The sequence below is a fragment of the Ruegeria sp. B32 genome (genome assembly GCF_025141855.1).
Lineage (GTDB): Bacteria > Pseudomonadota > Alphaproteobacteria > Rhodobacterales > Rhodobacteraceae > Ruegeria > Ruegeria arenilitoris.
The window spans coordinates 3145200-3201712 of sequence record NZ_CP081106.1 but is presented as its reverse complement, the minus strand read 5'-3'; the positions used below and the strand labels follow the sequence as shown (position 1 = coordinate 3201712).

The following is a 56513-nucleotide window of genomic DNA, read 5'->3' as shown; positions in this document are numbered from 1 at the left end:
TACCTGCCTGGCGCAGGGTAAACCGCTGATCAGCGCCTCGGTCCTGGGTCTGTCGGGTTATGTCGGCGGGTTCTGCGGCGGCGCGCCGTCTCTGCGCGCTGTATTCCCCGATGCGCCCGACAGCGGGGCCAGCTGCGCCACCGCCGGGGTGCTGGGTCCGGTCGTGGCGATGATCGGCGCGATGCAGGCGCAGATGGCGCTGGGCGTGATCCTGGGCCTCGATCCCTCGCCGCTGGGCCAGATGGTGCAGGTGGACGGGCGCAGTTGCACCAGCAGCGGCTTCCGCTTTGACACCGCGCCGGAACCGGACGGCCATTTCCCCTTTGTTGCCCCCTCGCAACTGACCCCGAACGACCTGGTTGTCGATCTGCGCAGCGTCGAGGAGGCGCCCAAGCCGATCCACCCCAACGCCCGCCGCCTGACGGTCGAGGCGCTGAAAGCAGACCCTAACAAAGGAAAATTGCTGGCCCTCTGCTGCGCCACCGGGCTGCGTGCCTGGCGTGCGGCCGAGGAATTGCACCCCCATTGGCGCGGCCCGATCGTTCTGGTCGCCGCCGCAACGTCGTGAAGCAAAAGGAAACGCAGACCATGAAGAAACTGATCACCGCCCTTGCCCTGCTGGCCGCCGCGCCCGCCTGGGCGCAGGACAAGATGACCGTCCTGCTGGATTGGTTCGTGAACCCCGACCACGGGCCGATCATCGTGGCGCAGGAAAACGGCTATTTCGCCGAACAGGGACTTGAGGTCGAAATCGTCCCGCCTGCCGATCCGTCGGCTCCGCCGCGCCTTGTGGCCGCTGGTCAAGCCGATCTGGCCGTGTCCTACCAGCCGCAGCTGCATCTGCAGATCCACGAGGGCCTGCCGCTGAAACGGGTCGGCACACTGGTCGCCACGCCGCTGAACTGCCTGCTGGTGCTGGAGGACGGCCCGATCAAGACGCTGGCCGACCTCAAGGGCAAGAAGATCGGCTTTTCGGTCGCCGGCGTTGAAGAGGCGATCCTGACCGCGATGCTGAACGCGCATGGCGTGTCGCTGGACGATATCGAGATGATCAACGTCAACTTCTCGCTGTCGCCGTCGCTGATGACGGGGCAGGTGGATGCCGTGATCGGCGCCTTCCGCAATTTCGAGCTGAACCAGATGGATATCGAAGGCGTTCCGGGCCGCTGCTTCTACATCGAGGAAGAAGGCGTGCCGCCCTATGACGAGCTGATCTATGTGGCCAACCCCGAAACGATGGACAAGGGCAAGATCGCCCGCTTCCTGGCCGCCACCGAGAAGGCCACGCAGTTCATCGTGAACAACCCCGAAAAGAGTTGGGAGATCTTCGCCGACACCTCGCCCGAGCTGCAGGACGAGCTGAACGCCCGCGCCTGGGTCGATACCCTGCCGCGTTTCGCGCTGCGCCCGGCGGGCTTTGATGCCGGCCGCTATGCCCGGTTCGAGGCCTTTCTGAAAGACTCCGGCATGATCGACAGCATCAACCCGGTCAGCGACATCACCATCGACGTGACCGCGCAATGAGCGACTATGGCAAAGCCTTCGCACTGATGCGCGATGCGGCGCAGGGGCCGTGGCGGGACTATACCTGCCACGCCTTTGTCGAGGGGCTGAAGGACGGCACCCTGCCGCGCGCGGCGTTTCTGCATTATTTGCGGCAGGATTACGTGTTCCTGATCCATTTCTCGCGCGCCTGGGCGCTGGCGGTGGTGAAATCGGAAACCCATGCCGAGATGCTGGCCGCGTCGCGCACGGTGAACGGGCTGATCAGCGAAGAGATGAAGTTGCATATCGGCATTTGCGAGGCCGCGGGCATCAGCCAGGACGAGTTGTTCGCCACGCCCGAACGCCCCGAGAACCTGGCCTATACCCGCTATGTGCTCGAGGCCGGCTACAGCGGTGATCTGTTGGATCTGCTGGCGGCGCTGGCGCCCTGCGTGATGGGATACGGGGAAATCGGCACACGGCTGGCGGCCGAGGCCGCCTCGGACACCTACCGCGATTGGATCGACGCCTATTCCAGCAGTGAATATCAGGAAGCCTGTCAGGCTGTGGGTGAACTGCTGGATTCGGCTCTAATAAGGCGACTTGGGGCGGATTTCCGTACCACACCGCGTTGGGATCGCCTGTGCCAGACCTTCCGCACCGCGACCGAGCTCGAGGTGAATTTCTGGCAGATGGGTCTGACCCCATGACCCCGCCCCCCGATCTGACCATCAGCGGACAGGCTAGTATCGACGGCGCGCCTCTGTTCGCGCCGCTGACCCTGTCGCTGAAGGCCGGGCAGTGGACCTGTCTGCTGGGCGGATCGGGGGTCGGCAAGACCACGGTTCTGCGCCTGATCGCCGGGTTGGCGACGGGGGCAGAGTTCACCGGCGAGATCCGCGCCAGCGACGGGCTGCCGGTGGCCGAGCGTGTGGCCTACATGGCGCAGGATGATCTGCTGCTGCCCTGGACCACGGTCGCGCAGAACGTGGCGCTGGGCGCGCGCCTGCGCGGCGAACGGGTCGATCAGGACCGCCGCGCCCGGTTGATCGAACGGATGCGGCTGCAGGATCACATGGCCAAGAAGCCCTCGGAACTGTCGGGTGGGCAGCGTCAGCGGGTGGCATTGGCCCGGACCCTGATGGAAGACAAGCCGATCATCCTGCTGGACGAGCCGTTCTCGGCGCTGGATGCGCGCACCCGTGCAGACATGCAGGACCTGGCCGCCGAAGCGTTGCAGGGTCGCACCGTGCTGCTGGTCACCCACGATCCGGCCGAGGCCGCGCGTCTTGGTCAGTCGATCATGGTGATGACGCGCCACGGCCTGACCCCATGCCAACCGCCCCATGCACCGGCCCCGCGGAAGGTGGACGATCTCGAGACGCTGGAAACGCAGGGGGCGCTGCTGAAACTGCTGCGCGAGGAGGTGGCATGAAGACGCTCTCGGCCCTTGCCGCGACGTTGTTTGCGCTGGCCATTTGGCAGGCGATCGTCACCCTGACCGGCCTGCCGAAGTTTATCCTGCCCGGCCCGGCATTGGTGGCCGAGACCTGGTGGCAGAACCGCTGGCTGATCGCCGAACACACCTGGATCACTGCAATCGAGGTGCTGATCGGTTTGGCCTGCGGCACCGTGCTGGGCGTCGTCACCGCGCTGCAGCTGGCCAATTCCCGCGCCGCGCGGGTGCTGGTGCAGCCGATGCTGGTGTTCACCCAGGCGCTGCCGGTCTTTGCGTTGGCACCGTTGCTGACCCTGTGGCTGGGCTATGGGCTGTGGTCCAAGGTCGCGATGGCGGTGCTGATCATCTATTTCCCCATCACCTCGTCGTTTTTCGACGGGCTGATGCGCACGCCGTCCGGCTATCTGGACTTGGCCCGCACCATGCAGGCCAGCCCGCGCAGCGTGTTGTGGCATATCCGCATCCCGGCGGCGCTACCCTCGCTGGCTTCGGGGATGCGGCTGGCGGCGGTCTATGCCCCGATCGGGGCGGTGATCGGCGAATGGGTCGGCTCGTCGCAGGGGCTGGGATACCTGATGCTGCTGGCCAATGGTCGCGCCAAGACCGACCTGATGTTCGCTGCGATGCTGACGCTGGGGGTGTTCTCGATCCTGCTGCATCTGGCCGTGCGCCGCGCCACGGCCCGCATGGCCGGTGAGGCGCGTTAACCATTCGGAAACCGATTCTGGGGCAATCATGGGCGCATGACCAAGGACGCTTTTGCCGAAGCCCCATCGCTGTTCGAAACTGACGAAGCGCCGGTGACGCCGCTGCCCACGGGTCGGCTGCCCTCGTATATCAAGGACCACCGCAAGCGCCTGCGTGAACGGTTCATGTCGGGCGGCGCCGGGGCGATGCCGGATTACGAGTTGCTGGAACTGGTCCTGTTCCGCTCGATCCCCCGGCAGGACGTGAAACCGCTGGCGCGGCTGCTGCTGGATACATTCGGCGATTTCAACCGGGTGCTGACCGCCCCTGTGGAACGCCTGCGTCAGATCAAGGGCGTGGGCGATACGGTCATCACCGACCTCAAGATCCTCGAGGCCTGCGCCCATCGCATGGCCCGCGCCCGGGTGATGCAGCGGCACGTGATTTCCAGCTGGGACGCGTTGCTGGATTATTGCCACACCACCATGGCGCATCGCGAGATCGAGCAGTTCCGCGTGTTCTTCCTGGACCGCAAGAACGTGCTCATCGCGGATGAGGAGCAGGCCAAGGGCACCGTCGATCACGTACCCGTCTACCCGCGCGAGGTCGCCAAACGCGCGCTGGAGTTGAACGCCTCGGCGCTGATCCTGGTGCACAATCACCCGTCGGGCGATCCGACCCCGTCGCAGTCGGATATCGACATGACCAACCGGATCAACGATGCCTGCGCCGCACTGGGGCTGACCTTGCACGACCACCTGATCATCGGCAAATCGACCGAGCTGAGCTTCCGCTCGGAAGGTTATCTCTGACCGCTAGCGCACCCAGACTTCGACACGACGGTTGGCCTTGCGGCCCCATTCCGTGTCGTCGCAGGCCATGGGCATGGCTTCACCGAAACCTTCGACGGCGATCTCGACGGTTTCGGGGACGGCGGTTTCGATCGCGGCAAGGATCGCGTTCCGCACTGTCTGTGCGCGCCGCAAGGCGATGCGGGCATTGGTTTCCGCAGCACCGTCTCCGTCACTGAAACCGACGAAGACCAGTTTGCGCCCGTCATACTGGCCCGATTCAAGCGCCTGCGCCATTTGCAGGATGTTCGATCGCGACTGCGCGTCTGGCCGCGACGATCCCGGCTCGAACCGGAAAGACACCGACAGGCGCGACAGCGGGCGCAGAGTTTCGATCATCCGTTGCAGTTCTTCCAGACCCACCTCGGACCCACCCGAGGTGATGGCGTTGGCCAACCGGTCGCCCTGAAGCCCAAGACGTACCAGTTCGTGGGACTGGTCGACGAAACCGGCTTGCCGGATGACCATCTGTGCCTCGGGGCTTTGGACATACGCCAGAAACTGGCGGGCGATCTTCGGGAGGCGCCGCTGTGGAAGATACAGGAACATCGGCAGGGTCAGCGGATAGTCCTCGGTCTTGATGGCGGCGCGCGTGGCGCGCAATGCGTGACCGCATCCGCCGGCCAGCGGCAGACTGCGCACGTTTTGCGGGTCAGCGTGGCTGACGATACCGAGTGCGAACGGATCGCGCGCAACCGCTGCTGCCAGTTCCGCGCTGCGGGTGTGGCGGATCACGTCCTCATGCGCCTGCACACCGGCTGGCTGCATCACCTGGTCTTGCACGGCCTGACCAACACCGGTTGTCACATCCGGTAGATGAACGGCGATGGGGGCATCCGGGCCACCGAGCTGTGCCCAGTTGGCGACCTCGCCATTTATGACCCGCGCCAGGTCCGAAACCGAGATCTGCTGGATCGGATTGTCCAATGAGACCACCGGCACCAGCGCGCCAAGAGCCACCACCCGCGACCGGCGCGGTCGGGACAGGTCGCCCAGACCGTTTTCCTGCGCCGCCGCGGCCTCCTGCGGGCGGATTTCGCGCATCGCCAAAGCGATGTCTGCCTGATCGGCGGTCAGATCGGCAAGACCGCGGTCGGTGTCCGAAACGCGCAGGAAAAACCGCGCCAAAGGTGCGGTCCGATCCGGCTGCGTCAGGGCAAAGACAAGCTGCGCAGGGTCTGTGCCTTCGCTTACCACGTTCAGGTTTTCTCGTTGCGCAAAGCCTTCGATCAACGCCGGAAGTAGGGATTCGGCCATCACCGATGCGCCAGAGAAGTGCACTTCGGCCACAAAGTCGATCAGGCTTGGGCAAGCCGGACCGTCGCAGGTAACGCCGGATCCATCCACCGTCAGTTCGCCGAACTGGGTGTCCACACGGTAGAACTCACCATCAAACCCCAACAGGTTCCCGGTGATCTCGACCTTGCCGTCATGCGAGGTCAGCGTGATGTCCTGAGCGAGGGCGCCTGAAGCGCCAGCCATCAACGACAACACCGTCATCGTCGCGTGAAGATACTTCATAAAGACCTGTTGACCTGCCTGCCGCTACTTTGCGGCGATTGTCAGGTCTTGGAACAGATTATTCAACACCAGAAAGTCCTGTCCGCTGTCGCAGGTCGGCAGGGTGACCGACAGCTCTCGCGACCGCAGTCCCTGATCGTCCAGCAACTCGAGCACTTGCAGATCCAGGTCCTGTCCACAATTCCGGGGAGTCACTTCGGCCTCGACGCTCAGGGCGACGGTGCCATTTGCGTCGGCCGCGTTGCGGGGGATCGAATAGATCTCGACATTGCGCGCGCCGGCCATGCCGAAGTGGACAACCTGCCCGGTGCCGGAACTGCTGGTGTTCGACCAGACATGCCCGGCTTCGCCATAGGATGCACCGAACTCCAACGCGTGCAGTTGCAATTCGGTGTCCCCCGTCCATTGCAGCGCAACCCGGTCATAGTCTGAAAAATCAGGAATGTGAGTGGTGGCGACAGTGCCGCGCTGGTTTTTGAACGAGATCAGGAAAATGGCATATTCCGACAGGGCGGGAATGGACAGGTCCAGACGACCGTCCTTGTCGGTTCGGGCGCTGAACGTCATGCCGCTGTGGTGCAGCTCGACGGTTTCATCGGGGTTGCAGGGGGCCTTCAGGGTCAAACGTGCTGTCGCGTTGGGGGCCGCCATTGCGCGGGCCCCGAGATCGCAGTTGACCTGCGCCTGAGGAACGGCAGGCTCAGCCCGTGGCGGAACCTTGGCCGAGGGTTCGGGGGCCGTGGACGCATTCGGCGTCGCCGAAGTTAGAACGATACCTTCCAACCCGGCAATCACGGTGCCTTCACCAGATGGCTGGATCATCGCCTGACGTGTTTCCTGCACGTCCGGCTGCGAGGCCGGTCCGTTCTGCATCAAGTAGCCGATGGCCAAGGCGCATGCGACCGTGCCACCCGTGGTCACATAGTTCCGTATTACAAACAAGACACCCTCCCCAGTTGAAGGAGCGAGTCGGAGAGTGCTTAACAATCGCGGCCAATATGTGGCCGCGACGCGGACTCATTATGTCGGGAATCTGACCGGATCAGGCAAGCCGACCATGGCAGTGCTTGAATTTCTTGCCGGACCCGCAGGGGCAGGGATCGTTGCGCGACGGATTACCCCAGGTTGACGGGTCGTCCTCGACAAAGCCGGGCCGCGCATCGCCCGAGGCCTGCGCCTCGGCCACCGCTTCGGCCTGTTCGGCGGCTTTCTTGATCTGGGCCTGCTGCGCCTGCATCTGTGCCAGCATCTCGCGCTGCTCTTCTTCGGTCAGCGGGCGGACGCGGGCCAGTTGCTGGGTAACCGTTTCGCGCAGGCTGTCGAGCATGTTCTCGAACAGCTGGAAGCTTTCGGTCTTGTATTCGTTCAGCGGATCGCGCTGGGCGTAGCCGCGGAAGCCCACGACCGAGCGCAGATGTTCCAGGGTCAGCAAGTGCTCGCGCCACTTGCTGTCGATGGTCTGCAGCAGCACCTGCTTTTCGATGTTGCGCATGTTCTCGGGGCCGAAGGCGGCGGCCTTCTGGGCCATCATCTCGTCGGTCGCCTTTATCAGGCGTTCGCGAACCACGTCGTCATCGACCCCATCCTCGGCCGCCCACTCCTGAACCGGAACATCGATGTTCAGCTTTTCTTTGAGGGCCGCGTGCAGCCCGTCGGTGTCCCACTGGTCGGCGTAGGTTTTGGGCGGCATGTACTGGTCGATCAGATCGTCGATGACCTGTTCGCGCATGTCCGAAACGATTTCGGACAGATCGTCGGTCGACATGATTTCGCGGCGCTGGCTGAAGATCACCTTGCGCTGATCGTTCATCACGTCGTCGAACTTGAGAACGTTCTTGCGCATGTCGAAGTTGCGGCCTTCGACCTTGGCCTGCGCGCGTTCGAGCGATTTGTTCACCCAAGGGTGGACGATCGCTTCGCCTTCTTTCATGCCCAGGGTGGTCAGAACCTTGTCCAGCCGTTCCGAGCCGAAGATGCGCATCAGGTCGTCTTCCAGGCTGAGGAAGAACACGGTGCGGCCCGGGTCGCCCTGACGGCCCGAGCGGCCGCGCAGCTGGTTGTCGATGCGGCGGCTTTCGTGGCGTTCCGAGGCCAGAACGAACAGACCGCCGGCCTCCAGCACCTTTTGCTTTTCTTCGGCATGACGCGCCTCTTCCCGGGCGCGCAGTTCGGCTGGGTCGGCCTCGGGGTTCTCGGCCAGCGCCTGCATGACGCTCATTTCAACGTTTCCGCCCAGCTGGATGTCGGTGCCGCGGCCGGCCATGTTGGTGGCGATGGTTACCGCGCCCAGACGCCCGGCCTCGGCCACGATCTGGGCCTCCTGCTCGTGCTGGCGGGCGTTCAGGACGTTGTGCTTGATGCCTTCCTTGGTCAGCATCTCGCTGAGCATCTCGGACTTCTCGATCGAGGTCGTGCCCACCAGAACCGGCTGGCCCTTGGCGTTGGCCTTCTTGATCTCTTCGATCATGGCCGCGTATTTCTCGGCCGCGGTGCGATAGACCTGATCATCCTCGTCGACACGGGCGATCGGCTTGTTGGTCGGCACTTCAACCACGCCCAGGCCATAGATTTCGGCGAATTCCTCGGCCTCGGTCAGGGCGGTACCGGTCATGCCGGCCAGCTTGTCATAGAGGCGGAAATAGTTCTGGAAAGTCACGCTGGCCAAAGTCACGTTTTCGGGCTGGATGGGCGCGCCTTCCTTTGCTTCGATCGCCTGATGCAGGCCTTCGGACAGACGGCGGCCCGGCATCATGCGCCCGGTGAATTCGTCGATCAGAACCACGTTGCCGTCGCGCACGATGTAGTCCTTGTCACGCTGGAACAGTTTGTGCGCGCGCAGGCCCTGGTTGACGTGGTGCACCACCGTGGTGCTTTCAGGGTCGTACAGCGACTGGCCCTCGGGCAGCAGGCCACTGGCGTGCAGCTGCTCTTCAAGGAACTCGTTGCCTTCATCGGTGAAGGTCACGCTGCGGGACTTCTCGTCGATCGTATAGTGATCGTCCTGCAGGGACGGGATCAGACCGTCAATGGCCGTGTACAGATCGGACCGGTCCTGAGATGGACCCGAGATGATCAGCGGCGTGCGCGCCTCGTCGATCAGAATCGAGTCGACCTCGTCCACGATCGCGAAATTGTGGTGCTTCTGGTAGACCTCGTTCAGATCCGCCTTCATGTTGTCGCGCAGATAGTCGAAGCCCAGCTCGTTGTTGGTGGCATAGGTGATGTCACAGGCATAGGCCGCTTTTTTCTCGGCATCGGGCTGGCCCGACCAGATCACGCCGGTGGTCATACCCAACGCGCCGAACACGTTGCTCATCCATTCGGCGTCACGCTTTGCCAGATATTCGTTGACCGTGACGACATGCACGCCCTTTCCGGTCAGTGCGTTCAGATAGGCGGGAAAGGTGGCGACCAGGGTCTTGCCTTCGCCGGTTTTCATCTCGGCGATATTGCCCTGATGCAGGAAGATGCCGCCCATGAGCTGCACGTCAAAGGCCCGCAGACCCAGCGCGCGCTTGGCGCCCTCACGAACGTTGGCGAAAGCCTCGGGCAGCAGGTCATCTAGGCTCTCGCCCTCGTTGGCCCGCTTGCGCAGCGCTTCGGTCTTGGCTTTCAGATCGTCATCCGAGAGTTTTTCGAACTCCGGCTCCAGCGCGTTGATCTTTTCGACCAGCGGGCGGGTTGCCTTGATCTTGCGGTCGTTCGGTGTTCCGAACACCTTTTTGGCAAGCGTACCGAGTCCCAGCATGTTCACTCCAGCGGATCTTTTCTTGTCTTGGTTGCGACAGGCTTGCCCACCTTGCGCGCAACCCATAGATAGCTGGGAGGAAAAGATGGTCCTGTCAAAGGCTGCAAGCGATGTAAGCGGCAGGTTCCAGAGTGTCAACGCCACGCCCTGTCGCGGCCAGAATATAGGATGAATTCATGCCCAAAGGTCTCACTTTTCTGCCATCGCTGGCTCTTGCGGCCATGATGGCCCTGCCTGTCGCCGCTGAAACCGAACCCTCTGCCGATACGGTTGTGGCGCGCGTCAACGGCGACGAGATCACTTTGGGTCACGTGATTGCCACTGCGGCTGGCCTGCCGCCGCAATATCAGCAGCTGGAAGACGAGGTCCTGTACCAGTTCATCGTCGAGCAGCTGATCCAGCAACAATTGCTCAGCCAGGAGCAGGACGAGCTGACCCGCCTGAACGCGCTGATGCTGACCAACGAAGAGCGCTCGCTTAAGGCGGTGCAGACGGTGAGCCAGATCACCGATGCCCAGGTGACGGACGACGCGATCCAGGCCGCCTATGACGCGCAGTTCGCGGACTTCCAGGGCGAGGACGAGTTCAACGCCAGCCACATCCTTGTCGCGACCGAGGACGAGGCCAAAGAGATCAAGGCGCAACTGGATGACGGCGCCGATTTTGCCGAGCTGGCCAAGGAGAAATCCACCGGCCCGTCCGGTCCCAATGGCGGTGCGCTGGGCTGGTTCGGCAAGGGCCAGATGGTGCCAGAATTCGAACAGGCCGTGATCGGGCTGGAAAAAGGTCAGGTCTCGGACCCGGTGCAGACACAGTTCGGGTGGCACGTCGTGATCCTGAACGACAAACGCAAATCCGAAGCGCCCGAGTTGGCGGCGGTGCGGGATGAACTGGCCCAGTCCGTTCGTCAGGAGGCCATTCAGGCCAAGATCGACGAGCTGACCCAGGCGGGCAGCGTCGAGCGCCCCGAGGTCGAGGGCCTGACCCCGGATGTGGTCCGCAAGCTGGACCTGGTTCAGGAGTAAACCCCAGTGGCCAAGATCACCAAGGTGTCTCCGCTGGCCCCTGCGGCCTTCCCTGATCTGCCGGTCATCGACGGTGTGCGGTTCGCCACCGTCGCCGCCGGGGTGCGGTATCAGGGCCGCACCGACGTGATGCTGGCGGTGCTCGATCCGGGTACCGCGGTGGCTGGTGTGTTCACCCGCTCGGCTACCCGTGCGGCGCCGGTGCTGGATTGCCAAGACAAGATCGGTGGGCCCAGCGACGGGCCGGCGGCGATCCTGGTGAACTCGGGCAACGCCAATGCCTTTACAGGGCAGTACGGGCAGGCATCGGTCGAGCAGATCACCGCAGCCGTGGCGCAGGCGACCGGTGTGGCGGAGAACCGCGTGTTCACCTCGTCCACCGGGGTGATCGGCGAGCCGCTGCCGCATGACCGGATCGTGGCCCGGCTGGACGAACTGACCGCCGGCCTGCGCGCCGACGCGTTGGAACAGGCCGCGCGGGCAATCATGACCACCGACACCTTCCCCAAAGGCGCTAGCGCGCAGGTCGAGATCGACGAAAAAACCGTCTCTATTGCGGGGATAGCCAAAGGGTCGGGCATGATCGCGCCCGACATGGCGACGATGCTGGTCTATATCTTCACCGATGCGAAGATCGACCAATCGGCGCTGCAACGGATGTTGGCCGAGCAGACCGACCGGACCTTCAACTGCATCACCGTGGACAGCGACACCTCGACTTCGGACAGCTTGCTGCTGTGCGCGACCGGCGCGTCGGGCGCGGATGCCACTGGCAATGCCGATTTCGCGCGGGCGCTGGAATCGGTGATGCTGGATCTGGCGCATCAGGTGGTGAAGGACGGCGAAGGCGCCACCAAATTCGTCGAGATCCGCGTGACTGGCGCCGCGTCGGACGCCGATGCCAAAGTCCACGGCATGGCCATCGCCAATTCACCGCTGGTCAAGACCGCCATCGCGGGCGAGGATCCGAACTGGGGCCGTGTCGTCATGGCGATCGGCAAATCCGGCGCGGCGGCCGATCGCGACACGCTCAGCATTTCCTTCGGCGATATCCTCGTGGCCGAAAAAGGCTGGGTCAGCCCGACCTATCGCGAGGAAGACGCCGCCGCCTACATGAAAGGCCAGGAACTGGTGGTCGCCGTCGATCTGGGGCTGGGCGAGGGCAAGGCCACCGTCTGGACCTGCGATCTGACCCACGGATACATCGAGATCAACGCGGATTACCGGTCGTGAAATCTGAGCAATTCCAGCAAAAGTGGAGCCCGGTTTTGTGTCCGGGATTGCGACCATGAAAACGGTTCTCGTCTCTGCCGTCGCCCTGATCGACGTGGATGGGCGGGTGCTGCTGGCGCAGCGCCCGGAGGGCAAGGCCATGGCTGGCTTGTGGGAATTTCCCGGCGGCAAGATCGAGCCGGGCGAAACCCCCGAGGCCGCCCTGATCCGCGAATTGCACGAGGAACTGGGCATCGACACCTGGGCCTCGTGCCTTGCACCGCTTACCTTTGCCAGCCACAGCTATGACGATTTCCATCTGCTGATGCCGCTGTTTGCCTGTCGCAAGTGGCAGGGCATCCCGCAGTCCAAAGAAGGTCAGGCGCTGAAATGGGTGCGGGCGAACGAGCTGCGCAACTATCCGATGCCGGCAGCGGATGTTCCACTGATCCCGATATTGCGGGATTGGTTGTAGGGCGCAAAGCCAGGGACGTTCGAGTTGATAGGTCTGGATGTCTTGTATGCGGACATTCTCGACCTTCGTTGCTCTCAGACCAACCGCGGCTCCCGAGGCGCACAATATATATGATTGGTTGTGAGCGCCAACACCCCTTCAGCCGAAAAGCGAGTGCGGCCTCCGCTCATAAAGACCGGTTACACCCGATTTCAGGACAGCGACTTGACGAGGAGAACCCAGTTTTCTGTTTCGGTCGCCCAGCCGTCTTTGACGCATGGGGCTTTGTCCAACTCAGAGTATCCCTTCCGCTCGTATTAACGTCTGGCTCCCACGTTTTCATCGGCAACAATAAGACTCATAGTGTTGTATCCTGCGTCGCGGGCTATCTCGTCGGCGACTTCAAGTAATTTTGAGCCAAGTCCCTCACCACGATTCTCTGGGTAGCACGCCAGAACATTGACATACCAGCTGTCCAACGCTTTGTTTTTCAGCTCCTGCAATGGACGGAACAATGCTGGGAAGTCATCTCCAATTTCTTCTGGTTCAGATCCGATCCCATGGCTTATCTGCAATGCTTATATGCAGCTTACTCCCAATCACCTGCAGACGAGCGCCATGTCTTGCTGTCTGCATCCCAAACGCTGGCTACGACGCAAGGGGTTGGGTTAATCCCACCACATTGCGAGCCATGCACATCGGCCAAAAGCACGCGGAACGGGCCAGTGTTCGCCATATCCCATCCCTGATTTAGAAGCGAAAACAAATGATCTTCGATCAGGAAGTGCGACATGCATCCGCCAGTTCCGCAGTAGAGAGATGCGGCGCTCGAACACGCGAAACCAAATTCATTCAAAACCCAGTCGCGTTGCAGATCTCCGTCGAGATCGACCCTCTCAACCGCACCCCAGTCTAAGTGAAACTGACCGTCGTTGAACTCCGCGCAGGCCTGTGCCGCCAGATCAACCTTCGCCTGCAAACCGGGCGGAAGTTGCGATACATCAGCCGCGACAGCTGGTGAGTTCCATACTAGACCAGAGACCAGCACAAACCTGGAAACTAAACCTTTCAATTGACGCACTATTTGGGAAGCTGTTTGGAAGGTGGCATCAATTGCACTGATCATATCTGTAGTCCCCGTATTCCAGCCAGTTTACCGAGCCTTCGCTAAAAATCAGAAACTCGGACCTGTCTTCCCCAAGCAGGGCGACGACAAATCCGGCGGGCGGCTCATAGTTTCCGAAGTAACTGTAGGCCGTCATGGCTCTGATCGACTCGCCGTTGACCGTTACTCGCGCGTCCCACTCCCCCTCTGGATTGTCCAGAATTACATATTCGATTTGGCGTTTTTTCGCTCCGCCACCACAATAGACGATGCCTTCGGGTGCTTCGTAGGATGTCCCTTGGCTAGCATCTGAGTCGCAGGCGGAACGAAGGGACCGAATTGCTGCGCTGGAACCCTTCAAGTCAAAGATTCCGTAGCTGACATCTTGATCAATCATCGACAGATTAACCGATGCATTGGCCGCAAGCTGGTCCAGTACAAAACCATAGTCCTCTTGACTATTGAAACTGACCTCGACGGGATAGTTGTCGACGATCTGCACGGCAGCGTTTTCTGCGCCAACCTGAAATGCCCCAACCTCGGTAGTGCCGTTCTTCAAAAAACGAATGGAAAGCCCTTGCTTCTCCACAATGTCCTGGCTGTCCTCATATCCAGCTGGAGCGAAGCGGATACGGTTACACTGAAGTTCCAGGGTCATGTTTCCGGTTTGATTAAATGCATTGGGATTAGGCCCGGAGTTGAACGACCACTCCGCTGATGCTGTGGTCGCTCCTGCCATCAGTAGCATTCCAATGGAAATGGTTTTGAAGCTCATTTTTTCTCTCCATTGAGTTACGGTTCGCACTGTCATTCAGCAGAAATTCCGGCCCGTTGCCCGGACAACCAGGTCAGGAAACAGGCTCGCCGTATTCGTTTGCGCCTTCTTCCGAAGGGCGCGTCAACCACCAGATCATCAGAATGGACAGAACCAATTGAAGAATTGAGACAACAACAATACCGGTCACGCCCAGGACGGCCGCAGGTCCTCGCAATGCACCGGGGTTTTCCGTCCCTTGCTCCAATACCGAAAAGAACGCCACCCCACCCAGCATAACAAAGAGCGTTGTAATGCTGAGCGCCATCGGCAGCAGCAAATACCAGCCAGGTCGTCCTGTATCATGCAGCCTTCGCCAACCGGCGGCCAACATAGGTATGAGAACAGCCAGTTGGAAAACAGAGGACAGGACCCGAGATCCCTGGCCTGTTTCGGGGTTGGTCCCGAATATGATCGTATCCAGCACAGCTAAAGCGGCACTCACGAGAACCACAAACAAGAAGAACCACCAGTATTCTGAGCGTATAGCCCGACCGGAGAACTGGAAGTATTTCGAGAAACACGTCTTAACGGCTTCACCAAATCCCATCTTTCAATCCCTTCATTGTTTTTGTGCGGCCTCAAATCGCTTCGCCGCTCAGGGGAACACACTCTTAGCTCCCAGTTACTTTTTTGTTTGAACGCAGAGGCCTATCGTACGAGAGCGTAGAGAAATTTACGCGCGAAAAAAATATTGATTTATTAAAAATTAGATTCAAACATGCGAATTCGACACAGCTTTATTTTACCTCCGTTGTTGTCGGCCCCGGCAATCAACTCGATATCGTTCCCCCGACCAATCCGTTGGCGACAAATCTTTGAGATAGGTAAGCACCGGATCGAGCTGTGCTCAATTGGCTGAGTAGAAGCGGACGCTTCAAAAAGGAGCATCCAATTTCACTAGATTCGATGGACCCTGATGGAGAAGAAAATGACCAAAAAGACAGTGATGATTGCAGGCACAACTTTGTTTGCATTGCTTGCGGCATGTGACGAAACGAGTATGTCTAGCGCGTCCGCCGAACTCACACCCGCTCAGCAGGCGTGTTTGCGAGATGTAGCCAAAACAACGAACAATTCGCAAGTCGTTGTGCTCTCATCCGCGTTTAGCGAAGCTGGAACACAAGTCACTGTCGGTGTTGGTGAGGACCGTGCTCCTTGGAATTGCATTGCTTACAGTGATGGCGCGACAGCTGGTATCGAGTTCCTGGGCGACGAAGGCGCACTGTAATCTGGTCGCTGTGTATCTCGAAAGTACCAGTCGTGATCAAATTTGAGTACCGGTAAGCTCAGACATTCAAACCTCGTAATAGGATTGGGTTTTAACATGCTCAATCATGCTAAGGTTGTAGAAAATGCCCGTAACCAACTCGGTTGTAATTGCGATCATTTGCACTTTTTTGGCTATTGTATCAGTCCCAAAATACAGCATGGCCCAAACTTGGGACATCGCATCCCAGCACTCTGTCAGTGGCGTAACGGTGTATGATACCGATGAGCTGTTAACGTTTGCCGGTCAGTTGGCCTTTGACCGGTCGGGGCGCATCACAGCGGCGGATGTCGCATCAACGATTACGCAGATCTACCGAGAAGACGGTTACTTCTTGGCTGAGGCCTGGCCTGGACCCGATGGGCAGAGCATAGTTGTGGATGAAGGACGCATTCAAACCATCGAAATTGAAGGGGTAGATACGCGCACGTTCCAAACCTTGGAAAAGATCTTTCGCCCACTCACCACCGCATACCCGATAACTCTCAAACAATTTGAGCGGGCAGTTATGCTCGCCGAGGACATACCCGACTTGGACGTGTCGACCGAACTTGATTACCCGGATCAGGCTGGTGCTCGGCTGAGAGTATTGGGAGAGCCACTGCGAAAACAAGCCGGTAGTGCGACACTCGACAACCCTCCGCGTGAGCTGGGAGAAGCGCTCAGCTTCTATGTCGTGCAAGAGTTTTATTCGACGCTGACTGTCGGGGATTTGCTGCGATTTGAGGGGTCTGGCAACTACAATTGGGACAAAGACGACGAACACTCTTTGTGGGGCGCTGTTACCTATCGCACGCCGCTAAACAGCGATGGTCTATACGGTGAGGTTTTCTACGGAAACATAAATGCAAAACGTGACCTCTCGGGGGAGTTTGCAAGAACAGATGTTGATGGCGAGAACTTCACCGTCGCGTTGGGCTACCCCGTGATCCGCGATGTGGCCCGTTATGGATATCTTCTGCTGGATTATCGCCTTTCCGAGGCGGACTCAGTCAGTGGCGGCGTGCCATTATCCAGTGACGCAGGTGTCGTCGGCCTAACGTATCTCTATGGGCAAAACTATCCAAAAGGGCAAACTCTGGAGGCTGGGTTAACTTTATCGTTTGGCAACAATAATACGACGGACGCGAATTTTGACGACGGCGACTCCTCGTTCTGGCATCTACGGGGCGGCATTGGATACGAAAGCCCGCTAACGAGCTTGTCGCCCAACACAGCTTGGCGCACTGAGATCTGGGGCCAGTTCACAACCGACCGGCTGCCCTCGGTAGAGGAGTACTTCCTTGGTGATCGTTATGCTTTGCGCGGATATCGTTTTGACGAGGTAGATGGTGATTCCGGGATCTCCGCGATTTTCGAAGTGTCTCATTCCTACTTCCCTAGGTCCCAGAGCATACATCGCTTAACACCCTTTGCTTTTTTCGACGTGGGGTACATCTCGAACAATGACCCTGCGAGTTTTGAAGTTGAAAGTGCTACACTGGCATCGACAGGTCTGGGTTTGGACATTGAGTTTAAGCAAAACCTATTCTTGTCCGGATATGTCGGTGTTCCTTTGAGGGACGGTCCTTTGACCGACTCTGGCGATCCTGGCGCGTATCTTGCTCTGACAACAAGTTGGTGAGGATGTTATGAAACGGAACCGCATTGCTTTACTTTCCGCAGCTTGTTTGATTGCTGGACTGGCCGCTACGCAGGTCTTTGCCCGCGGAAACCAATACGGTTGGTGCCGAGGTGTAGGGAACCCACACCAGTCCGGCCAAGGATGCGGGCAGACCGGTGGGCAAGGGCCAGGCAATCAAATTACCGGCCCAACGCAGCCGGTAGCAAATCAGTTGCCACCTCGGGGAACGCCGCAAACGCCGACGTCCGTTACAGTGCCGGTCCTTGCGCCGGGCGCGGTCCCGAACGCAATTCCCGGTCGGGTTCCTATCGCAACTCCGATAGCTGTGCCCGGTCAAGTTCCAACACCCGTCGTAGCGCCGACCCTAGCTCCTCCATTGGTGCCAAACCCGACGCCAAACCGGGTTCCGACAGCCGTTCCCAATCAGGTTCCGCCGTTGGCTACCGGACCGACTGCCGTGCCGCCGCAAGTTCCGACTGCGACTCCCAATCAAGTTCCGATAGCTGTCCCAGGCCAGGTTCCGCCTCAACCCAATGTGCCGCCCCTGGTGCCAACAGCAACACCCAACCAAATACCAGTCGCTGTTCCTGGCCAGGTTCCGCCTCAACCTAACGGTCAAACTGCTGTGCCACCGCTCGTCCCAACCGCGACTCCCAATCAGGTTCCCACAGCAGTTCCTGGTCAAGTTCCACAGTTGACACCAAAACCTACGGCAACTCATGTGGCCGTCCCAGGACATCCGAAACCACAAGGCGTCGTGACAGTTATGCGCCCAAAGCCAAGGCCGACAACCGGTACTGTCCAGCCGACTGGCACAACACAAGTGACCCACCATTTGACCCACCAAAGCAATTCAAAGAAACACGATCATGTCGCAGCAACACCTGGACGGCATGACCCGCACGACTTACCCAGGTTCCGCAACGCAGCGACCAAGGAAAACTGGGAATGCGTTGCCAGCGGATTTGGACAGCGCCGTTACGATGCAGGGCGCGGTGTGTTGCTGAACAACGGAGCGTTGCGGCACCTCGGAAACGTGGACGCTATGGCGCGGGATGTACCAGCACGGCATCCAAAACACTCTGGGTGCATTATTTCGGTTAAACGAAAACAGCGCTGAAAATTGTCTGGCAGCTATCGCTCGGACAATGAAGTTAATCGACCAATAGTTCGTCCAATATTGTCTGATTTGTTGGAGTTTGTATTGCCTTTATTCCCCTAGCACGAACGTTGGCTGACGTAGCACAACACTGCTCAGTACATAAGATAAGCCAACAATCTATAGTGCCGCACTTCCAATAGGGGTCTCCGGCTATCTGGGCCGGTCTGGTTGGGCGAGCAAAAGCATGAACTGCATCTTTGCAAAGTCAGATTTCTGCGCATTGCTGTCATTGGGGCATCGATCAGCATCGGTCAAAGTGGGCTCGGAGCCGCCGAACGCTTTGATTTCGGGAATGGGCGGTCCCGGATGGCGAACGGCCAGAGCCATCCGCCAAGTTTGATCAGAGATCGATTTTTTCAGCAATGCTCAGCGCATCTTCGAGCTCGACGCCAAGGTAGCGCACTGTACTGTCCACCTTGGTGTGGCCAAGCAGGAGTTGCACGGCACGCAGATTGCCGGTCTTGCGATAGATCTCCGACGCCTTGGTTCGACGCAGAGAATGGGTGCCGTATCCGCTCGGCTCCAGCCCGATCGCGGTCACCCAGTCGCGGAGCAACCTTCCGTATTGGCGCGTCGAAATGTGTGGTCGGTTGTGAAACCGGCTTGGAAACATGAATGCACAACGGATCATCTCAGGAGCGTTCACCCAAGCCGTCACGGAATCGCGCGTGTTTTCAGTGAGTTCGAACTGAACCGGCTGACCAGTTTTGCTCTGGACGATTGTCGCGCGCTCCCGAACACGCTCGCCACTCACAAGGTCTATCACTTTCAGCCGAACCAGATCACAGCCACGCATCTTGCTGTCGATAGCGACATTGAAGAGCGCCAGGTCGCGCAGATTGCCTGCCAGTTCCAATCGTGCGCGGATTGCCCAAACCTGTTTTGGCAGGAGCGGGCGTTTCTGGCCGATGATGCGGCCTTTGTTCCAGGCGCGGCGCTTGGGAGTGGTTGCGGGAAGTTGAATTCTAGGCATGGTTTAGCCTCCAACCCTCCCTCCAGGCCCAGACATCAACACCGTGCTGACGGGCGATTCTACCATCCTTTGTGAATGTCAGGTTTCAGGAAGCCGCAGGTCGGAGGAATGCCACATGAGCATTCGGCGGCTTCGAGCCCAAAGCGGACACGTTTGGCGGTTCAATCAAATACCGAGCTTGTTGACGATGAGATGAACCAATAGCGTAGCGAAGCAACAATCTCGGGGAAAAGATTTGGATAGAGAACCACTGGGTCCGCGTAACGCGATTTGGGAAGACGGAGAATGGATAAGTTGGCGCAGCATCAATAGTCATCTAGAGCGGCTCGAGTTGCAAGCTCGCTACCCAAACGCAGATGTCGACTTGGTGCCGGTTTTCGAAGAACTCTTGAATGTTGCTCAGCACTATCACATCACGACAGGAAAACATCTGAACATATATGGCGATATCGGTGAGCTATATGGCGCGATAATGTATGGGATCAAGCTCCATAAGGACTACGCCAAGGGTTCTGACGGACGCCTGGGAAACGACTTTGTTGAAGTGAAGACCATCACACCCTTTAAGAACACGCAATCTGTGACCGTTAGGCTCGACCGGCATTTCAGCAAACTCCTTGTGGTGAAAGTCGATGAGTGCTTTGAGGTTTCCGGTCTACTCGTCGAACGAAGTAAACTGCCAAAAGTTGGTGGGAAGGCGCTTCGTATTGACTGGGATGATCTTGTTCAGGTCGAGTGACGGGTTTGTCCGCAATCTGTGAATTCGCTTCCGGATAAATGCTGCGCCCGGTGGCCAACGACCGGTTTTCGAGCCGCACCGCAGCGCGAGAAATTATGTCGGTGCAGAAGAATTCGTGCCGCGTGCGCACGCAGCGAGAAAATCGAATTCACGGGGTGGGCTCGAAGCTGCCATTTATCACGCTCTGCATATACAACCGTTATCATATTCTCTTTAGCGTTTCGGCGTAGAAGCAGAATGCAAACCCACGCCGCTCTTTTTTGAAGCGTGCTATTTCGCAGTTTGTACAAGACTTACAAATCGGAAAATCACCCCGGCATCCCTGTAACAATTCGTAAGATTCCGGAAAACATCACGAAAAAGTTGACGCTGATCGTCCTCCTTGTCCTTAATCGGGGCAGCGGCGCGCGGGTCTGACCCGGCGACGTCGTTCCGGCCCAACCCGGGGCCGGATGGGGAGGAGAGATAGAATTGGCTCAGACGCAGTCGGGCGCCGAGGGGATGCACTCCCTTCCGGCGCTGCTACACCGCAATGCGACGCAGTTCGGGGATGCCCCGGCCTACCGCGAAAAGGAATTCGGGATCTGGCAGTGCTGGACCTGGGCGGAAACAGCCGCCGAGATTCGTGCGCTGGCTCTGGGTTTCCTGGAGCTTGGCGTTGAAAAGGGCGACCATATCGCCGTGATCGGGCGCAACCGCCCGGCGCACTACTGGTCGATGGTCGCGGCCCAGATGGTGGGCGCGGTGCCGGTGCCGCTGTATCAGGACTCGGTCGCAGAAGAGATGGCCTATGTGCTGGAACACTGCGGCGCGAAATACGTGGTTTGCGGCGACCAGGAGCAGGTCGACAAGGTCATCGAGATCCAGCAGGATCTGCACCAGGTCAAGCACATCCTGTACACCGACAAGCGCGGCATGCGGAAATACGACCACAGCCAGATGAACGCGCTGAGCGACATCATGGCCGAGGGGCGCGCCGGGCATCACCGGCTCGACGCCGAGTTGGACCGCCGCATCGCCGAAATCACCTATGACGACACCTGCGTGATGCTCTACACCTCGGGCACCACGGGCAAGCCCAAGGGCGTGGTTCTGTCGAACCGCAACGTGATCGAGAGCGCAAAGAACTCGGCCGAATTCGACCACCTGACCCGGAACGAGGATATCCTGTCCTATCTGCCGATGGCCTGGGTGGGCGATTTCATCTTTTCGGTCGGTCAGGCTTATTGGTGCGGGTTCTGCGTGAATTGCCCCGAAAGCGCTGACACGATGATGACCGACCTGCGTGAGATCGGTCCGACCTACTTTTTCGCTCCGCCGCGCGTTTTTGAAACCCAGCTGACCAACGTGATGATCCGGATGGAGGATGCCAGCCCGATGAAGCAGCGGATGTTCCGCTATTTCATGGATCACGCCAAGAAGGTCGGCGGGCGCATCCTGGACGGCCACCCGGTCGGATTCTTGGATCGCCTGAAATACGCGATCGGAAATGTTCTGGTTTACGGACCGCTCAAAGACACGCTGGGCTATGGCCGGTTCCGTGTCGGATACACCGCGGGCGAGGCGATCGGGCCCGAGATTTTCGATTTCTACCGTTCGCTGGGGATCAATCTGAAGCAGCTTTATGGTCAGACCGAGGCGACGGTGTTCATCACCGTACAGCCCGACGGCGAGGTGCGGGCTGACACCGTCGGTGTGCCTGCGCCCGACGTCGAACTGAAGATCGCGGAGAATGGCGAGATCTTCTATCGCTCGCCCGGCGTGTTCGTTGAATACTTCAAAAACCCCGAATCCACCGCCTCGACCAAGGACCCCGAGGGCTGGGTGGCCACGGGCGACGCGGGCTTCATCGAGGAAAGCAGCGGCCACCTGCGGATCATCGACCGCGCCAAGGACGTGGGCAAGATGGCCGACGGCTCGATGTTCGCGCCGAAATATGTCGAGAACAAGCTCAAGTTCTATCCCGACATCCTCGAAGCGGTGCTGTTCGGCAATGGCCGCGACCGCTGCGTGGCCTTCATCAACATCGACCTGACGGCGGTGGGCAACTGGGCCGAGCGCAACAACATCGCCTATGCCTCGTACCAGGAACTTGCGGGCCATCCGCGGGTACTGGAGACGATCCGCAGCCATGTGGAAGAGGTCAACAAGTCGGTTGCCGCCGACGAGATGCTTTCGGGTTGCCAGGTGCACCGGTTCGTAGTGCTGCACAAGGAACTGGACCCCGATGATGGCGAGATCACCCGCACCCGAAAAGTGCGCCGCAAGTTCGTCGAGGACAAATACGCCGACATCATCGCCGCGCTTTATGACGGGTCCGAGACGGTCTCGACCACGACCGAGGTGACCTATGAGGACGGGCGCAAGGGATCGATCAGCGCCACGCTGCAGATCGTCGACGTGCCGGTCGTGCCGGTGTCGCATCAGAAGGTGGCCGCGGAATGAGGCCGGTCGTGCGCCGCTCGGCCTGCGGCCATCGCCCCGCCCGCCGTCCCGTTCACCCGCAGTTTGAGGAGTAGACGATGCTGGATTCATCCGACGACGGATATGTCACCGAGGATGGCCGCAAGATCGGCGGCGTGGTGATGGAGATGAAAAACATCACCCTGCGATTCGGCGGCGTGGTGGCGATCAAGGACATCTCGTTCGACATCCGCCAGGGCGAGATCCGCGCGATCATCGGTCCGAACGGCGCGGGCAAGTCCTCGATGCTGAACGTGATTTCCGGCTTCTACATTCCGCAGGAAGGCGAGGTCTGGTTCCACGGGGCGAAACGCCCGCAGATGAAACCCTATGAAGTGGCCCGCCAGGGCATCGCCCGGACCTTTCAGAACATCGCCCTGTTCGAAGGTATGAGCGTTCTGGACAACGTGATGACCGGCCGCCTGAACTTCATGAAGACAAACATTCTGCAGCAGGCGATCTGGCGCGGCAAGGCCGAAGCGGAAGAGGTGGAAAACCGCGAGTCGGTCGAGAAGATCATTGACTTTCTGGAAATCCAGCACATCCGCAAGACGCCTGTGGCGCGGCTGCCCTATGGCCTGAAGAAACGCGTCGAACTGGCCCGCGCTCTGGCCGCCGAACCCAAGCTGCTGCTGCTGGACGAGCCGATGGCCGGCATGAACGTCGAGGAAAAAGAGGACATGAGCCGCTTTATCCTGGACGTGAACGACGAGTTCGGCACGACCATCGCCCTGATCGAGCATGACATGGGCGTGGTGATGGACCTGAGCGACCGCGTGGTCGTGATGGATTACGGCAAGAAGATCGGGGACGGCACGCCCGACGAGGTGCGCAACAACCAGGAAGTCATCGACGCCTATCTGGGGGTCAGCCATGACTGAGCACCGCACAGAATTGAGGGGAGGCGCAGATGCCTGATCAGTTGATTTTCGCGATGGAGGTCTTTCTGAACGGCCTCATGGCCGGGGTGCTGTATGCGTTGGTCGCGCTGGGCTTTGTGCTGATCTACAAGGCGTCGGGGATCTTCAATTATGCTCAGGGGGTTATGGCCCTGTTTGCGGCGATGACCCTGGTGGGGATCATGAACGGGCAAGTTCCGTTCTCGCATCTGATCAACGCGATCTTCGGCACGCATATTCACTACTTCGGCTGGAACGTGCCGGCGCTGCTGGCCATTCTGCTGACGATGGGCGTGATGGTCCTGCTTGCCTGGGCGGTGCAGCGCTTTGTCATGCGCCACCTTGTGGGGCAGGAGCCCATCATCCTGTTCATGGCCACCATCGGTCTGGCCTACTTCCTGGAAGGCGTGGCCGACCTGATGTGGGGATCCGAGATCAAGACGCTGGACGTGGGTCTTCCGCAGGGCATCAACCTGTGGATCGACGAGACCACCTACAACATCTTCGGCTACGGCTTCTTCATCGACAACCTGGACATCGTGGCGACGGTCATCGCGGCGCTTCTGGTGGCGGCACTGGTCGCGTTCAGCCAATACACCAAACAGGGCCGCGCAATGCGGGCCGTGGCCGACGACCACCAGGCCGCGCTGTCGGTCGGTATCTCGCTGAACTTCATCTGGATCATGGTCTGGTCGGTGGCCGGGTTCGTGGCGCTGGTCGCGGGCATCATGTGGGGCACCAAGTCGGGCGTTCAGTTCTCGCTGTCGTTGATCGCGCTCAAGGCGTTGCCGGTTCTGATGCTGGGTGGGTTCACCTCGATCCCCGGCGCCATCGTCGGCGGGCTGATCATCGGCGTGGGCGAGAAGCTGTTCGAGTTCGCCGTGGGCCCGCTGGTGGGTGGCGCGACCGAGAACTGGTTTGCCTATGTTCTGGCGCTGATCTTCCTTGTGTTCCGGCCGCAGGGCCTGTTCGGCGAGAAGATCATCGAGAGGGTGTAGGCCATGACCAAGCTGATCGCCATCATCAACGTGATCGCGTGGGCGGGGTTCTGGGCCTTTGGGTACATCGCCCTGACCTCGAACGATCTGACCGCCAATCAGCTGACCGTGGCCGCGCTATTGGCCTTTGCCGGGCTGGTGATGGGTGTTCTGGCCTACATGAAACTGGTGCGCGCCTCAGAGGCGAGCGGATATGCCAAACGGTCCAACCAACTGGACGCCGAAGCCCGCAACCGGGCGCAGGAACAATGGGGAAAGTAAGACATGTTCTATCGTGAGGCCGGAGACTTCAAGACCTCCTACAGGGACGACAACCAGACTTTCCCGATCAAGTTCGACCGGTATCGGTATTATGTGGTGCTGGTGGTGGCGTTCGGGATCATCCCGTTCATCATCAACGACTATTGGGCCAACGCGCTGCTGCTGCCCTTCCTGATCTATGCGATTGCGGCGATCGGCCTGAACATCCTTGTGGGGTATTGCGGGCAGGTTTCCCTGGGTACCGGGGGGTTCATGGCCGTGGGCGCCTATGCCTGCTACAAGCTGATGACCGCCTTTCCAGACGTGTCGATGTTCATCCATGTGATCCTGGCCGGCGGCATCACCGCCATCGTGGGCGTGCTGTTCGGCCTGCCCAGCCTGCGGATCAAGGGGTTCTACCTGGCGGTGGCGACGCTGGCGGCGCAGTTCTTCCTGGTGTGGCTGTTCAACCGGGTGCCGTGGTTCTACAACTATTCGGCCTCGGGGCAGATCAACGCGCCCGAGCGTGACGTATTTGGCATCATCATCACCGGCCCCAACGCGCCGGCCTGGGCGACCTACCTGTTCTGCCTGATCTTCCTGACCGCCTGTGCGATTATCGCCCGCAACCTGACCCGCGGCACCACCGGGCGCACCTGGATGGCAATCCGCGACATGGACATCGCCGCGGAAATCATCGGTGTGAACCCGCTGCGCGCCAAGCTCAGCGCCTTTGCCGTCAGCTCGTTCTTCGTGGGCGTGTCAGGCGCGCTATTCTTTGCCATCTACCTTGGCGCGGTCGAGGTGGGCGAGGTCTTCGGCATCCAGAAATCCTTCCTGGTGCTGTTCATGGTCATCATCGGCGGGCTGGGCTCGATCTTCGGTTCCTTTGCCGGCGCGGCTTTCCTGGTCCTGCTGCCTGTGGTGCTCAAGGTCGTGGGCGCGGACATGCTGGGCTGGCCCACCGACATCGTGGCGCATCTGCAGCTGGTGATCGTGGGCGGGCTGATCATCCTGTTCCTGATCCTAGAACCGCACGGTCTGGCGCAGCTGTGGCGCGTCGCCAAGGAGAAACTGAGACTCTGGCCTTTCCCGCACTAGGGACCGGCCCAATCAAGAAGGGGGCGCAAAGCCCGAACCAACATCGGACAAACCAAGGGAGGAGACACCCGATGAACAAGAAACTGGCAACCATGGCGCTGGGTGCGCTTATGGCCGCGGGGCCGGCAATGGCCGACCTCGTGTTCCCGTCGCTCAGCTACCGCACCGGGCCTTACGCCGCGGGCGGCATCCCCTTCGCGGATGGCTACGCGGACTATTTCACTCTGCTCAACGAGCGGGACGGCGGCATCGGTGGTGTTCCGGCCAAAGTCATCGAGTGCGAAACCGGCTACAACACCGAGAAGGGTGTGGAATGCTATGAATCGACCAAAGGCGAAGGTGCGCTTGTGTATCAGCCGCTGTCGACCGGCATCACCTATCAGCTGATCCCGAAAACCACCGCTGACGACATCCCGATGCACACCATGGGATATGGCCGCACCTCGGCCAAGAACGGCAAGGTGTTCAGCCACACGTTCAACTACCCGGCCAACTACTGGGACGGTGCCTCGGGTGCGATCAACTATCTGCTCGAGGAAAACGGCGGTGATCTGAGCGGCAAGAAGATCGCGCTGGTCTATCACAACTCGGCCTATGGCAAGGAGCCGATCCGCACGCTGGAAGAGCTGTCCAAGAAGCATGGCTTCGAGCTGGTGGCCCTGCCGGTTGATCACCCTGGCCAGGAGCAGAAATCGCAGTGGCTGCAGATCCGCCGCGATCGTCCCGATTATGTCCTGATGTGGGGCTGGGGCGTGATGAACCAGGTGGCCATCCAGGAAGCCGCGAACATCCGGTTCCCGATGGAGAACTTCATCGGTATCTGGTGGTCGGGCGCTGAACATGACGTGATGCCCGCCGGTGCGGCCGCGAATGGCTACAAGGCGCTGACCTTCCACAACGTCGGCTCGGACTATCCGCTGTATGACGACCTGCAGAAATACGTCATCGACGCGGGCAAGGCCGCCGGCGCCGGCGATCAGGTCGGTACGGTCCTGTACAACCGTGGTCTCTATGCTGCGATGCTGGCCGCCGAAGCCGCCAAGAAGGCACAGGAAATCTCGGGCAAGGCTGACATCACCTCGGGCGACATGCGCGACGGTATGGAAGCACTTGAGATGACCGAAGCGAAGATGGCCGAACTGGGCCTGCCGAACTTTGGTCCGACCTTCTCGGTCAGCTGTGAAAACCACGGCGGGGATGCCCTTGTGGGTGTGACCCAGTGGGATGCAGACAGCAAGACTTGGACTCTGATTTCGGAGTTCAAGGCTACCGATACGGACGTGATCGGCCCGCTGATCGAGGAAGACTCGAGCGCATACGCGGCTGAAAACAACATCGAACCGGGCTGCAACTAAGCGGCACGAACACCGGGGCGGCGGCTGACCGCCGTCCCGAACCGGACAAGCCCCGAATGGGGCAGGCATGAGGACACGCGCTGATGCTGGATGCGGCACAAACCACTGACGTGCAGGCGGAAACCCTGCTTGAGGTCAACAATATCGAGGTGATCTACAACCATGTGATCCTCGTGCTGAAAGGCGTCAGCCTGACCGTGCCCAAGGGCGGGATCACCGCGCTGCTGGGCGGCAACGGGGCCGGCAAGACGACGACGCTCAAGGCGGTGTCGAACCTGCTGCATTCCGAACGCGGCGAGGTCACCAAGGGCTCGATCAAGTATCGCGGCCAGAACGTGCACGAGAGCGATCCGGCCGATCTGGTGCAGAAGGGCGTCATCCAGGTGATGGAAGGCCGCCACTGTTTCGAACATCTGACCGTCGAGGAAAACCTGCTGACCGGGGCCTATACCCGCAAGGACGGCAAGGCCGCCATCCAGCAGGACCTCGAACTGGTCTACAACTATTTCCCCCGCTTGAAAGAGCGGCGTCGGTCACAGGCGGGCTATACCTCGGGCGGGGAACAGCAGATGGTCGCCATGGGCCGCGCGCTGATGAGCCGCCCGGAGACGATCCTGCTGGACGAGCCCTCGATGGGCCTCGCACCGCAGCTGGTCGAGGAGATCTTCACCATCGTGAAGGACCTGAACGAACAGGAAGGCGTGTCCTTCCTGCTGGCTGAACAGAACACCAACGTGGCGCTGCGCTTTGCCCATTACGGATATATCCTGGAATCGGGGCGCGTGGTGATGGACGGCCCTGCCGCCGAACTGCGCGAGAACCCGGACGTCAAGGAATTCTACCTCGGCATGTCCGACGAAGGCCGCAAGAGCTTCCGCGACGTGCGGTCCTATCGTCGCCGCAAGAGGTGGCTGTGAGCGGATGGAGGATCTGGCGATGACATTCTACGACGCTCTGGAAACCCGTTCGGCCGATCAGCGCGCCGCCGAGCACTCGGCCGGTCTGCGCGAACAGCTGGCGCGGGCGAAATCCGCGCCCGGTTTCGCGGCCCATTTCGCCGATGTCGATCTGGATGCGGTCCAGACCATCGCGGATCTGCCCGGGCTGCCGGTTCTGCGCAAGTCCGACCTGACCAAGGCGCAGGGACAGCACCCGCCCTTTGGTGGCTTTACCGTCAAACCTGCGCATGGCTTTGCCCATGTGTTCCAGTCGCCGGGGCCTATCTATGAGCCCGGCGGAGTCGATCACGACTGGTGGCGCATGGGCCGGTTCCTGCATGCGGCGGGCGTGGGGCAGGGCGATATCGTGCAGAACTGCTTTGGCTATCACCTGACACCCGCGGGCATGATCTTTGAAAACGGCGCGCGTGCCGTGGGCGCCGCCGTGCTGCCCGCGGGCACCGGCCAGACCGAACTTCAGGTCACCGCCGCCCGCGACGTGGGCTGCACTGCCTATGCCGGTACGCCCGATTACCTGAAGGTGATCCTGGACAAGGCCGACGAGATGGGCGTCGCTCTGAACTTCTCGAAGGCGGTCGTGGGCGGTGGGGCATTGTTCCCCAGCCTGCGCCAGGCCTATGCCGATCGGGGTATCTCCTGCCTGCAATGCTATGCCACGGCCGATCTGGGCAACATCGCCTATGAAAGCGCCGCGATGGAGGGCATGATCATCGACGAGCATGTCATCGTGGAAATCGTGACCCCCGGTACCGGAACACCGGTGGCGGAAGGCGAGGTCGGCGAGGTCGTGGTGACCTCCCTCAACCCCGACTACCCGCTGATCCGCTTTGCCACCGGTGATCTGTCGGCGGTGCTGCCCGGGCAGTCGCCCTGTGGCCGTACCAACCTGCGCATCAAGGGCTGGATGGGGCGTGCCGACCAGACCACCAAGATCAAGGGCATGTTCGTGCGCCCCGAACAGGTGGCCGCGCTGGTCGCCAAGCATGCCGAGATCGTCAAGGCCCGCGTCATCGCTGCCCGGCAGGGCGAGATGGACACAATGACCGTGCAGATCGAAAGCCCCGGCGGCGATGATGGCACCTATGCCAAGTCAGTGGTCGAGGTGCTCAAGCTGAAGGGCACGGTTCAGGTGGTGCCGCCCGGTTCGCTGCCCAAGGACGGGCTGGTGATCGAGGATCAGCGCGTCTACGACTGATCCGGCCCGGGGTTCTGCGGCCAAATGCGCCGCAGAATCCTGCGCCTGCCCACTGGCGTTTCCGAGTTTTTTGGTCGATTAAAGGGGAACCGCAACCTTTGCCGACCCGAGGCCATGGCCCAGATCGAATTCTCAGAACATGGATCGCGCAACCGTGGGGCCCTCGGCACCCGGTTCGTCGGGGCCTTGGCCTATCTGGTTGCGGCAGCCTGCCTGTTGCCGATGGTCGCCGTGGTGCTGGCGGCCGTCACCGGCGGCACTGACACGATCCGGCATCTGCTGGACACGGTCCTGCCTGGCTATGCGGCCACCACGCTGATCTTGGTCTCATTGGTTTCGGTGGGGACTTTCGCCATCGGGGTCGGGGCCGCGTGGCTGGTCACCATGACCCGTTTTCCCGGCGTACGCCTGTTCGAGGTGGCGCTGGTGCTGCCGCTGGCCTTTCCGGCCTATGTACTGGCCTATGCCTACACCTTCATCCTCGATCATCCCGGCATCGTTCAGACCACGCTGCGCCAGGTGACCGGCTGGGGCCCGCGTGACTATTGGTTCCCCGAGATCCGCTCGACCGAGGGCGCGGCGGTGATGCTGATCCTGGTGCTGTACCCCTATGTCTATCTGTTGGCGCGCGCCGCCTTTCTGCAGCAAAGTGCCACCGCCTTTCTGGCGGCGCGGGCGCTGGGCAGCAGCCCGTGGTCGGCCTTTTGGCGGGTCTCGCTGCCGATGGCACGGCCCGCGATTGCCGGCGGCGTGCTGCTGGCGGTGATGGAGACCATCGCCGATTTCGGCACGGTCGCCTATTTCGGTGTTCAGACCTTTGCCACCGGCATCTACACCAGCTGGTTTTCGATGGCCGACCGCGCGGCGGCAGCGCAGCTGGCGCTGTGCCTTCTGGCCTTTGCGCTGGTCATGGCCGTGACCGAGCGCACCCAGCGTGGCAAGGCCAAATACTACCAACCCGGCAAACGCCACGCAGCATTGCCCGCTGCACAGCTGAGCGGCTGGCAGGCTGTGGCGGCATGGGTTTTGTGCGCCATTCCGGTTTTGTTCGGCTTTCTGCTGCCGGTGATCGTGCTGACCCAGATGGGATTGGAGTCCGAGCAGAACCTGCTTTCGGCCCGCTATCTCGGGTTCATTCGGAACTCTCTGACGCTGGCAGGAACGGCAGCGGTGATCACCGTCTGCGCCGCGGTCTGCGTCGGTTTCTTCCAACGGCTGAGACCCGGGCGCGGTTCGGCCATGGCGGCTTATGTGGCGCGGTTGGGCTATGCTGTGCCAGGCGGAGTGATCGCGGTGGGGTTGATCGTGCCCTTTGCCGGGTTTGACAATGCGCTGGACGCCTGGATGCGGCAGACCTTCGGCGTGTCGACCGGGTTGCTGGTCACCGGCTCGATCTGGCTGTTGGTGGCGGCCTACATGGTGCGATTTTTGGCCGCCGCGCTGAGTGCCTATGAAAGCGGTCAGAGCACGGTACATGCCAACATGGATGCCGCTGCCCGCTCGCTGGGGCAGACGCCATTGGGCACGTTGCGGCGGGTGCATCTGCCGATCCTCACGCCCTCGCTGCTGACGGCGCTGCTGATCGTGTTCGTGGACGTGATGAAGGAACTGCCGGCCACGCTGATCATGCGGCCCTTCAACTTTGACACGCTCGCGGTTCAGGCCTATCGGCTGGCCTCGGACGAACGGTTGGAGGGCGCGGCCGTTCCGTCTCTGGTGATCCTGGCCGTGGGGCTGCTGCCGGTGATCCTGATCTGCCGCCAGGTCGGGCGCCGGCCCTGACGGGCGGTTCAAAAATACCACACCATGTCGTGACAGGCTTGATCTGATCGCATTTTCCGGCAAGGCTGAAGTCATGAACATGCAGCCTCCCAGCCGGAACCCTGCAAGTCCGGTCCAGATGCCGGTGGCCTTCAACCGGCAAGAGATGTCACAGATTCTCTCCGTCTATGGACGGATGGTCGCCGCCGGAGAATGGCGTGACTACGGAATATCAAATCTGCGCGACGTTGCCATATTCTCGATCTTCCGGCGTACCGCCGAGCACCCGATCTATCGTGTTGAAAAACACCCCCGGCTGCGTTCAAAGCAAGGGATGTATTCGGTGATGGGCATGGACGGGCGCATCCTGAAACGCGGGCACGACCTGCGCGCCGTTCTGCGGGTGCTGGAGCGCAAGCTGATCCGCTCGGTCGACCCGGATTAGAGCCGCTTGTGCGCCGTGACTGGCCCGTCGCACTGGGTCTCGATCCGGGCAATGGCCTGATCCATCGGTTCAAATACCACCGCCATGTGATGTGCATTGGCATGCAGCAGCATGTTGTCGCCGGACACCCAGGCCACATGGCCTTTCCAGAACAACAGATCGCCACGCTGCGCCGGGGTGCCGTCGGGCAGTGCCGTGCCAAGCTCCCGCTCCTGGTCGCCGCTGTCGCCGGGGCAGGCAACGCCGCAGGACAGCAGCCCGGCCTGAATCAGGCCTGAACAATCCAGTCCCCACCGGCTGTTGCCGCCCCACAGGTAGGGGGTTCCCAGAAACAGTTCGGCCACGGCCACCGGGTCGTTCAGCAGGGTTCCGACGGGTTTGACATGCACTGCGGGGATGAACCCAAGCTCGGTCTCGACAAAGCGGTCCTGCTGCGACAGCACCACGATCCGGCTGCCAAAGCCCAGGCTGACACGGTCGGGGCTTTTGATGTCGGGTTCGGAATAGGCGTGGGTCGCCGGGGCCCAGATCCAATGCGTGGCCGGGGCGTCAGGGCCCAACTGGTCCGCGCGCAGCCAGCCTTGATACCCATCCTTGTCGGAAGCCACCCGGCACCAGCCGCCGGATTGTTCGGTGACGTCCAGGCCGTCGCCATACAGCAGCTGACGGTCACGCGGGCCCTTCGGACTGCGCAACAGGTCCACGACGGGGCGGATGACGCGCGCGCGGTTCACAGGCCCAGCATCCCGGGCAGGGCGATCAGCAGGGCGCGCGGCCCTTGCCCCAACCCGCCCTTGCTGCGGCCGGGCTCTTTGGCCTTTTGCCAAGAGTAGATGTCGAAATGCATGTATCGGCTGTTTTCCACGAACCGCCGCAGGAACAACGCCGCGGTGATCGACCCCGCGAACCCGCCCGCCGGCGCGTTGTCGAGATCGGCGATGCCCGGCTCGATCAACGTCTCATAGGGCGTGTGGAACGGCATCCGCCAGACCGGGTCAGCCGCCTGAACGGCGGCCTGCGTCAGGGCCTGCGCGGCAGCATCGTCGTCGGTGTAGAACGGTGCCAGATCCGCCCCCACCGCCACCCGTGCCGCGCCGGTCAGCGTCGCCATCGAGACCACCAGATCCGGCGCGCCCTCATCCGCCAGCGCCAGCGCGTCGGCCAGAACCAGCCGCCCCTCGGCATCGGTGTTGTTGATCTCGACCGTCAGGTCCTTGCGTGAGGTCAGGATGTCGCCGGGCCGGAACGCATTGCCCGCCACCGCGTTTTCCACAGCCGGGATCAGCACCCGCAATTGCAGCGGCAGATCCAGCGCCATGATCATGCGCGCCAGTCCCAGCACGTTCGCCGCGCCGCCCATGTCCTTTTTCATCAACCCCATCGAGGCACCCGGCTTCAGGTTCAGTCCGCCGGTGTCAAAGCAGACGCCCTTGCCGACCAAGGTTAGCTTCGGACCGCTTGTGCCCCAGGTCATCTCGATCAGGCGCGGAGCCTGTTCAGCGGCCCGACCTACCGCGTGGATCATGGGAAAGTTCTGTTCCAACAAGGTGTCGCCAATGGTGACGGCACAACGAGCCCCGTACTCCTGCGCCAGCGTTTCAACGGCGTCTTGCAGGGCCTGAGGTCCCATGTCGGCCGTCGGAGTGTTGACCAGGTCACGGGTGAGAGCTTCGGCATTGGCCATGATCTCAACCCGCGGAGCATTCACACCGTCCGGCGCGACCAATCGGGCTTTTGCGCCGGACTGTTCGGCATATCGGTCGAAACTGTACCCGGTCAGCAACCAGCCCAGGGCTTCGATTTCGGCTCTGTCTGTCGGCAAACCGGACGCAATCCGGTAAGTGCCTTCGGGCAGAACCTCGGCGGCGGCGGCAAGCGGAAAGCGTACCCGAGCGCGCCGGGTGTCGGTTCCATAGCCTGCCAGCGCGAATTGCGGCGCGCCCGTCGGTCCGGGAACCAGCAGAACCTGCCCGATTGCGCCGGAGAATCCGTTCGCGGCCACCCAGGCCTGTGTTTCATCGGGCTGAGACTTCAACCATGGCTCGAGCCCGTCCTGCGCAAGAACATGCAGATCAATGGCAGGAGCATCGGAAGGTGCAAAGGACAGGGACATGGGCGCCTCGGACTGTTCTGGTGCCGCCTACACTAGCCGCCTGTTGTTCGCCCGCAACCCGTCATATCGAAAGATCCTGTTGATCCCATACAGCGGTCAGCGACCGCTCTCCCACCCGGATCAGTCGGCTGAGCGTGGCTCCGGTCGCCACCGCATCGCCGGCATCTACCGTCCGGGCCACGTCGCCGGCGACTCGGGCCAGCGCCGTCATGCCGACCTGTTCGGATATTGCGACCAGAGACTTGGCGCATTTGCGCAGCCCCGCCCAGTCACGTTGACGCCAGAGCCGTTCACAATTCGACAGGCGTACTGCCAGTTCCTCGACCGTTCGGCACAGAACGTCGACCGCGTTCGTGTCACCCAATTGCCGATACAGCCCGTTCAGCCGGTCCGGATCCAGCCGCACGGATTCCTTCTGTTCAAGCGTGACGATCTTGTCCACCTCATTCACCCCAATCTTTCTGCCCCCACGGCATCTGCGAACCTGTCACAAAAGACCTTTGCAATTCCTTTCGGCCAATCGGGATAATGTCTCGAATTTTGCTCGAACTTGCGTTAGATCGGCGGTCGAACTGCAAATTTGGGAAAACGCGATGCACCACGCCAAACCTCTGCCGAGCTATCTGGTCAAACGGTACCACGGTTGGAAAGCCACGTCCTATTCCGAAAACCAGGCCTGGTACCGCCGGCTGGCGACCGAGGGACAGCGTCCGCGTGCGATGGTGATTTCCTGCTGTGACAGCCGGGTCCATGTCACCTCGATTTTCGGGGCCGACCAGGGCGAGTTTTTTATCCACCGCAATATTGCCAACCTGGTGCCGCCCTACGAACCGGACGGCGAGCGCCACGGTACCAGTGCAACCATCGAATATGCGGTGACGGCATTGAAAGTGGCGCATCTGATCGTACTGGGACATTCGCAATGCGGCGGGGTGCAGGGCTGTATCGACATGTGCAAGGGCGAAGCGCCGCAACTGGAAGCCAAAGAGAGCTTTGTCGGACGCTGGATGGACATCCTCAAACCGAAATTCGATTTGGTCTCCGATGTCGAGGACCCCGCCGAACAGGCGCGCCAGTTCGAGCGTCAGGCGGTTGTCGCGTCGCTCGAAAACCTGATGACCTTCCCGTTCGTGGCCGAGGCCGTACAGAACGGCTCGATATCGTTGCACGGCTTGTGGACCGACATCGGCGAAGGCGGTCTGGAGTATTATGATCCGTCAGGAAAAAAATTCCTGCCGGTTTAGTCTTTAAATCGGAGAAACGCACCCTAATTGAACGCTAGTTCAATTAGGGTGCGGTGACTGTATGGAAAACCTGTTGTCTCTGGCGGCCGACAATCTGGTCTCGCCGATCATTCTCAGTTTTGTGCTTGGTCTGTCAGCGGCATTGGCCCGATCGGACCTGACCATTCCCGAGGCCATCGCCAAGGCGATGTCGATCTATCTGCTGTTTGCGATCGGCTTCAAGGGTGGTGTCAGTGTTGCCGCACACGGGATCGACGCCACGCTTGGCTTGTCCCTCATTGCAGGTGTCATTCTGTCCGCATTGCTGCCGCTGGTGGCGTTTGGCCTGTTGCGCGTGCTGACCAACCTGGACCATGTCAACGCCGGCGCGGTCGCAGCGCATTACGGCTCAATCTCGATTGTCACATTCGTGGCCGGTACGTCGGTTCTGGAAAGTCAGGGCCTGATGTACGAGGGCTACATGGTGGCTGTTGCCGCGGCGATGGAAGCGCCGGCGATCCTGTCCGCTCTGTGGCTGATCTCCCGCGGCGGCGGAGCCCGCCGGATGGACTCGGATCTCTGGCGCGAGATTGCCCTCAATGGTTCGATCGTTCTGCTTGTCGGGTCGTTTGCAATCGGCTGGATCACGGGCGAGGACGGTCTGGCCGAAATCAGCAGCTTCGTGGTCGCACCGTTCAAGGGGGTTCTGTGCCTGTTCCTGCTGGACATGGGTATCGTCGCCGGGCGCGGGTTGCGTGCCGGGCGCGGGCTGATCACGATGGGTCTGCTTGGGTTTGGCGTGCTGATGCCCCTGATCGGTGCTGGCGCCGGTCTGGTGGCCGCGCTCCTGTTGGGTCTGTCCACCGGTGGAGCGGTGTTGCTGATGGTGTTGGGCGCCTCCGCCTCGTACATCGCGGTTCCTGCGGCGATGCGCGTGGCCGTGCCCGAGGCGAACCCGTCCATCTATCTGACCCTGTCTTTGGGCGTCACATTCCCATTCAACCTGGCGCTGGGCCTGCCGATCTACGTCTCGGTCGCCCGGGCCGTTACCGGAGGATAAGACGATGCAGACACATGACGCCAAACGGGTCGAGATCACCATCGAAGCCATCGTGAAATCCCGTCTGACGGATGCTCTGGTCGATCAAGGTGTGACCGGGTTCACGATCCTGCCGGTGCTCGGCGGATCGGGACGATCGGGTGAATGGAGCCGATCGGGCCAGGTCAGCCGCGCCAGCGGGATGGTTCAGGTCATCTGCATCATTCGCCCCGATCGCTTGGACGGGCTGCTGAGCGCGATCCTTCCCGTGCTTGATCGCCATATCGGGGTTGTAAGCGTCACCGATTGCCAGGTTCTGCGGGCCGAGCGTTTCTGACCCCGATCTGTGCGACTATTCGTTCGCGGACATACAGCCGGAGCTTCTTGAGGTTGCCGAGATGCTGCACCAGCTCGAGGGCCGCCACAAGGTCGTCTGGCTGGATCGGATTCTCTGCGATTCCGACGGCATGTGCCGCGCCAGCGACGGCACGACGGCATACTATCGGGATGGTCGCCATCTCTCGAAAGAAGGTTCGCGCGAACTTGGGTGCCGCACCGGTGGATGGTTCCTGTTCGGGGACGAACCTGACGGGCCAGCCGACACTGGCGCTGTGGGTCCTGCTAATGACCGTCCCTGCAGCCAACTTCAACAGAACGCCGACCTGGCCCAGAGAGACTCGAACGGAGAGTGATTCCTCAGCCCTGCATTGGTCTGCCGCCTGCGCGCTGAACCATTGCAGCGCGAGGTCCGGGTTGTGTCGATAGTAAATTTTATTCGAATATCCAAATCCGTGATAGGCTGCCGTCATTTCCGGAACCAACCGAATGGAAATGACACACCTGGGAGGGATTTTATGACCAAGTCTTTCGCAATCGTTTCACAACGTCCCTTGTGGACATTGGCCTGTCTGGCCGCGCTGACCGCCACATCCGTGTCCGCGCAGGAATTCCAGACCGAGCAGGACAGCACGGACGTCGTATTGGCGCCTGATGATTTCTCTCCCTATGCGGGGCGGAACTTTCCCCAACGGCCGCTGTGGGGAGACTCGCATCTGCATACTTCGGTTTCGGTTGATGCCGGCACGATGACCCGGCTGACCCAGGAACAGGCGTTTCGCTTTGCCCGCGGCGAAGAGGTCACGACAACCCACGGCCTTCGGGCCAAGCTGTCCCGTCCGCTCGATTGGCTGGTCGTCTCGGACCATGCCGAGATGTATGGGCTGATGCCGCAGCTGCTGGCCGGAGACGCCGAGGTTCTGGCGACACCTCAGGGCAAGGCCTGGTACGAGGCGCTGACGGCGGGTGACAGCCAGCTTGCGTTTGACACGGCAATGGAGATCGTCGCCTCGTTGTCGGATGACGTCCCGCCCATCGACAACCCGAAGGCCATCAAGCATGCGTGGGAGGCGTACACGGCCCTCGCGGACAGCTTCAACGAGCCGGGAGTCTTTTCAGCCATCATCGGCTATGAATACACCACCGAGGGCGCCAACAACCTGCACCGGAACGTGCTGTTCCGCGATGGGCGCGACCGGGCCAACCAGACCCGCCCGTTCTCGCAATATGACAGCAAGAACCCCGAGGACCTGTGGGCCTTTCTGGCCGAATACGAGGAAAGGACAGGCGGCGAGGTCCTGGCCATCGCGCATAACGGCAACCTGTCGAACGGGCGGATGTTCTCTCTGAGCGCCTATGATGGATCCGCACTGACCCAGGAGATCGCAAGTCTGCGCGCCCGGTTCGAGCCGCTATACGAACCGACGCAGATCAAGGGCGACGGTGAGGCGCATCCGTTCCTCAGCCCCGATGACGAGTTCGCAGATTTCGACACATGGGACGCGGCCAATCTGAACGGAACCGAGTTGAAGCAACCCGAGATGCTGGCCGGTGAATACGCGCGCGAGGCGTTGAAGCGCGGGCTCAAGATCGAACAGGAGCTGGGTGTGAACCCGTTCAAGTTCGGGATGGTCGGCGCGACGGATTCGCATACCGGTATGGCAACGGCCCAGGAAGACAACTTTTTCGGCAAACATTCCGGGGTCGAGCCCGGCCCGAACCGTTGGGAACACCTGGTAATCGAAGCACCCGATCCAGAGCTGTCGATCTATGGCTGGAAACAGGCCGCTGGTGGACTGGGTGCGGTCTGGGCGACGGAAAACACCCGCGAGGCGATCTTTGACGCGATGCAACGTAGGGAGACCTACGCGACCACGGGGTCGCGTATGGGGGTTCGGTTTTTCGGCGGCTATGACTTCACCGATGAGGATGCGGCAAGCCGTGTTCCTGCGGATGCCGGCTACAAAAAAGGCGTACCGATGGGGGGCAACCTGCAGGCGTCTCCCGATGGGCGGGCTCCGAACTTTCTTGTTTTTGCATTGAAGGACCCGATTTCCGGCAACCTGGATCGCATCCAGATCGTCAAGGGCTGGGTCGATGCTGACGGGGCCTTGCAGGAGAAAGTCTACAACGTCGTCTGGGCCGGCGATCGCCAGCTGGACGAGAACGGCAAGCTGCCCGAAGTCGGCAACACCGTCGATGTCGAAAACGCCACGTGGACCAACACCATCGGAGCAAGTGAGTTGATCACCACGTGGCAGGATCCGGATTTCGATCCCAACCTGTCTGCGTTCTACTATGCCCGTGTGATTGAGATCCCGACCCCCCGCTGGACCGCCTACGAGGCCAAACGGTTCGGGATCGAGATGCCGGACTATGTTCCGATGATCACGACCGAACGGGCCTATACGTCGCCAATCTGGTACACCCCGGGATAAACGGTCGTTCCGTTGAGCGAAGCCCCGCCTCGCGCAGGCGGGGCGGTCTTGTTCATTCGGCTGGGTTGGGATTGCCGGCCACCGGCCTGCGGTTGTCCGCGTCTGTCGCTCCGAAACCGTGACGCAGCAGGATGAACACGAACAGGACCATGGTCAGAACAGCCAGAAGCGATCCGATCTGGGCAAGGGTTTCGCCCCTTTCGGTGATTGCCAGCACGATTCCGGGAACGAGCACCAGCACCGTTGCCACGGACAGCCCATAGTGGAGTTTCGCCAGACCGCTGCGCGCCGCCTCGGGGGTCAGAGCGTAGTAGAATCCGAACACTGCCAGCGCAACGAACCCGATCAGGTTCAGGTGGCCATGTGCCGGGGACAGCGTGTGATCATGGCTGGCGGACATCTGGATTCCCCACAACATGCCCAAAACGGCAAATATTGCTGCGGTGGTCAGAAAAAAGATGGGCAATCTGGTCATAACGGTCTCCTTTGAATATTCGATGAGCCGTACGGGGCGTGGAAAACTGGGTTTGCCGGAAAAGGTGTGTTCTGACGCGGGCATCCGAACCATGCTGCCCAACCCGGCCCGAACCGTCTGGCAGTGCGGCGTCGAGCACCGAAGGCCAGAAAAACATCGGCCTAGTCAGCGGTTCCAGAGCTGGTGGGATCGCGCGGTGTCGAACCCCGGTTCCTGCGACAGGTCAGGCTCTGTTTGGTCAATCATGGCTCGTTTCCCCTCGGCTGAGATTGAAACGAAGGCGCCTTCAATGGGCGGAAAAATACCAGCAGCTGTGAAATATGAAAAATTGATTATGTGAATAATAGATATTCACCTGGCGAATTTACTTTTGCTTGGGCAGAACCTGCGGTGATGCCTGGCGCGCCTTCCTTCTCGCATTGCCAAAAAATGAAAACCCCGCAGCCCATGCCGCGGAGTTTTAAGATTTCAGTCTGGTCCGGCTATCAGCCCTTCTTCAGGACCTCGCGGCCCAGCAGCTCGGCGATCTGAACCGCGTTCAGAGCCGCGCCTTTGCGCAGGTTGTCCGAGACACACCACAGGTTCAGGCCGTTTTCCACGGTCGAGTCCTGACGGATACGGCTGATGAAGGTGGCGAAATCGCCTACGCATTCAACCGGCGTGACATAGCCACCGGCCTCGCGCTTGTCGATCACCATCACGCCCGGAGCTTCGCGCAGGATGTCACGGGCCTCGTCCTCGTCCAGGAATTCCTCGAACTCGATGTTCACCGATTCCGAATGTCCGACAAAAACCGGCACCCGCACACAGGTCGCGGTGACCTTGATCGACGGGTCGACGATCTTCTTGGTCTCGACGACCATCTTCCACTCTTCCTTGGTCGAGCCGTCTTCCATGAAGACGTCGATATGCGGAATGACGTTGAAGGCGATCTGCTTCTGGAATTTCTTCGGGGCGACCTCGTTGATCGGGTTGTAGACGGCCTTGGTCTGATCCCACAGCTCGTCCATGCCTTCCTTGCCGGCGCCCGACACCGACTGATAGGTCGAGACCACGACGCGCTTGATCTTGGCGCGGTCATGCAGCGGCTTCAGCGCCACCACCATCTGCGCGGTCGAGCAGTTGGGGTTGGCGATGATGTTTTTGTTCTTGTAGTCGTGGATCGCCTGCGGGTTGCACTCGGGCACGATCAGCGGGATCTCGGGGTCGTAGCGATAGAGCGACGAGTTGTCGATCACCACGCAGCCGGCCGCTGCCGCTTTGGGGGCGTAATCCTTGGTCGCGGCGGACCCCACGGCGAACAGCGCCATGTCCCAGCCGGTGAAATCGAAAGTGTCCAGATCCTGGGTCTTGAGTGTCTTGTCGCCAAAGCTGACTTCGGTGCCCAGCGAACGACGGCTTGCCAGAACGGCAATTTCGTCCACGGGGAACTGGCGTTCAGCCAGGATGTTCAGCATTTCGCGGCCCACGTTACCCGTGGCGCCGACGACAACGACGCGATAGCCCATGTCTAGTCTCCTGAATTAAGGACGCGCGTTCATAGCCGCGTTGCAGAAAATAAAAAAGGGCCTTCGCGGCGGAATTGACCGAATGACGCAGTTTTGCGGCGACTCAGGCCTTCAGCAGCTGCTGATAGAGCGCAACAAGGGCCTGCGCCTCGCCGTTGATGTCGAAATTCCGTTCCACATGGGCGCGGGCGGCCCGGCCTGCGCGGGCCAGGGAATCACGGTCCGCCAGCATCTCGGCCGCGGCCGCGGCCAGCGCCGGAATGTCGCCCGGAGGCACCACCCGACCCAGCGTCGGGTCGGTCACGATCTCGGAGAATGCGCCCACATCGGTGGCCACCACCGGCACACCGCAGGCCATCGCTTCGAGGGGGGTCAGTCCGAACCCCTCCCAGCGTTGGGGGGCGATGAACAGATCCAGCACCTGGTACCATTGGGCAATCTTGTCCACGGTGACCTCGGGCTTGAACAGGATGCGGTCGGACAGGCCGGCTTGGGCCACCTTGTCCTTCAGTTCGGTCAGGAAAGCGCTGTGTTTCTCGGTCGCGCGGCCCATGACGATGCCATGTACGTCGGGGACCTGCCCGCACAGGTCGATCATCGCATCGACGAAGGCGTCGGTGCCTTTCTGGTGGCGGATGCGGCCATAGCAGCCCAGCAGCAGCCCGTCGGGCAGGCCCATTTGCGTCCGCAGCCCCGCCTTGTCGGCGGGTGGCGTGAAATCCTGCAGGTTGATGCCGTGCATGATCACCTGCGCGTCGCGCTCGAGGTATCCGGCCGTCTTGCGCGAGGTCGCCACCACCGCGTCCATCTTGCCGATCAGCCACTTGGTATAGCCCGTGTGCGCCCGCTGCGAGGCGCTGGTGAACAGCAGTTTCAGCCGCAGCCGCAGCAGGTCGCGCAGGATCAGGCCCAGCAGCATCTCGGTGTTGCGGCGGGCGTGCCAGACCCGCAGCGTCTTGCGCGACAGAAAGGGCAGGCGGCCCAGCGGGATGTGCGGGATGTCCGAAGGCAGACCCGGACCGGTGGCTGCGATGTCGATCCACTGTGCCTGCAACGGCACCAGCCGCGCGATCGTGGCGGTCACGCCGGACAGGCGGCGTTTGAGGTTTGGGGCAATAACAACGGGGTCGTTCACGGCGCGCGCTCCTGCGGGTCTCACTCCATGCTGTCACGGCTGAACAGGTAGATCACGCAGCCGATCGTCAGCGTGACGGCAAAGAAGGCGAATATCGCTGTGTAGGGTGCGGTTGGCCCCATGTCCACCGTCGCCGCATGGATGCGGCCGGTGGCGAACTGCGCCAGCCCCACGCCGCCGATCCCAAACAGGTTCAGCAGGGTCACGCCGCGCCCCACCAGATGCGCCGGGATGAAGGCGCGCCCATGCGCCATGATCACCGGGAAGGATGCCCCCAGAAACCCGATCAGCGCCATCAGTAGAACCGACAGCCAGACGGCCTCGGCGACCCACAGCCCCAGCAGCCCCAGCGCCAGCACCGCCAGCGCGTTGCCGCCGAAGATCACCCATTTTCGGGTGTTCAGCAGCCGGTCCAGCGGGCCATAGGCAAAAGTGCCCGCGATCATCGCGGCGCCCATGACCAGCGTGGCCTGCCCGATCTGGGTGGCGCTCAGCCCGAACACGTCCAGCAGATAGGGGCCGGCCCACAACCCCCGCAGCGCGGCCGAGGGTGCATAGGCCACCAGCATCAACGGCAAAATCGCCCACAGCGCAGGTTCGCGCAGCAGGTCCAGAACCGACCCTTTCTGCTCGGACACCACCCGCGCGGGGTCTTTGACCGTGACCCAGATGCCCACTGCCACGGCGCCTGAGATCGCGGCCAGCCCCGCCAGAGTCGCGCGCCAGCCCATCAACTCGACCGCCAGCGCCGTGGGGTACGAGGCCACGAGGTTGCCGACCGACCCCACGCCCAGCATAACAGCGGCCAGGGTAGCGAACTTCGCGGGCGGGTATTCGCGGGCAAAGATGAAATACGAGGCCATCAGAACCGGCGAACATCCGACCCCGATCAACGCCATCGCCACCGCCACATGCAGGGGCGTCGCGGCCAGCGCGAACACCGCGGCCCCACCCGCGCCGCCGATCAGTAGCAGAACCGCCGCCGTCTGCCGGGGGCCAACCCGGTCCAGCGCCCAGCCCACCGGGATCTGCATCGCCGCAAAGACCAGAAACCACAGACCCGAGGCCCAGGCCAGATCTTCGGGCGTGGCGCCGATGTCTCGCGCCAGATCGGCAGTCAGAACCGCAAGGAACGCGCGGAAGAACTGGCTGAGGACATAGGCCAGACACAAGATCACCAAACCTGCCTGCATGTCGGTCTCCTTGCCGTCCGCCTTGGTGGGATGCTTGGCACGTCCCGATGCCATGCACAAGCGCGTGTGATATGTTGCAGTATCGGGAAACGCCCCCGCACTACGCTATCATTGCGGCAAGCAAACGGGAGGGACAATGAAGACCGCCGATATCGGATTCTACGACCGCGTACCCATTACACGCGACTTTCTTGCCCTGTCGGATCCGGAACAATTCACCCCGGTCCCGGATGACTGGATCGTGGGCGTCGCGGATATCGTGGACTCGACCGGCGAAATCGCGCGTGGTCGCTACAAGACGGTGAACATGGTGGGCGCGGCGGTGATCTCAGGCATGATCAACGCGCTGAGCGGGCGGGTTTTTCCCTATGTTTTTGGTGGCGACGGCGCCGGATTTGCCATCCCGAAGGAGGAGGCCGACGTGGCGCGCGACACCTTGGCTGCGCTGCGCAGCTGGGCGAAAACCGAGTTCGGCATCGCGCTGCGTGCGGCTTTGGTGCCCGTGTCCGACCTGCGCGCGGAGGGGCTTGACTTGCGGGTGGCGCGCTATGCGCCGTCCTCGGGGGTGGATTACGCCATGTTCACCGGTGGCGGACTGGCTTGGGCCGAGGCGCAGATGAAAGCTGGCCGGTACGAGGTTCCGCCCGCCGGGTCCGACGCACAGCCCGACCTGACGGGACTGTCCTGCCGCTGGTCCAACAGCCCTGCGCGGCATGGGCAGATCGTTTCACTTGTCATCCAGCCCACTGCGCAGGCGACAGAACGCGATTTCGCTGATCTGGCGCAATCAGTTCTGTCCGCATCCGAGGCTCTGGAGCGCGCGGGCCATCCCGTGCCGGCCGCAGGACCGCCGATGAAATGGCCGCCACCGGGGCTGGCGCTCGATGCCCATGTCTCGCGCGCGGGGCGCAACCTGGCGGTACGCAAGGCCGCGCTGCTTGTGCAGAACTTGCTGATCTGGCTGCTGTTCAAATCGGGCAAGCGACTGGGCGACTTCGAGCCGGGCCACTACAAGAACATGGTCAGCCGAAATGCGGATTTCCGCAAATTTGATGACGGGTTAAAGATGACGCTGGATTGCGATGACGAGACCCTGTCGCGCATCGCCCGGACCCTTGAGGATGCGCGCGGACGCGGAAAAATCAGATATGGCATCCATTCCCAGCAAGAGGCGATGATGACCTGCTTCGTGCCCGCCGCCACGCGCGACGATCACGTACATTTCGTCGATGGTGCATCGGGCGGCTATGCGCAGGCCGCCGCCGCAATGCAGGGGTGAGCCGCCCTCAGGAACGCCATTTCGCGGCCAGCCCGCGGGCGGCCTGAGCCAGCAGCATGACGTCGATACCGACCGCCAGGAACTGCGCGCCCATGTCCCGATACGCTTGAACCGCTTCACCATTGGTGCCCAGAATACCCGGCGCCTTGCCTGCCGCCCGGATCCGCTTCAAAGCATCGGCGATGGCGGTGCGCACCTCCGGCACCGTGCTGTCGCCTTTGTAACCCATGTCGGTGGACAGATCGGCCGGGCCGATGAAAACGCCATCCACGCCCTCGACCTGAAGGATGTCGTCCAGCGCGGCCATGCCCGCAAGGTTTTCCACCTGAACCAGCAAACAGATTTCGGGGTCGGCCGTGGCCACGTAATCGGGGATGGTGCCGTACATTGTCGCCCGTGTTGCGGCGGCCCCGACACCCCGCACACCTTTGGGCGGGTACTGGCAGGCCCGAACCAGCTCGCGCGCCTGATCCGCGCTTTCGACCATCGGTACCAGAATGGTCTGGGCGCCGGCGTCCAGCACGGTCTTGATCATCCAGGTCTCGCCGATGGGCAGCCGCACCACCGGGTGCGAGGGGCTGTTGGCCAGCGCAATCAGCTGATCGCGGATCGAACGGATGTCATTCGGCGCATGTTCGCCATCGATCACCAGCCAGTCGAAACCGGCGGTTCCCATGATTTCCGCGGTGATGGCTTCGGCAAAGCTCATCCAGCAGCCGATCTGCATTTCGCCCTGTGTCAGAGCCTGTTTGAACGGGTTTTTGGGGGCGGGCATCAGCGATCCTCCTGCGGGGGTGTGGGCAAGGTTCGGGCGATTTCGGTGATCACGTCAAAGGCCATCCGGACGTCCTCCTCGGTGGTTTCGAACTGGCCAGCCTGAAAGCGGATGACGATGTCGCCATCGACTCGGGTCTGGGTCAGATAGATGCGCCCGTCATCGTTGATGGCGTTCACCAGCCGCAGATTCAGGTGGTCCAGATCCGCGGCTCCGGGTGGCTCATATCGGAAGGTCCACAGGGACCACATGGGCGGGGTGGCGATCCGGAAATCCGGCTCGGCCGCCAGCCGATCATGCAGGTCGCGCGACCAGTTGACGTGGTTGCGCAGCCGCGCGCGCAAGCCTTCCAGCCCGTAGGCGCGGATCACGAACCACAGTTTCAGCGCCCGGAACCGACGGCCCAGCGGCACCGACCATTCCGAGTAGTTGACGATCCCGTCCTTGCCGTGGGTTTTGAGGAATTCGGGGCTGATCGCCAGCGTCTGTACCAGATCGTCGGGGTCTTTCAGGAAATGCGCGCAGCAGTCGAACTGAACCCCCAGCCATTTGTGCGGGTTGAAAACGATGCTGTCGGCCTGGTCGATCCCCGGCCAATAGAGGCGGTATTCAGGGCAGATCATCGCCGACCCGGCCCAGGCTGCATCCACATGCGTGTACAGCCCATATTTATGCGCGACTTTCAGACACTCATCCACCGGATCGGTCGCGCCGGTCCCGGTACCGCCGACGCACATGATCACCCCCGCGGGGTGAAGTCCGGCGTCCAGATCGGCCCGGATCGCGGCCTCGAGCGCGGCGGGGTCCATCCCGCGCCAATCACCCTTGATCGGGACGCGCACCAGGTTGTCCTGCCCGATCCCGGCCACCCAGATGGCGCGGTCGATTGATGTGTGCACCTCGGACGAGCAATAGACGCGCAAGGGTGTCTGCCCAAACAGGCCCTGACGGTTGCCCTGCCAGTTCAGCGCCTTTTCCCGCATGGTCAGAACGGCGGCCAGCGTGGCCGACGAGGCTGAATCCTGGATCACCCCTGCAAAGCCTTCGGGCAGGTCCAGCGCCTGCCGCAGCCAGTCCATCATCCGGGTTTCCATCTCGGTCGCCGCGGGCGAGGTCTGCCACAGCATGCATTGCGGCGCGATCGCGCTGGCCAGAAACTCGGCCAGTACCGAGGGCGCCGAGGCGTTCGAGTTGAAATAGGCGAAGAAGCGCGGATGCTGCCAGTGGGTGATGCCCGGCATCACGATCCGTTCGAAGTCTTGAAAAATCCCTTCTATCGGTTCGCCTTGCTCCGGCGCCGTCGCGGGAAGCGCGTTCAGCACCTCGCCGGGCTCGGTCCGGGCGCGCACCGGGTGCTGGCCGACGGTTTGGTGATAATGCTGCGTCCACTCGGAAATGCGTTTGCCCCATTCCGAGAATTCATCCCATCTCATCTGCCTTGCCTTCCGCCTTCGCATCTTTCGCGGGCAAGTGATGGCGATGCAGGCGGGCAGGTCAATCAAATTCCGGACGACGAGGGCGCTGTGAGGTGGGACCGTGGCGGCCGGTCGGTCCAAATTCAGGCTCTAATAAGGAAAATCGCACCGGTGTGAGGATTGGAGAACCCCGCCGGAGAAACTAGGGGTCGACTCCGGCGGGGTGGCCAGACGGTGTCTGAAGTTATTTGCCTGGCCCGGGGCCGAAGAATCCCTGTGTTGAGGGGTTCCGGCCCTGAATCGGAGAATGTGAGGTGCCCAAATTGCACCCCGACAGCGCAGCCCAAGCACCCAGGGGGATGAGGCCAGAGCGGCGGTTCTCCGAAACCGTAATATTTCTTTGGTATTCGCGACGGAGGCACGCTGATGAACAAAGCTTGATTGGCTGGGCGCGCCGACCGTCTGAAAGATAATCTAGCGCACCTGACCGCGAAACCAAGTCGCAATAGGGGAACGCGGCCCGTGGGCCTGTTGCGCTGCCTTCGAATATCTGCCCGATATGTCCGTTCATGATGCGCGGCCTGTGCGGTTTTTCAAACAGGGCGGTCCCAAGTTTCCCTAAAATAAAGACGGATAGTCTGCGCGGATGAAACTGGTTTGCGCCCGGGTCCGCAGCCTTGGCAACTTCGCGCCGAAACGTACAGGCGGGCCGGCAATAATCGGCGTGTTTGCCGGGTTGAACGGCGGTGTGTCTCGTTTAGTCTGCGCGGCAATGTGAAGGAAAGGATGCAACATGGCCAAATCTCTGTTTTCCCTGCCGGATGTGGTGCAGATACCAGTAGTTGGAGAGGCCAACACCTATCCGGTGGGGCGCATCTTTTGCGTCGGACGGAACTATGCCGCCCATGCGGCTGAGATGGGAAACGAGGTCGACCGCGAGGCGCCGTTCTATTTCACCAAGTCTCCGCAGAACGCCATTCTGACCGGGCAGACCGTGCCTTACCCGCCGGGCACCGAGAATTATCACCACGAAATGGAACTAGCTCTGGCCATCGGTCGCCCGGTGTTTCAGGCGACGTCGCAGCAGGCTTGGGATGCCGTGTTCGGATATTGCTGCGCGCTGGACATGACCCGGCGCGACCTGCAGATCCGCGAGCGCAACAAGCAGCGCCCCTGGGATCTGGGCAAGGATGTGGAAAACGGCGCGGTGTTCGCGCCGCTGACCCGCGCCGCCGATTGGGCCCCGGCCGATGACACCCGCATCCATCTGAGCGTCAACGGTACGGTCCGGCAGGACGCCACCCTGTCCGAACTGATCTGGAAGATCGACGAGATCGTCATGCACCTGTCCCGGTTCTATCATCTGCGGCCCGGCGACCTGATCCTGACCGGAACGCCTGCCGGTGTCGGCCCGGTCGTCGCCGGCGATGTGCTGACCGGCGGCATCGACGGGTTGGACTCCATCCGCCTGACCCTCGGACCGGCGGAATAGTCCCTATGAAAGGGCTTTCAGCCGATCAAACAGGCGCGCGCAGCCAGTCTGCGGCAAAGGCGACCTGTTCCAGCCCGGCAAAACGGCGCACCCGGTCCAGCTCGGCTCCGAGCCGCCGGGTGCGGGCGTCCGACCACCGGACCCCACGCTCGGGCCAAAGGGCGCGGACCCGCAAGGTGCCTTCGTCGCGATGGGCCTTCATGTCGATCCGTCCGATCAGACGGTCTTTTTCGAGCAGCGGAAAGACGTAGTAGCCATAAGACCGCTTGGCCTCGGGCACGAAGACCTCGATCCGGTAGTGGAAGCCGAACAGGCGCTGGGCGCGGTTGCGGTCGCGCAGCATCGGGTCGAACGGGCTGAGCACACGGATACGCCCCGGCGCGGGGGCAGGGTCGGCAGCCTGGTCCGCCAAGCCGGGTCGCGCAAACACGCGGCGCATTCGACCATCAGCGCGTTCCACTTCGATTTCCTGCAAATCCCCCCGTGTCAGAGCCTGTTTGCACCACTCTTTCGCCTCGGCAGCGGTGACCGTGTCCCAAAACGCGGCCAGTTCGCCCGAGGTGGCAAAGCCCAGCCGGTCGAGCGCCGCGTGGCACAGCCAGTCCACCGTCGCCTGATGGTCGCACTCCATCACGCCGGGGCACAGATGGGTATCGATCACGCGCTCGGTCAGGTCGTATTGCTTTTGAAACCCTCGGCGCCCCACCACCGTCAGCGCGCCCGAGCGCCAAAGGTATTCCAGCGCCGTTTTCGAGGGGTGCCAATCCCACCAGCCGCCCGAGCCCTTTTTCTCATCCTGCCCCAAATCGGCCGAGCACACCGGGCCGTGGTCGCGGATGTGCCGCAGCACGGTTTCGAACTGCTGTTCGAACCCGTCGCGCCGCCAGTTGCGCCAGCGGGCCCGCAGCATCTCGGCGTCGCGCTGGAAGCGCAGGTGCCAATGCGGGTAGAACGCCATCGGGATCACGGCGGCGTCGTGGGTCCAGTGTTCGAACAGGCCGCGGTCGCGCTCGTACAGGCGTTTGAGGTCGTTCGGCCGATAGGACGGGCGGCGCGAGAACAGGATCATGTCATGGGCGCGCGCCACGGTGTTGATGCTGTCGAGCTGCACGAAACCCAGCCGGTGGATCAGATGCAGCAGATCGGGCCCTTTGGCCGGACCTGCGGGCTGTTCCGCCAGCGCATGACGATCCATGAACAACGCACGGGCGGTTCGGTTGTCGAGTTGTTGCAGCTTGCCCCGTTCAGCGCCGCTTGAGCGTGTCGCCATAGCTGATCTTGGGGGTCAAGGTTATGCGTGTTTCGATCTCGGTATTCGGGTCGGCCAGTTGGGCGGCGATGATCTCCGCGGCCTTGCGACCGATTTCAAGCCGGCAGGCGTCCATGGTGGCCAGCTTGCGCGGCAGACCCTGCAGCAGTTCGACGTTGTTGAATCCCGCAAGGCCGATCTGTCCGGGCACGTCGATACCCTGCTCAAGCAGGTACAGCAGCCCGCCCGCGCCGATCATGTCGTTGGAATAATACAGGAAATCCAACTCTGGGGAGCGTTCTAGCATGGCTTTGGTCATCTCGCGCCCCTTGGCCAGGGCCGAACCGCCGGAATAGAACTCTCGGTCCTCGATCTCGATCCCGTGCTTGCCTAAAACTTCGGTGAAGCCCTCGAACCGTTTGCGCGCGCGGTGGTCCAGCGGCATCTTGGTGCCCATGAAGCCGATATGCTGATACCCGGCCTTCAGGATTGCTTGCGCCATCTCGCGCCCGGCCCGGCGGTGCGAAATGCCCACCATCGCGTCCACAGGCTTGCCGTCCGTATCCATTATCTCGACCACCGGAATGCCCGCCGAATCCAGCATGGCCCGCGCGGCCTCGGTGTGTTCCAGCCCGGCGATGATAACGCCCGACGGACGCCACGAGAGCATCTCGTACAGGACCTTTTCCTCTTTTTCCGGCAGATAGTCGGTGACGCCGACCACGGGCTGCAGCTCGGTATCCTCAAGCACCTGGTTGATGCCGGTCAGCACCTCGGGGAAGACCATGTTCGACAGCGACGGGATGATCACAGCCACCAGGTTTACCCGGCTCGAGGCCAGTGCCCCAGCGATCTTGTTGGGCACGTATCCCAGCTCTTTCGCGGCGGCCAGAACCCGGGTGCGGGTCGCGTCCGACACATCGCCCCGATTGCGCAGGACCCGGCTGACCGTCATTTCCGACACACCGGACGCTTCTGAGACATCACGGAGGGTAAGCGGGCGTTTCGTTTCTGTTGTCACCGGGGATACCTGCATTGTTGTTTCCCCGATGCTAGCGCGAACAGGGCAATCTGTTCAACTGTTGTGCAAAGGTCATGACAAGTCGAAAAAACCCGGCTACAGAAGGCGCCGCGCGGCCCCGTGGCTCAACTGGATAGAGCAGCCCCCTCCTAAGGGGCAGGTTGCAGGTTCGAATCCTGCCGGGGTCGCCAGCAACTCAGCGCGAGTCGGGTTTAGGGTTCGGTTTCACAGCTCAACCGCGATGGCGCGCTTACTTCGTACATGCAGTCCTGGCGATCCTGTTTGCCGTGCATACACTTCTTTTGGTGCAGTCGCCCTGAGAGTTTCTGCCTCTCTCAAATCTGCATTCTGGTGCGGATTTGGACCAACCTCGGCTCGTCGTACACTTGGTATTCCCCGTGCATTGCGCGCCACCGCAGGTTTTCGGCTGCCATTTTCGGTAGGAATCGTATGAGCGCCACCCCTCTGGGCATGCTCCGCCCACGAACGCGCAAGCGGTCTTTCCCTTGATCGTGACTGTTTTTCCTCCCGCGCTATTGCACTCTGCTGCCGTTGGGGCCGCACTTCCGGGAAGTGGCGATACCAACACCAAACACAGACCAACCAAAGATAGTATCTCAAGAACACGCATTGCGTTCTCCTTGCTGCGCGACAGGCAAAACCAAGCTTACGTGACCGACGGACAATACCAAAGGGCCAATCCCACGGTACCCTCGAGACGATGTATCGCGGGGATCATCTGCTCTTTGAAGCACCGCAGCAATGGCCCGCGGACAGTCAGTATTCCGCGTTTGACAGCTTAGTCAGGCAATGGCTGATCGGTGCGCCTTTGGGCAGGGCACAATACCCGTCCGACCGCATGTCGGCCGACGGGGAAACACCTCCTCCGATCAAGATCACCAGGAACTCCTCAATCGGGGGCAACAGCGTATCGGCGTTCTCAATCGTCTCTTCGGTCGAGACTGTCCGGAATGCCTCAAACAGTGGAAGGGTGATTTCGCCTTCTACGCCGTCGGGATGTTCGTCCAGAAACTGGCGCGCGCCCCAGTCAGGGTCTGTGAAGAATCTTTGATAGTAGGTGCGGTCCAACCGATCCTTCTGGATTTCCAGACTTTCCGGGACAACGCCCCCGTCGCGGACGCCCTGATAGATTTCCATGATCTTGCCGTGGACCTCGGGCCATGCGCTGGCTTCGACGGTCGCGCTCAGCGCGATCACGGCCTTGTTTTTGCCCACGACCACAAAGTCCGAACGTGGATCGTAGGATGCACGCATGGACTGGCGGATAACCCGAAACATATCCGAGCCTTGATTGGCGCCGATGTAGTCAACAAGAAGGTTCGAGCCAAGCTGGTCCTGTGCGTTCGAAAACGCCTTTGCATTGGCAAGCAGGATCAACATTTCGGATGCGTCGGGGTCGGCGAGATGCACGATACCTTTGGGCAGGGCAAAGGGCGCCCCGTTCGCGCCGGTCCACCCTTCGGCCCATTTGCTCAGGGCGCGCCCCAGCCGGAACCGCGCGCCCGGCAGCGAATTGATCAATCGGACGGTGCGGCGCGTTACCTCTTCGTCCTTTGACCTGAGGACGACCTGATCTGGTCGTCCGAACTGAAAGTCGGTTTCAAGGGTTTCTTCGTCCGTGGCGGCAGGGTCGAATTCCAGAAAATTGGTAATCTCGTTCAACACATCCGACGGCTGTCTGGTTCTGGTCGAGATAACTGGGCGAGACGTCTCAAGCTCTCGTGCGTACCAGTTTGGTGTGTATCGGGGTTCGAGCAATACGTTCTCGAGGTGCACCAGGACTTCCGGGAAGACGTCGCTTGGCGCCGAGACGGTGAGCGTCAGGTTCTTGCCGCTTCTGCCGATTTTCTGTTCGACACCTTTCAGCTTCAGGAACGAACTGACTTCGTAGGATGAGCGGGTCGAGGTCCCACCTGTCACCACGCTCGCAATGGCGGCGGACATGGCGGCAGTGCGGTCCAGCGTCGGGTGGTCAATCGTCCAAACCAGGGTCAGCGCGGACGTGCCGTTCTCAAGCGGAGAGAGCTCGACCAGTTTCGTTTCGCCTGCAGTCGCAATCAGTTCCGCCTGTGCCCGCTCACCCGGCAGCAAGGTAAGCGCCGCAAAGAGAACTGCGAGAAGCCGGCCCTTGAAAACGCGCATGTCAGTCGGCTTTCTCTGCAAGAACGAAAGATGTCGCCGAGGGCTGCAAGATTTTTTCCGCAAAATCGATAACTTCCTGATCTGTGGTGTTGCTCAGCGTTTCGGCAAAGACCGACGGGCTGATGGGCGGGAATCCGTCGGCGGCGACGTTCTGCAGAAACCACAGAAAGGCCGAAGGACGGCGGGCCATGTTCTGGGACCAGACCACTTCTTTTTGACGGAGCTGATGAATTTCGTATTTGCTGATCGGCTCGTCCAGCAAGCCAGCCAAGGTTTCGGTCAGCAGATCCTTGGCTTCATCCACGCTGAAGCCGGGCATGAGTTGCAGGTCGATCACCAGTTCAACATCGGCATTCTTCGCAAAATACCAGTTGACGCCATGGTTGAGTATCCGCGTGTCCTCGTGGCGTAGAACCTTGGCGATCCGTTCGTTCAGGATCCCGCTTGCGATGAAGAACGCGCCTTGCATGTCGATGCTCGTGGAGCGGTCTTCGAATTCCACGAATTGTGCGAACAGCACGGTGTCGCGTTGCAACCGATCCGACTGCAGGCGCACGACGGACTGTTTCTCGGGATCCGGCTTTTGATCCAACCACGGTTTTTTCGGAGCGTCAGATGGTTCGGTATCGCCAAACACCCGCGCCACCAGTTCTTCGGCCCGGGCTGGTTCAATGTTTCCGGAGACAATCAACGTCACGTTGGACGGCACATAGTGTTCCTTGTGAAACTGATAGGCCTTCTCGAGGCTCAGCTTGGGCAGATCCTCGACGGTGTTGTCTGCCCGGCCGCGCAAGGTGCCGTAGAGGTTTTGAAGTGCCATTCGGCTGAGCCAGCGAAACGGATATTGCCGTTCACGCAGCAAGGTTTCCCGCTGGACGATAGCGACTTCGCTCTCCGCAAATTGCCTGGATACGGATGGCGTGTCCAGAACGGCCCGGGAAAGCCGCAACAACATCTCCGCCTCGGATGGCAGCCCGGAATTCGTGTAAACGGTCGCGACATTGTGCGTGGTGGCGTAGATGTCGCGTTCACGCGGTTTTCTGAGAATGGTGGCGTCGGCCGAGAACGCGGCGAGATGCTCGGTCAGATGGGCTGTGCCGGACGGGTCCGGGTCGTCATACGACCCCGAAAGAACAATCAACTGAACATCCACGCGGTCGAAGGTGTCCACTGGAACCACATATGCCGCGTGCAGCCCGCCCTTCTGGGCAAGCGGAATGATGCTCTGAGCCTGAGCGGATCCGGAAAAAACCAAAAAGACGATCGACAAGAAAAATACGGCGGCGCGCATCAAAAACCTTTGAACTATTTGATTTTCGCTTAAACGCCGGTCGGCCGACGCTCAACCAAAGGGGTAACGGTTGTGTCAATGCTTGCGGGGTGCGGGGTGTTTTTCAAGTCGTAAAAGGCATTGCAAACCGGGGTGTGCTTCTGGGGCTGCGGGCGGGGCTTGCTGGGGCGAACATCTGGATCATGTCAGACCAAGGTCTGTGGTGCGGTTTTCGATTGTGGGTCATAGTCAGGACCACGATGAGGACGAAAGTTGCTGAGCTGACGATTGGGAATTGGTCGTTGTCGCGAGTTTTTCTTGCGGCAAGCATCCTTGTGATGGGATCTGCAACCGCGATCGTCGGTGTATGGGTTTCAAATCGAATCCAGAATGCGGTCGTGCAGAACTCGGCCAATTCGGCGGCGCTGTATATGGAAAGCATCGTCTCACCTCTCAGCCAGGAACTGGCGTTGGGTGACCGCCTGTCCGAGCAGGCGAGGCGGGCGCTGGACGAGATATTCATGACCCAGCCGATGCGCGATCGTATCGTATCATACAAGTTCTGGAAGCAGGGTGGTGTGGTCGTACACGCCTCGGACACAAACATCATCGGTAACCGCTTCGAGCCGACGGGCGACCTTCAGCGTGCCTGGATCGGCGAAATCTCGGGCTCGTTCGAGGAACTGGATCACGATGAAAGCGCTGCCGAAGCGGCCTTGGGGATACCGCTGCTCGAGGTCTACAGCCCCATTCGTGAACTGTGGTCCGGTGAAATCATTGCCGTGGCCGAGTTCTATGAAAGGGCCGATCAATTGGAGATGGATCTGGCAAAAGCCAGGCGCACAAGCTGGATGGTGGTCGGTTCCGCCTTTCTGGCAAGCACGGTTGTTCTGTTTTGCATCGTTGCGATCGGGGACAACACCATCCGGCGGCAGGCGCGGCTATTGAAGAAACGGCTGGCGGAAAGCGAAAGGATGGCGGCGCAGAATGCGATGCTGCGGTCGCGGGTGGTCGAGGCCTCGGGTCGGTATGCCGCGCAGACGGACCGTTTTCTGAAGAAACTCGGCGCCGAACTTCATGACGGCCCGGCGCAGTACCTTTCACTTGCCGCCCTTCGGTTGGAGGCCGCGTTTTCGGACAGATCCCCAAAACCCAAGGAGGCCGAGGAAATCCAGCAGTCGCTGCAGAAGTCCTTGACCGAAATCCGCGCGCTGTCCCGGGGGCTGTCTGCGCCCGATATCGACAACCTGACCTTGATTGATGTCGTGAAAAGAGCGGTCGAGGACCACGCGGAGCACAGCCCGTTGCGGCCTGAAATCTCGTTTCATGGCGGTGACATGCCGAATTTGTCGGTGTCTGACAAACTGTGCGTTTTTCGTTTTCTTCAGGAGACACTGTCGAATACTGCGCGATATGCTCCGCAGTCCCGCTGCAGCGTCACCTGCCATGTTCGCGAAGATTGCATTGTCATTCAGGTCAAGGACGATGGACCCGGCTTTGATCCTTTGGACGGTACTGTTCTGCGCGATGATGGCGGCCAGGGGCTGCTGGGGCTGCGCGATCGGGTCGAGAGTATCGGCGGCAGGTTTCAGGTCTCGTCCAGTCCCGGCCAGGGCACCACCGTCGAAATGACCCTGTTTCCCAACAAAACGAGCTCACCATGACCAAGACACTTGTCATAGCAGATGATCATCCGATTTTCCGGGATGGGCTGCGGCGGACCTTGGATGAGGCAGAAGGGTTCGAAGTTCTCGCGGCCGGATCCAGCGCCGACGAAGCGGTTGCGCTTGTCGCACAGCACCAGCCCGACATCGCAATTCTCGATCTCTCGATGCCCGGCGGTGGGATCAACGCGACACGCAGGATCGCAGCAATGGAAAAACCGCCCTGCATCGCGATTCTGACGGTTTCGGAGAACAGCAGCGATGTTGCCGATGCACTCGAGGCCGGAGCGATTGGGTACATTGTCAAAGGCGTAACCGCGAGTGAACTGACCGCCTCCCTGCGCAGCATCGCCGCGGGGGAGGGGTTCGTTTCGCCGGGGCTGGCTTCGCGGGTACTGCTTCAGATCAACAACGACGCAAGCCCCGCGAACAGCAGCGATGTTCTGAATGATCTCACGCATCGCGAAGAGGAGATACTCAGGCGCGTGGCCAAGGGTTTGAGCAATCGCGAGATCGCCGTGGAGCTGGATCTTCAGGAAAAGACGGTGAAACACTATATGACGGCGATCCTGTCCAAGCTGCACGCGCGGAACCGGGTCGAGGCCGCACTTATCGCGCACGACGCGTGGGGCAAGAGAAACAAGCCCGCATAGCCTGTGAACGCCGAAACGGCCTCTCCGACCGAGAGACCGTCCGGGAAATTCGCGCTGTTCGTCAGTTCGCGACCGATTGCAGCCTCCGGATGTCTGCGGCCGTGGCTGTTCTTTCCACAACGGTCCGGTTGAAGGGGTCTTTCAGCTCGTAGCGCCCGAACTCGATCTCTTCTTTCCAGCCGTTGGCGTAGTTGACTTCGATGTTGTTGCCCTGACGTTCGATCTTTGTGGGGCGGCTTCCGGCCGTACCACCTTGCCCGGATGCGCTTACATTCTTGATCGAAATGCCGTTCGCCAGAGAACGAAGCCTCGAGATATCGGCTCCTGTGGCTGGCCGTTCCTCAACGGTCCGATTCTGAGCATTCTTTCTCTCGTATCTGCCGTTTTCGATTTCTTCCTTTGTTCCGTCCGCATAGCGAACTTCGATCCCGTTTGCAGTTGTCTCGACCTTGGTTATGCCGGCCGACCCGGTCGGGGTGCTTCCGGATTGCGACGATCCCTTTTTGCTGCCGCTGCGACTTGACCGA

General features: G+C 61.1%; 54 protein-coding genes and 1 tRNA gene (2 of these 55 cut by a window edge). 33 read left to right on the top strand and 22 right to left on the bottom strand.

Annotated elements, in window-relative coordinates; genetic code table 11:
- The 6 genes in view from K3752_RS16230 to radC are tightly spaced (at most 36 nt apart) and all read left to right on the top strand, a layout consistent with a single transcriptional unit that may run on beyond the window.
- Positions 1 to 568 carry the 3' portion of a ThiF family adenylyltransferase gene (locus K3752_RS16230; protein WP_260063801.1) on the top strand. The gene continues 395 nt to the left of window position 1, outside the view, so only the last 568 of its 963 coding nucleotides appear in the window; its start codon lies off the left edge, out of view; it ends in the stop codon at positions 566 to 568.
- A 20-nt stretch (positions 569 to 588) separates the two neighbouring features.
- A complete protein-coding gene (locus K3752_RS16225; protein WP_260063800.1) occupies positions 589 to 1524 on the top strand; it encodes an ABC transporter substrate-binding protein in 936 nt (311 codons plus the stop codon).
- Positions 1521 to 2195, top strand: a complete 675-nt coding sequence (gene tenA, locus K3752_RS16220) for a thiaminase II (protein WP_260063799.1) — start codon at positions 1521 to 1523, stop codon at positions 2193 to 2195. Before K3752_RS16225 ends, tenA begins: the two co-directional genes overlap by 4 nt.
- Positions 2192 to 2920, top strand: coding sequence for an ABC transporter ATP-binding protein (locus K3752_RS16215; protein WP_170443895.1), 729 nt, complete (start codon positions 2192 to 2194; stop codon positions 2918 to 2920). Before tenA ends, K3752_RS16215 begins: the two co-directional genes overlap by 4 nt.
- Positions 2917 to 3651 carry an ABC transporter permease gene (locus K3752_RS16210; RefSeq protein ID WP_170342712.1) on the top strand — a complete coding sequence of 245 codons (735 nt, stop codon included), beginning with the start codon at positions 2917 to 2919 and terminating at the stop codon, positions 3649 to 3651. The genes K3752_RS16215 and K3752_RS16210 overlap by 4 nt, the downstream gene beginning before the upstream one ends.
- Before the next feature lie 36 nt (positions 3652 to 3687).
- On the top strand, positions 3688 to 4443 hold the full coding sequence (gene radC, locus K3752_RS16205; protein WP_170405652.1) for a RadC family protein: 756 nt from the start codon (positions 3688 to 3690) through the stop codon (positions 4441 to 4443).
- 3 nt (positions 4444 to 4446) lie between these two features.
- Here the strand turns inward: radC and K3752_RS16200 are convergent, their stop codons facing one another.
- The 3 genes from K3752_RS16200 to secA form a co-directional block, all read right to left on the bottom strand.
- A complete protein-coding gene (locus tag K3752_RS16200; protein ID WP_260063798.1) occupies positions 4447 to 6003 on the bottom strand; it encodes a phosphate ABC transporter substrate-binding/OmpA family protein in 1557 nt (518 codons plus the stop codon).
- Between the two features lie 24 nt (positions 6004 to 6027).
- On the bottom strand, positions 6028 to 6945 hold the full coding sequence (locus K3752_RS16195) for a hypothetical protein (protein WP_260063797.1): 918 nt from the start codon (positions 6943 to 6945) through the stop codon (positions 6028 to 6030).
- Positions 6946 to 7045: 100 nt separating this feature from the next.
- Complete coding sequence (gene secA, locus K3752_RS16190) at positions 7046 to 9751, bottom strand: preprotein translocase subunit SecA (protein WP_260063796.1); 2706 nt, start codon at positions 9749 to 9751, stop codon at positions 7046 to 7048.
- Positions 9752 to 9927: 176 nt separating this feature from the next.
- On the opposite strand from secA, the gene K3752_RS16185 reads away from it, so the two are divergent.
- The 3 genes from K3752_RS16185 to mutT are packed head-to-tail and all read left to right on the top strand — an operon-like array spanning position 9928 to position 12463.
- Positions 9928 to 10776, top strand: a complete 849-nt coding sequence (locus K3752_RS16185; protein WP_260063795.1) for a peptidylprolyl isomerase — start codon at positions 9928 to 9930, stop codon at positions 10774 to 10776.
- 6 nt (positions 10777 to 10782) lie between these two features.
- Positions 10783 to 12009: a bifunctional glutamate N-acetyltransferase/amino-acid acetyltransferase ArgJ gene (argJ, locus tag K3752_RS16180; protein WP_260063794.1), complete on the top strand. Its 1227-nt coding sequence runs from the start codon at positions 10783 to 10785 to the stop codon at positions 12007 to 12009.
- A gap of 55 nt (positions 12010 to 12064) precedes the next feature.
- A complete protein-coding gene (gene mutT / locus K3752_RS16175; protein ID WP_170340762.1) occupies positions 12065 to 12463 on the top strand; it encodes an 8-oxo-dGTP diphosphatase MutT in 399 nt (132 codons plus the stop codon).
- A gap of 296 nt (positions 12464 to 12759) precedes the next feature.
- Here mutT and K3752_RS16170 read toward each other — a convergent pair whose 3' ends face one another.
- From K3752_RS16170 to K3752_RS16155, 4 genes are all read right to left on the bottom strand, one after another.
- A complete protein-coding gene (locus K3752_RS16170; protein WP_260063793.1) occupies positions 12760 to 13017 on the bottom strand; it encodes an N-acetyltransferase in 258 nt (85 codons plus the stop codon).
- A 14-nt stretch (positions 13018 to 13031) separates the two neighbouring features.
- Complete coding sequence (locus tag K3752_RS16165) at positions 13032 to 13568, bottom strand: hypothetical protein (RefSeq protein ID WP_260063792.1); 537 nt, start codon at positions 13566 to 13568, stop codon at positions 13032 to 13034.
- Positions 13552 to 14322: a hypothetical protein gene (locus K3752_RS16160; protein WP_170343554.1), complete on the bottom strand. Its 771-nt coding sequence runs from the start codon at positions 14320 to 14322 to the stop codon at positions 13552 to 13554. The genes K3752_RS16165 and K3752_RS16160 overlap by 17 nt, the downstream gene beginning before the upstream one ends.
- Positions 14323 to 14395: 73 nt before the next feature.
- A complete protein-coding gene (locus K3752_RS16155; protein ID WP_260063791.1) occupies positions 14396 to 14911 on the bottom strand; it encodes a DUF805 domain-containing protein in 516 nt (171 codons plus the stop codon).
- 381 nt (positions 14912 to 15292) lie between these two features.
- On the opposite strand from K3752_RS16155, the gene K3752_RS16150 reads away from it, so the two are divergent.
- The gene (locus K3752_RS16150) at positions 15293 to 15592 is read left to right on the top strand and encodes a hypothetical protein (RefSeq protein ID WP_170391085.1); all 300 of its coding nucleotides are present in this window, start codon (positions 15293 to 15295) and stop codon (positions 15590 to 15592) included.
- A 124-nt stretch (positions 15593 to 15716) separates the two neighbouring features.
- The gene (locus tag K3752_RS16145; protein ID WP_170366794.1) at positions 15717 to 17255 is read left to right on the top strand and encodes a ShlB/FhaC/HecB family hemolysin secretion/activation protein; all 1539 of its coding nucleotides are present in this window, start codon (positions 15717 to 15719) and stop codon (positions 17253 to 17255) included.
- Positions 17256 to 18757: 1502 nt separating this feature from the next.
- Here K3752_RS16145 and K3752_RS16140 read toward each other — a convergent pair.
- Positions 18758 to 19390 (bottom strand): tyrosine-type recombinase/integrase, encoded by a 633-nt coding sequence (locus tag K3752_RS16140; RefSeq protein ID WP_260063790.1) that lies wholly within the window; start codon positions 19388 to 19390, stop codon positions 18758 to 18760.
- A 235-nt stretch (positions 19391 to 19625) separates the two neighbouring features.
- Here K3752_RS16140 and K3752_RS16135 point away from each other — a divergent pair, with 235 nt between their 5' ends.
- The 11 genes from K3752_RS16135 (at position 19626) to K3752_RS16085 (ending at position 31545) form a co-directional block, all read left to right on the top strand.
- A complete protein-coding gene (locus K3752_RS16135) occupies positions 19626 to 20129 on the top strand; it encodes a hypothetical protein (RefSeq protein WP_217358077.1) in 504 nt (167 codons plus the stop codon).
- A 501-nt stretch (positions 20130 to 20630) separates the two neighbouring features.
- Positions 20631 to 22574: an AMP-binding protein gene (locus tag K3752_RS16130; protein WP_260066336.1), complete on the top strand. Its 1944-nt coding sequence runs from the start codon at positions 20631 to 20633 to the stop codon at positions 22572 to 22574.
- 77 nt (positions 22575 to 22651) lie between these two features.
- Positions 22652 to 23473 carry an ABC transporter ATP-binding protein gene (locus K3752_RS16125; protein WP_260063789.1) on the top strand — a complete coding sequence of 274 codons (822 nt, stop codon included), beginning with the start codon at positions 22652 to 22654 and terminating at the stop codon, positions 23471 to 23473.
- A gap of 29 nt (positions 23474 to 23502) precedes the next feature.
- The gene (locus tag K3752_RS16120; RefSeq protein WP_170340766.1) at positions 23503 to 24489 is read left to right on the top strand and encodes a branched-chain amino acid ABC transporter permease; all 987 of its coding nucleotides are present in this window, start codon (positions 23503 to 23505) and stop codon (positions 24487 to 24489) included.
- A 3-nt stretch (positions 24490 to 24492) separates the two neighbouring features.
- Positions 24493 to 24750, top strand: a complete 258-nt coding sequence (locus tag K3752_RS16115) for a hypothetical protein (RefSeq protein WP_170340767.1) — start codon at positions 24493 to 24495, stop codon at positions 24748 to 24750.
- A 3-nt stretch (positions 24751 to 24753) separates the two neighbouring features.
- Positions 24754 to 25830: a branched-chain amino acid ABC transporter permease gene (locus tag K3752_RS16110; RefSeq protein WP_260063788.1), complete on the top strand. Its 1077-nt coding sequence runs from the start codon at positions 24754 to 24756 to the stop codon at positions 25828 to 25830.
- A 71-nt stretch (positions 25831 to 25901) separates the two neighbouring features.
- Positions 25902 to 27185 carry an ABC transporter substrate-binding protein gene (locus K3752_RS16105; protein WP_170361184.1) on the top strand — a complete coding sequence of 428 codons (1284 nt, stop codon included), beginning with the start codon at positions 25902 to 25904 and terminating at the stop codon, positions 27183 to 27185.
- 83 nt (positions 27186 to 27268) lie between these two features.
- Positions 27269 to 28102 (top strand): ABC transporter ATP-binding protein, encoded by an 834-nt coding sequence (locus tag K3752_RS16100; RefSeq protein ID WP_170342738.1) that lies wholly within the window; start codon positions 27269 to 27271, stop codon positions 28100 to 28102.
- Between the two features lie 19 nt (positions 28103 to 28121).
- Positions 28122 to 29339: a phenylacetate--CoA ligase family protein gene (locus tag K3752_RS16095; RefSeq protein ID WP_260063787.1), complete on the top strand. Its 1218-nt coding sequence runs from the start codon at positions 28122 to 28124 to the stop codon at positions 29337 to 29339.
- A 114-nt stretch (positions 29340 to 29453) separates the two neighbouring features.
- The gene (locus tag K3752_RS16090) at positions 29454 to 31121 is read left to right on the top strand and encodes an iron ABC transporter permease (RefSeq protein ID WP_170391345.1); all 1668 of its coding nucleotides are present in this window, start codon (positions 29454 to 29456) and stop codon (positions 31119 to 31121) included.
- Positions 31122 to 31194: 73 nt separating this feature from the next.
- Complete coding sequence (locus K3752_RS16085; protein ID WP_170342743.1) at positions 31195 to 31545, top strand: DUF2794 domain-containing protein; 351 nt, start codon at positions 31195 to 31197, stop codon at positions 31543 to 31545.
- Here the strand turns inward: K3752_RS16085 and K3752_RS16080 are convergent.
- The 3 genes from K3752_RS16080 to K3752_RS16070 form a co-directional block, all read right to left on the bottom strand.
- Positions 31542 to 32279, bottom strand: a complete 738-nt coding sequence (locus tag K3752_RS16080) for a C40 family peptidase (protein ID WP_260063786.1) — start codon at positions 32277 to 32279, stop codon at positions 31542 to 31544. The genes K3752_RS16085 and K3752_RS16080 overlap by 4 nt on opposite strands.
- Positions 32276 to 33658, bottom strand: a complete 1383-nt coding sequence (locus K3752_RS16075) for a M17 family metallopeptidase (RefSeq protein WP_170342748.1) — start codon at positions 33656 to 33658, stop codon at positions 32276 to 32278. Before K3752_RS16075 ends, K3752_RS16080 begins: the two co-directional genes overlap by 4 nt.
- Positions 33659 to 33719: 61 nt before the next feature.
- Positions 33720 to 34109: a hypothetical protein gene (locus tag K3752_RS16070; protein WP_170340773.1), complete on the bottom strand. Its 390-nt coding sequence runs from the start codon at positions 34107 to 34109 to the stop codon at positions 33720 to 33722.
- 142 nt (positions 34110 to 34251) lie between these two features.
- On the opposite strand from K3752_RS16070, the gene K3752_RS16065 reads away from it, so the two are divergent.
- The 5 genes from K3752_RS16065 (at position 34252) to K3752_RS16050 (ending at position 38694) form a co-directional block, all read left to right on the top strand.
- Entirely contained in the window at positions 34252 to 34902 is a 651-nt protein-coding gene (locus K3752_RS16065; protein WP_093963954.1) for a carbonic anhydrase, read from the top strand.
- A 61-nt stretch (positions 34903 to 34963) separates the two neighbouring features.
- A complete protein-coding gene (locus K3752_RS16060) occupies positions 34964 to 35941 on the top strand; it encodes a sodium-dependent bicarbonate transport family permease (protein ID WP_170340783.1) in 978 nt (325 codons plus the stop codon).
- A 4-nt stretch (positions 35942 to 35945) separates the two neighbouring features.
- Entirely contained in the window at positions 35946 to 36257 is a 312-nt protein-coding gene (locus K3752_RS16055) for a P-II family nitrogen regulator (protein ID WP_093963956.1), read from the top strand.
- 61 nt (positions 36258 to 36318) lie between these two features.
- Entirely contained in the window at positions 36319 to 36612 is a 294-nt protein-coding gene (locus K3752_RS19565) for an SGNH hydrolase domain-containing protein (protein WP_170459546.1), read from the top strand.
- 162 nt (positions 36613 to 36774) lie between these two features.
- Positions 36775 to 38694: a DUF3604 domain-containing protein gene (locus K3752_RS16050; RefSeq protein ID WP_170459548.1), complete on the top strand. Its 1920-nt coding sequence runs from the start codon at positions 36775 to 36777 to the stop codon at positions 38692 to 38694.
- A 52-nt stretch (positions 38695 to 38746) separates the two neighbouring features.
- Here the strand turns inward: K3752_RS16050 and K3752_RS16045 are convergent, their stop codons facing one another.
- Positions 38747 to 39169: a hypothetical protein gene (locus K3752_RS16045; RefSeq protein WP_170340791.1), complete on the bottom strand. Its 423-nt coding sequence runs from the start codon at positions 39167 to 39169 to the stop codon at positions 38747 to 38749.
- Here K3752_RS16045 and K3752_RS16040 point away from each other — a divergent pair.
- Positions 39153 to 39509, top strand: a complete 357-nt coding sequence (locus K3752_RS16040) for a hypothetical protein (RefSeq protein ID WP_260063785.1) — start codon at positions 39153 to 39155, stop codon at positions 39507 to 39509. The genes K3752_RS16045 and K3752_RS16040 overlap by 17 nt on opposite strands.
- 145 nt (positions 39510 to 39654) lie before the next feature.
- Here the strand turns inward: K3752_RS16040 and K3752_RS16035 are convergent, their stop codons facing one another.
- The 3 genes from K3752_RS16035 to K3752_RS16025 form a co-directional block, all read right to left on the bottom strand.
- Positions 39655 to 40677: an aspartate-semialdehyde dehydrogenase gene (locus K3752_RS16035; RefSeq protein ID WP_170340798.1), complete on the bottom strand. Its 1023-nt coding sequence runs from the start codon at positions 40675 to 40677 to the stop codon at positions 39655 to 39657.
- 103 nt (positions 40678 to 40780) lie between these two features.
- A complete protein-coding gene (locus K3752_RS16030; RefSeq protein WP_170340800.1) occupies positions 40781 to 41812 on the bottom strand; it encodes a glycosyltransferase family 4 protein in 1032 nt (343 codons plus the stop codon).
- Positions 41813 to 41832: 20 nt separating this feature from the next.
- A complete protein-coding gene (locus K3752_RS16025) occupies positions 41833 to 43005 on the bottom strand; it encodes an MFS transporter (protein WP_170341450.1) in 1173 nt (390 codons plus the stop codon).
- 136 nt (positions 43006 to 43141) lie between these two features.
- Between K3752_RS16025 and K3752_RS16020 the strand changes: the two genes are divergently transcribed.
- Complete coding sequence (locus K3752_RS16020) at positions 43142 to 44284, top strand: DUF3095 domain-containing protein (RefSeq protein ID WP_260063784.1); 1143 nt, start codon at positions 43142 to 43144, stop codon at positions 44282 to 44284.
- Positions 44285 to 44291: 7 nt separating this feature from the next.
- Here the strand turns inward: K3752_RS16020 and K3752_RS16015 are convergent, their stop codons facing one another.
- Positions 44292 to 45059, bottom strand: coding sequence for an HpcH/HpaI aldolase/citrate lyase family protein (locus K3752_RS16015; protein WP_260063783.1), 768 nt, complete (start codon positions 45057 to 45059; stop codon positions 44292 to 44294).
- On the bottom strand, positions 45059 to 46492 hold the full coding sequence (locus tag K3752_RS16010) for a pyridoxal-dependent decarboxylase (RefSeq protein WP_260063782.1): 1434 nt from the start codon (positions 46490 to 46492) through the stop codon (positions 45059 to 45061). The genes K3752_RS16015 and K3752_RS16010 overlap by 1 nt, the downstream gene beginning before the upstream one ends.
- 775 nt (positions 46493 to 47267) lie before the next feature.
- On the opposite strand from K3752_RS16010, the gene K3752_RS16005 reads away from it, so the two are divergent.
- Entirely contained in the window at positions 47268 to 47966 is a 699-nt protein-coding gene (locus K3752_RS16005; RefSeq protein ID WP_260063781.1) for a fumarylacetoacetate hydrolase family protein, read from the top strand.
- A 25-nt stretch (positions 47967 to 47991) separates the two neighbouring features.
- Here the strand turns inward: K3752_RS16005 and K3752_RS16000 are convergent, their stop codons facing one another.
- Positions 47992 to 49236, bottom strand: a complete 1245-nt coding sequence (locus K3752_RS16000; RefSeq protein ID WP_260063780.1) for a winged helix-turn-helix domain-containing protein — start codon at positions 49234 to 49236, stop codon at positions 47992 to 47994.
- Positions 49211 to 50236: a LacI family DNA-binding transcriptional regulator gene (locus K3752_RS15995; RefSeq protein WP_170342776.1), complete on the bottom strand. Its 1026-nt coding sequence runs from the start codon at positions 50234 to 50236 to the stop codon at positions 49211 to 49213. Before K3752_RS15995 ends, K3752_RS16000 begins: the two co-directional genes overlap by 26 nt.
- Before the next feature lie 114 nt (positions 50237 to 50350).
- On the opposite strand from K3752_RS15995, the gene K3752_RS15990 reads away from it, so the two are divergent.
- Positions 50351 to 50427: transfer RNA gene (locus K3752_RS15990), tRNA-Arg, on the top strand.
- A 586-nt stretch (positions 50428 to 51013) separates the two neighbouring features.
- On the opposite strand, the gene K3752_RS15985 is transcribed toward K3752_RS15990, so the two are convergent.
- The gene (locus tag K3752_RS15985) at positions 51014 to 52399 is read right to left on the bottom strand and encodes a hypothetical protein (RefSeq protein ID WP_260063779.1); all 1386 of its coding nucleotides are present in this window, start codon (positions 52397 to 52399) and stop codon (positions 51014 to 51016) included.
- A 1-nt stretch (position 52400) separates the two neighbouring features.
- Positions 52401 to 53690, bottom strand: a complete 1290-nt coding sequence (locus K3752_RS15980; RefSeq protein WP_260063778.1) for a pitrilysin family protein — start codon at positions 53688 to 53690, stop codon at positions 52401 to 52403.
- A gap of 317 nt (positions 53691 to 54007) precedes the next feature.
- On the opposite strand from K3752_RS15980, the gene K3752_RS15975 reads away from it, so the two are divergent.
- On the top strand, positions 54008 to 55333 hold the full coding sequence (locus tag K3752_RS15975) for a sensor histidine kinase (RefSeq protein WP_170373187.1): 1326 nt from the start codon (positions 54008 to 54010) through the stop codon (positions 55331 to 55333).
- Positions 55330 to 55986 (top strand): response regulator transcription factor, encoded by a 657-nt coding sequence (locus K3752_RS15970; protein WP_260063777.1) that lies wholly within the window; start codon positions 55330 to 55332, stop codon positions 55984 to 55986. Before K3752_RS15975 ends, K3752_RS15970 begins: the two co-directional genes overlap by 4 nt.
- Positions 55987 to 56047: 61 nt before the next feature.
- Here the strand turns inward: K3752_RS15970 and K3752_RS15965 are convergent, their stop codons facing one another.
- Positions 56048 to 56513, bottom strand: the 3' portion of a protein-coding gene (locus tag K3752_RS15965) for a hypothetical protein (protein WP_260063776.1). It continues 251 nt past the right edge of the window; only the last 466 of its 717 coding nucleotides appear in the window; its start codon lies off the right edge, out of view; its stop codon occupies positions 56048 to 56050.

What these genes read in the sequence shown, in the direction of transcription:
- K3752_RS16015 (WP_260063783.1), bottom strand. Translation starts at nt 45,059, where the DNA reads ATGCCCGCCCCCAAAAACCCGTTCAAACAGGCTCTGACACAGGGCGAA.
- K3752_RS16215 (WP_170443895.1), top strand. Translation starts at nt 2,192, where the DNA reads ATGACCCCGCCCCCCGATCTGACCATCAGCGGACAGGCTAGTATCGAC.
- K3752_RS16050 (WP_170459548.1), top strand. Translation starts at nt 36,775, where the DNA reads ATGACCAAGTCTTTCGCAATCGTTTCACAACGTCCCTTGTGGACATTG.
- K3752_RS15985 (WP_260063779.1), bottom strand. Translation starts at nt 52,399, where the DNA reads ATGCGCGTTTTCAAGGGCCGGCTTCTCGCAGTTCTCTTTGCGGCGCTT.
- radC (WP_170405652.1), top strand. Translation starts at nt 3,688, where the DNA reads ATGACCAAGGACGCTTTTGCCGAAGCCCCATCGCTGTTCGAAACTGAC.
- K3752_RS16130 (WP_260066336.1), top strand. Translation starts at nt 20,631, where the DNA reads ATGCACTCCCTTCCGGCGCTGCTACACCGCAATGCGACGCAGTTCGGG.
- K3752_RS16035 (WP_170340798.1), bottom strand. Translation starts at nt 40,677, where the DNA reads ATGGGCTATCGCGTCGTTGTCGTCGGCGCCACGGGTAACGTGGGCCGC.
- K3752_RS16105 (WP_170361184.1), top strand. Translation starts at nt 25,902, where the DNA reads ATGAACAAGAAACTGGCAACCATGGCGCTGGGTGCGCTTATGGCCGCG.
- K3752_RS16025 (WP_170341450.1), bottom strand. Translation starts at nt 43,005, where the DNA reads ATGCAGGCAGGTTTGGTGATCTTGTGTCTGGCCTATGTCCTCAGCCAG.
- K3752_RS16120 (WP_170340766.1), top strand. Translation starts at nt 23,503, where the DNA reads ATGCCTGATCAGTTGATTTTCGCGATGGAGGTCTTTCTGAACGGCCTC.
- K3752_RS16185 (WP_260063795.1), top strand. Translation starts at nt 9,928, where the DNA reads ATGCCCAAAGGTCTCACTTTTCTGCCATCGCTGGCTCTTGCGGCCATG.
- tenA (WP_260063799.1), top strand. Translation starts at nt 1,521, where the DNA reads ATGAGCGACTATGGCAAAGCCTTCGCACTGATGCGCGATGCGGCGCAG.
- secA (WP_260063796.1), bottom strand. Translation starts at nt 9,751, where the DNA reads ATGCTGGGACTCGGTACGCTTGCCAAAAAGGTGTTCGGAACACCGAAC.
- K3752_RS15970 (WP_260063777.1), top strand. Translation starts at nt 55,330, where the DNA reads ATGACCAAGACACTTGTCATAGCAGATGATCATCCGATTTTCCGGGAT.
- K3752_RS16090 (WP_170391345.1), top strand. Translation starts at nt 29,454, where the DNA reads ATGGCCCAGATCGAATTCTCAGAACATGGATCGCGCAACCGTGGGGCC.
- K3752_RS16075 (WP_170342748.1), bottom strand. Translation starts at nt 33,658, where the DNA reads ATGTCCCTGTCCTTTGCACCTTCCGATGCTCCTGCCATTGATCTGCAT.
- K3752_RS15975 (WP_170373187.1), top strand. Translation starts at nt 54,008, where the DNA reads ATGGGATCTGCAACCGCGATCGTCGGTGTATGGGTTTCAAATCGAATC.
- K3752_RS16020 (WP_260063784.1), top strand. Translation starts at nt 43,142, where the DNA reads ATGAAGACCGCCGATATCGGATTCTACGACCGCGTACCCATTACACGC.
- K3752_RS16160 (WP_170343554.1), bottom strand. Translation starts at nt 14,322, where the DNA reads ATGAGCTTCAAAACCATTTCCATTGGAATGCTACTGATGGCAGGAGCG.
- K3752_RS16150 (WP_170391085.1), top strand. Translation starts at nt 15,293, where the DNA reads ATGACCAAAAAGACAGTGATGATTGCAGGCACAACTTTGTTTGCATTG.
- K3752_RS16005 (WP_260063781.1), top strand. Translation starts at nt 47,268, where the DNA reads ATGGCCAAATCTCTGTTTTCCCTGCCGGATGTGGTGCAGATACCAGTA.
- K3752_RS16000 (WP_260063780.1), bottom strand. Translation starts at nt 49,236, where the DNA reads ATGGCGACACGCTCAAGCGGCGCTGAACGGGGCAAGCTGCAACAACTC.
- K3752_RS16155 (WP_260063791.1), bottom strand. Translation starts at nt 14,911, where the DNA reads ATGGGATTTGGTGAAGCCGTTAAGACGTGTTTCTCGAAATACTTCCAG.
- K3752_RS16110 (WP_260063788.1), top strand. Translation starts at nt 24,754, where the DNA reads ATGTTCTATCGTGAGGCCGGAGACTTCAAGACCTCCTACAGGGACGAC.
- K3752_RS16140 (WP_260063790.1), bottom strand. Translation starts at nt 19,390, where the DNA reads ATGCCTAGAATTCAACTTCCCGCAACCACTCCCAAGCGCCGCGCCTGG.
- K3752_RS16125 (WP_260063789.1), top strand. Translation starts at nt 22,652, where the DNA reads ATGCTGGATTCATCCGACGACGGATATGTCACCGAGGATGGCCGCAAG.
- K3752_RS16040 (WP_260063785.1), top strand. Translation starts at nt 39,153, where the DNA reads ATGGGCAATCTGGTCATAACGGTCTCCTTTGAATATTCGATGAGCCGT.
- K3752_RS16085 (WP_170342743.1), top strand. Translation starts at nt 31,195, where the DNA reads ATGAACATGCAGCCTCCCAGCCGGAACCCTGCAAGTCCGGTCCAGATG.
- K3752_RS16065 (WP_093963954.1), top strand. Translation starts at nt 34,252, where the DNA reads ATGCACCACGCCAAACCTCTGCCGAGCTATCTGGTCAAACGGTACCAC.
- K3752_RS16045 (WP_170340791.1), bottom strand. Translation starts at nt 39,169, where the DNA reads ATGACCAGATTGCCCATCTTTTTTCTGACCACCGCAGCAATATTTGCC.
- K3752_RS19565 (WP_170459546.1), top strand. Translation starts at nt 36,319, where the DNA reads ATGCTGCACCAGCTCGAGGGCCGCCACAAGGTCGTCTGGCTGGATCGG.
- K3752_RS16115 (WP_170340767.1), top strand. Translation starts at nt 24,493, where the DNA reads ATGACCAAGCTGATCGCCATCATCAACGTGATCGCGTGGGCGGGGTTC.
- K3752_RS16060 (WP_170340783.1), top strand. Translation starts at nt 34,964, where the DNA reads ATGGAAAACCTGTTGTCTCTGGCGGCCGACAATCTGGTCTCGCCGATC.
- K3752_RS16010 (WP_260063782.1), bottom strand. Translation starts at nt 46,492, where the DNA reads ATGAGATGGGATGAATTCTCGGAATGGGGCAAACGCATTTCCGAGTGG.
- K3752_RS16225 (WP_260063800.1), top strand. Translation starts at nt 589, where the DNA reads ATGAAGAAACTGATCACCGCCCTTGCCCTGCTGGCCGCCGCGCCCGCC.
- K3752_RS16210 (WP_170342712.1), top strand. Translation starts at nt 2,917, where the DNA reads ATGAAGACGCTCTCGGCCCTTGCCGCGACGTTGTTTGCGCTGGCCATT.
- K3752_RS16200 (WP_260063798.1), bottom strand. Translation starts at nt 6,003, where the DNA reads ATGAAGTATCTTCACGCGACGATGACGGTGTTGTCGTTGATGGCTGGC.
- K3752_RS16165 (WP_260063792.1), bottom strand. Translation starts at nt 13,568, where the DNA reads ATGATCAGTGCAATTGATGCCACCTTCCAAACAGCTTCCCAAATAGTG.
- K3752_RS16055 (WP_093963956.1), top strand. Translation starts at nt 35,946, where the DNA reads ATGCAGACACATGACGCCAAACGGGTCGAGATCACCATCGAAGCCATC.
- K3752_RS15980 (WP_260063778.1), bottom strand. Translation starts at nt 53,690, where the DNA reads ATGCGCGCCGCCGTATTTTTCTTGTCGATCGTCTTTTTGGTTTTTTCC.
- mutT (WP_170340762.1), top strand. Translation starts at nt 12,065, where the DNA reads ATGAAAACGGTTCTCGTCTCTGCCGTCGCCCTGATCGACGTGGATGGG.
- K3752_RS16100 (WP_170342738.1), top strand. Translation starts at nt 27,269, where the DNA reads ATGCTGGATGCGGCACAAACCACTGACGTGCAGGCGGAAACCCTGCTT.
- K3752_RS16095 (WP_260063787.1), top strand. Translation starts at nt 28,122, where the DNA reads ATGACATTCTACGACGCTCTGGAAACCCGTTCGGCCGATCAGCGCGCC.
- K3752_RS16145 (WP_170366794.1), top strand. Translation starts at nt 15,717, where the DNA reads ATGCCCGTAACCAACTCGGTTGTAATTGCGATCATTTGCACTTTTTTG.